Here is a 45,419-nt window from a genome sequence, read left to right on the forward strand (position 1 = left end):
GGCTCGTCCAGCAGGGGTGGCCGGATGTCGGCGTGCTGGTGATTTCCGGCAAGGTTGCGCCCAAGCCAGGCGACCTGCCGGTCGGGGCGCATTTCCTGCAAAAGCCCGTGCGCCCGAAGGATCTGATCGCGGCGCTCAAGCAGGTGATGACCTCGAAGAAGCTCGAGGCATGATCGGGTCTGCGCCTGGACAGACTTTCAATCAGCTTATGGATCGAATGACAGAGGTTGGGCCATGACAAGGCCGAAGGTGGGTTTCGCGGGCCGTCATGTCCCGCTGCCCCGCTCACGATTGTTGAGGGTTTCGCTTGGTGTCGCCCTTGTGATGGGTGGTCTCGTCGGCTTMCTGCCGATCCTCGGCTTCTGGATGGTGCCTCTCGGAGTCATCATCCTGTCGATTGACCTCGCGATTGCCCGCCGCTTTCGCCGGCGAATTGTCGTCTGGTGGGGGCGACGACAGCAGAAGAGGCGGGCCTGAAGAGGCCCGCCTCGTTTTTAGGCTCAGGACGGAAGGCGTCCGTCGGGGGTGTATTGATCGACGGCCTTGGGCAATTCCCTCGACAGCCGGGCGAGAAGCTCCTCGCGTGAGAGGCCCGTCTGTTGCGACAATGTATCGAGGACATCGGGGCCTATCGCCTGTTCGAGCTGCGGCGGGGCGATGTCCTTGTTGGGACCGGTGCCGACCCAGGAATCGGCGACCTCTCCCTGGCCGCTCTGGCGGAAGCTATCGAGCAATTCGCCGAGCCCGCCGCCGAGAAGGCCACCTGCGCCTGCTCCGCCGAGCCCGCCGAGCAAACCGCCTAGCCCGCCAAGGCCACCCTGCTGCTGCGGCTGTCCGGCAAGGTTAGGATCGGCTGAGGCCTGTCCCCCACGAAGCATTTCCGCAATCTTGTCACGGTTCTGGTAGCCCGCAATGGCGAGGAGACCGAGAAGGGCTGTCATGGAAGGGTATCCGCGGCTCATGTCACATCTCCTTGTGTTGATCGAACACGAACGGCGTAGCGGTGAAATCGGTTCCGATCCGTGCCGATAAAGCTCCATTGTTGCAAAGGCTTTTGGCATCGCGTGCGCTTGAATAGGGCTTGAGCGTTCCCTGTTAGGAACCGGAGCGAAATGGGTAGGGACGGGTGGTCTGGAATTTCGCGCCAGCCGCATCATCGCCGTTTCATTCGAGACGATCTGCATCGTCACGGCAGGCGCGCATTCCGACGCGTGAGGCCTGGATGCTTCAATCGCTCAGCCCTAAGCGGCGTTCTGCGGAATGACGCGTGTCAGGCTGCCCGTTGCCGGGAAGAGCGGGATCAGGCAGGCTTGAAGTGCGTGGTAGAGATCGGGCTTGCCTGCGAAGACTGTCGAGGCCGGAGAGAGGTCTTCCGTCAGTTCAGGCCGCCAGCCGCCATGCGTATGGTCGATGAGATGGCTTTGCGCGAAGTTCCATGCCTGTCGATACCATTTCTCGTGAAAGTCGCTGGGTTGATGCTCGCAGAGAAAGGCCGCAGCGCCGATGGCTTCAGCACAGGGCCACCAGAGTTTCTCGGGGCGTCTTGGCCGGTCGTTCCAATCGAGCGCGTAGAAGAAGCCGCCTCTTTGCCGATCCCATCCAAGTTCGATGGATTGCCGGAACAACTCGCTCGCGGCGTCCGGCATCCAGGCATGACGCTGGCCGCCCAGACTCCAGAGTTGAAGGAGAAGCCGCGCCCATTCGAGCCAATGTCCCGGCGTCGTGCCGTAGGGGCGAAACATATCGGAGCCGCGATATTCCTTGTCGAGGCTCCAATCTTCGTTGAAATGCTCCGCCACGCGATAGCCGAGAGAAGTGGCATGACGACCGATGATGAGGCTCGCGATGCGCTCGGCTCTGTCGAGATAGATCCGCTCGCCCGTGGCCTCGAATGCGGCCATGAGCGCTTCCGTCAGATGCATGTTGGAGTTCTGGCCGCGATAAGTGCTGAAGGGCGACCAGTCACGCGAGAACTCCTCTTGCACGGCGCCGTGCTGTTCCTCCCAGAAACGCTCGTCGATCACCTGTGAAATATCCGCCAGCAGCGCGTCCGCGAGCGGGTGTCCCACCACCTTCGCGCTTGAAGCGGCGAGCAGGACGAAGGCATGGCCATAGGCCTGTTTCGTGTCGTCCTGCGGGCCATCGTTATCGAGTGCCCAGAGATAGCCGCCGTGCTGCGCATCGCGGTGACTGTTCCAGAGATAGCTCATGCCATGATCGACGATGGCGTCGCATCCGGGCCTTCCCAGCAGGTGGCCGATGGCGAAGCAATGCACCATGCGGGTGGTGCTGTGGATCTGGCGAAGCGGATTGGCCCGGTCGAGCGGCTGGCCTGCCTCATCGAGATGATAAAACCCGCCTTCGGGGTTGATCATGCCGGGCTGGAAGAAATCGAAGAGATCTTCTGCCTGCTCCAGAAGCCATTGCCTGTGGAATCGATTCGTTTTCCAACCTGGGCCAATGGGAGGGAGGATCGGGGATGTGTCTGCCATGGGAAAACCTCAGGACGCCTCCGTCAGGCACACAGAATAGTGATTTCCGGCATCTTCGGGGAGTAAGACGTTCGGTGCGGTCTGATGACGCATTTTCTATAGGCGAATTGTCACTCCGGGTATTCAAATCTCATAAGCGCGCCCCAGATAATCACGCATGCCCGATACATTGAAATCCACTCCTTCGATCACTCATTCGGACAGCTCCGCCGCGGCCCTGAGCGCTGCTGTCCGGCTTCATCTCGGCAAGCAGCTCCGCGCCCTTTATGGGGACCCCGCGGAGAGCAAGCTTCCACGCGATCTGGCCAAGCTCGCCGAGCGCGTAGCCCAGGTCATCCGCGCCCATACGGAGCCTGTGGACCAGGCCTTCGTCGATGGCGTCATGGATGCCCTGCCGAACCTGCGCGCCTTTGCTCTGTCCCTGACCGGAAAGCTCGATCAGGCCGAGGATCTGGTTCAGGATACGGTTCTCAAGGCCCTGACGAAGCAGGACACTTTCGAGTCCGGTACGAACCTTCAGGCCTGGCTGTTCACCATTCTGCGCAACGGCTTCTACTCGACCCACCGTAAGACGAGCCGCGAGGTCGAGGATGGTGACGGCAGCCATGCCGCGAGCATGGTCGCGATTCCGGACCAGGAGGACAAGCTGGCCCTGCAGGATCTCTCGACGGCGCTGGATAAGCTGCCCCAGGAGCAGCGCGAGGCGATCATCCTCATCGGCGCGGAAGGCATGTCCTACGAGGACGCGGCCGAGGCGCTCGGCGTGAAGGTCGGCACCATCAAGAGCCGCGTGAACCGGGCCCGCAACCGTCTCGCGGAATTGATGGGTGTCGCCTCCGAGCGGCTCAGCAGCCACAACGAAGCAACCAGCGCCTGATATTCAAAGCCTCGCATGCATGGGCAGCTGCCCATGCATGCGAGGCCTTTATTGTGTTGCCTAAAATTTCTGCGCGATGCAACCGCGCCGACGGCGAACTTTCCTTAAGGATCACGGTTGAGCTGACAGCTGGTGGGTGCTCGAAAACCGCTCTTCTGCCAAGGAGGGGAGCATGGAACACAGACCTCTGTCTGAACTCGGCCACGTCGCCGACTTGAAGCCCTCGCAAAATGTCGTCCTGTCGAAGCGCGAACGTCTGGATCGCTGGGCGGAACTGCTGGAGCGCGAACCTGATCGCGTCCTCCGAACCCTCGATGAGATCGAATGGAAGCCGCAGGCCGTTCGCAGGGCGCTTCGTGCGGACAACTCGGCTCTGACGGTTGCCTTCAACGATCCGGTGATGCGCACGGCGGGCCTGTTGAGCGACAGGTTCGGCGATGCGGTCGATTTCTTCCAGATCTCCGAACATGATGCGCATATCGTGCTCTGCTCGTGCCATGGCGGTGAATCCATGCGCGCGGAAGAGGCGGCGCGGCGTGTACGCGGCATACGCTCTCCGAGCTTGTGGTCGCTCTATTTCGGCTGGCTTCGATAAACAGACGGCTTTGGAGAGTCTTCAATCCTTGTAAGGATCGAACTCCCCAGGGCCGGCCATCGCCACAGCGAACGGGCGCAAGGTGTGTTCGACGCGGATCGTCTTCGCGTGATAGGCGAGCACGTCTTCGAGGCGGCGATAAACCATCGGGCTTTCATCGACATCGCCGCCGCGCAGGATCACGCCCTTGTCGCGCAGCCACTGGTCCATCTCCTCGCGCGTGAAGCGGGGAGGGCGAACCCATTCGCCGGCCTTGTTCTTCTTGCCCTTCGCCTCCATGCGCCCGAACAGACGGCCCGCGCCGTGCACGGTCGAATAGAGACTGTCCGCGCTGTCAGGACTATCGACGCCATGCAGGATGACGGCGTTGTCGCCCATGGAGCCGCCGACGAAACCGCGCTGGTCAGGGAAGGCAGGCGTGGCGCCTTTACGAACGACCCAATAGTTGCGCCCGCCATGGTTTTCGCGCCAGACGAAATTGTGGTGGTTGTGAACGCTGTCGGTGACCGTGCCGCCGATGATCTGGCGCACGCGCTCGACGACCCACTCGCGACCGGCATAGGCATAGAGCCCGCCGAGTTGCACGCCGGCGATGTAGCTGCGCCCAATCTCGCTGTTCTGATGCACGAGGGCGGGATCGACCTCCATGCCGTCTTTCGCGCCCACCAGCTCGAGGTGCTTCGTCGTGATTCTGTGGCCGAGGCCGCGTGAGCCGAAATGCACGCCGATCCAGACATATCCTTCCTCGTCCTCGAACAGATCGACGTAATGGTTGCCGGACCCGACCGTACCGAGCTGCTGCAATGCCATGGTCTTGAGTTCACGAACCCCAGCCTCTTCCCAGAGAGGTGAATCGAACAGCTCGTGATTGACCCTGACCGCGTTCTTCTGGCCCACGCCGAAGCTGATGACTTTGCCGATGTCGCCTAGGATCTGCTTTGCCTTGCCGGCGATGTCCTCGTAGCGGGTGTCGAGGCGAACGGCCATGTTGCCGCAGGCGATGTCGAAGCCGACGCCGCTGATGGAGATATGCTCCTCATAGGCCACCACGCCGCCGATGGGATGCGCGTAGCCGAGGTGCCCGTCCGCGCAGAGAACACCTTTGACGGCGCTGCCGACACTCATGCAGCGATCGAGCTGCTTGATCGTCTTCTCATCGTGCTCCCCGTAGATGCGGGTATTGGCGCCAGCGCTCATCATCGTTCTCTGCATGATCGGACTGAGACAACCGGCTGCCCAGTGGTGCCGTTCCTCGATTTGGAATTGGCCTGCAATCAGCGATTTTCACGCCAGTAAGCTTGGCTGATAGCCAATCCTGCCTTGTCTATAAAGGCTTGCGATAAGTTATTAAGCCCAAGCCATGCGTAATCATGCTTATGATCTTGAATAAATATCTAGAACAGAATGCTTTTTCATCCTTATGGAGGATAAGAAACGAGCCCGCAGCATGCTCTATGAACGGTGGGGGCTGCTTGCGAGGATTTGTATGGTCGGAACAGTTTCGGTCCAAAGCACCGGCAATCAGGATATCGACGGCGTTCTTTCGACTTCACGCTGGAACAGCTTGAATCTCAACTACAGTTTCCCGGTGAATGCCGGRTATCTGGGAAGCGCCTATGGAAAAGGCGAAACGCAGAACAATTTTGCCGGCCTGACCCAGCTTCAGGCGCAAGCTGCCCGGAAGGTCCTCGGCGTTGTCTCCTCCCTGACCAATCTCACCTTTACTGAGATGCAGGAGACGCAGTCCAACCACGCGACCCTGCGCATGGCTCGCTCGGACGAGCCCGAGGCCGCTTGGACCTATCTGCCGGGGCAAGCGGAAGAGGCGGGGGACAGTTGGTTCGGCAATTCCATCGGATGGTTCGACGAGCCGGTTCAGGGCGAATACGCCTATTACGTTTTCATGCATGAGATTTTGCACGCTATCGGACTGAAGCACGGAAACGAGACCACCGGCTTCGGCGCCATGACGCCTGGTCACGATTCCATGGAATATTCCGTGATGACCTATCGGTCCTATGTAGGATCGTCAGGGCAATATCTGGAGAACGAATATTGGGGCTTTGCCCAAACGCCCATGATGGTCGATATCGCCGCTCTCCAGCACCTCTACGGCGCGAATTTCGGCACCCATGCCGGGAACACGGCATACACTTGGAACCCGGAGACTGGGCAGGCCTTCATCAACGGCGCGGGCCAAGACGTACCCGGCGACAACAGGGTCCTCATGACCGTGTGGGACGGGGGCGGGGTCGATACCTACGATTTATCCAACTATGCGACCAATCTTCGGGTCGATCTTCGGCCGGGCGAGTGGTCCAGCGTGTCCTCCTCGCAAACGGCCATGCTCGGCGACGAGAATCCCGCCCGGGGCAATATCGCCAATGCGATGCTCCACCAGGGGGATATCCGCTCTCTCATCGAGAACGCCATCGGCGGGCCGGGTAGTGACATCATCATCGGCAATCAGGGCAGCAACACTCTCAACGGTGGCAGCGGCGCCGACAAGCTCTCCGGCTTAGGCGGATCGGACACTCTGGTCGGTGGGCCGGGAAAGGATTCGTTCGTTTTCGACACGAAGCCGAACCAGACCGGCAATCTCGACTGCATCACCGATTTCTCGGTCGCGGACGACACTATCATCCTCGAAAACGCGGTGTTCACGAAGGTGGGGGCGTCCGGAAAACTCTCCACGGGGGCCTTCTGGATCGGATCGGGAGCCCACGATTCCACCGACAGAGTCATCTACGACAATAGCTTCGGTAGGCTCCTTTACGATGCCGACGGCACCGGAAAAACTGTACCTGTTCAGTTTGCCCAGTTGGCCCAGGACTTGAAGATAACCGTGTCCGACTTCATCATCGCCTGAAAGGAACTTAAGAGCACCCACCTTTCACGTCATGGCCGGGCTCGTCCCGGCCATGACGATTGGAAAAGTACGGCGTTTCAAAACATCGTCATCACCGGCACAAGGCCGGTGATGACGTGTAGAGGGATGGCTGAAGGGTGGTTCCTGGGTCGATGATCCTTCGAAACCACGGTGCGTCAGCAGGCCTTGGGCCGATGATTTGACTTCCCGGCGGCTTTGGAGGACATCAGCGCCTTTGCAGGCTTCGTTTCCTGGAGAGCTCTCCGGGGCGGGGCCGGCCGCCTCCGGAGTCATCGATGGACGGTACCGTCCCCCAGCAGCACCTATCCCTTCGCCGGTTCTCCCTGGCGCAAGCGGCCAGCTTCGTAGAGCGGAGCCATGTCCGGCTCTGCGCTGTGCTCGTGCTCCTGTGCCTGGCCTGTTTCCTGCCGGGCTTCGCCGGCCTGCAGCCGATGGATCGCGACGAGCCCCGCTATGCCCAGGCCTCCAAGCAGATGCTGGAGACGGGCGATCTGGTGGATATCCGCTTCCAGGACGAGGCGCGGCATAAGAAGCCGGTCGGCATCTACTGGATGCAGAGCGCCACTGTAGCCGTGGGTGAAGCGCTGGGCGTGCCGGAAGCACGAACCACCATCGCCCTCTACCGCCTGCCATCCCTGTTCGGCGCCATTGCCACGGTGCTGCTGACCTATTGGGCGGCCCTGGCCTTCTTCGGCCGAAGAGGGGCTTTCCTGTCGGCGGCCCTCATGGCGACCTGCATCATCCTCATGGTCGAGGCCCGGTTGGCCAAGACGGATGCCATGCTCACCGCCTGCTCTGTCGCCGTCATGGGCGGTCTGGCGCGGGCCTATTTGAGCCGGGGAGCGGGAGTGCTGCCCCGCCGCGCCCTGCTGATTTTCTGGACCGGCTTCGCCCTCGGCATCCTGATCAAGGGGCCGCTGGTGCTCATGTTCGCTGGTCTGACGGCGGCGATCCTGTCCTATAAGGAGCGCTCGCCCCGCTGGCTTCTGACGTTGAAACCCTGGATCGGCCTTCTCGCGACGCTGGCCGTGGTGCTGCCCTGGTTCGCTGCCATCACCATCAAGAGCGGCGGCGCGTTCTTCTCCGAGGCGGTCGGCCACGACATGCTCGGCAAGGTCGGCACGGCCCAGAAATACCACTGGATGCCACCGGGCTTCTATCTGCTCTCGTTCTTTGCGACCTTCTGGCCCGGCGCAATCCTGGCCGCCATCGCGGCGCCCTTCGCCTGGATCCACCGGCGCGAGGAGCCTGTCGCCTTCGCCCTGGCCTGGATCGTTCCGTCCTGGATCGTCTTCGAGGCAGTTCCTACGAAGCTGCCGCACTACACCATGCCTCTGTTTCCGGCGGTCGCGATCCTGACCGTCATGGCGATCTCCCGCCATTATGTCGGCCCGCACCGGCCCGCCGCGAAACTGGCGACGGTCCTAATCCCGTTCATCCCCATCGGGCTTGCCATCGGCCTCTCAGTGGTGAACTGGAACTTCGACGGCACCCTGCCTTACCGCGCTCTCCCGCCCTTGGTTTTCGCCTCGCTGCTCGGGCTTTATGGGTGGTGGCTGTTCGTTCGGAACAAGGTGCTCAAGTCCATGTGGGCCGGGTTCCTGGCGGCTGTCTGCCTATCCATCGGCGTGTTCGGCTTTGCCCAGGAGGACCTTCGCTCCCTCAAGGTCTCGCCGAAGCTGGCCGAGGTGGCGCAGAACTTTCCTGGCGTGAAGAAGGTCGCGACCCTCGGCTACCGCGAGCCCAGCCTCGTGTTCCTTACGGGCACCGATCTCGACATGCTCGACAACGGCGCGGAGGCGGCGGCCTATCTGAAGCAGAACGCGTGCAGCCTCGTCTTCGTGGACCGGCGCTTCGAGGATGAGTTCCAGGCGGCTACCGCGCGGCTCAGGATCAAGCCTGCGCTCTCGACCCGCGTCACCGGATTTAATATCAACAGTGGACGCCGGGTCGATATCGGCGCCTATCGCATGGATTCGGGCTGCGTCTAGCCCATCCTGCATTGCAAGAGGTGGGCCTTCCCGGCCCCTGAACGTATGACTGAGCTTTCTCCGGCCCCGCGCATCAGCGTCGTGGTGCCCGTCAAGAACGAAGCCTTGAACATCCTCCCGCTGGTGGAGGAGATCGAGCGCGCCTGTGCTGCCCTGGCGCCGTTCGAGCTGATCTATGTGGATGACGGCTCCACCGATGCGACAGTGGAGCAGGTCGTGAACGCCCGCGCCACGCGGCCCTGGCTGCGTCTCGTGCGTCACAAGGCAAGCTGCGGGCAGAGCGCCGCGGTGCGCAGCGGCATACAGGTGGCGCGCGGCCCGATCATCGTGACGTTGGACGGCGACGGCCAGAACGATCCCGCCTTCATTCCGCAACTGGTCTCAGCTCTCGACAATCCCGACATCGGCCTCGCCGCGGGCCAGCGCCTTTCTCGCAAAGGGGCCGCCAAGCGCTGGCAGTCGCGCATCGCCAACGGCGTCCGCGGGCGCGTGCTGAAGGACGGCACGCGGGATACGGGCTGCGGGCTCAAGGCGTTTCGCCGCGACGTCTATATGAGCCTGCCGTATTTCGATGCCCTGCATCGCTTCATGCCGGCTCTCGTCAAGCGCGAGGGCTACACGATCGCCCATGTGGACGTGGTCGACAGGCCGCGCCATGCGGGCCAGTCCAATTACGGTCTCTTCGACCGGCTGTGGGTCGGCATCCTCGATCTCGCCGGCGTGTGGTGGTTGATCCGCCGTCGCCGGCGCGTGCCCGTTGTTCAGGAAACTCTCTAATGCTGGTGCGCCTGTCCCACGATATCGGATTGATCTTCTACGATATCGTCATTGCCCGTTTTGACACCTGGGCGGCCTTTGGCGTGCTGGCGCAGTTCGTCTTCGGTGCGCGCTTTATCGTGCAGTGGATCGCGAGCGAGAAGGCGGAAAAAAGCGTCATCCCGATGGGCTTCTGGGTTCTGTCCATCGTGGGTGGATTGATGACCCTCGTTTACGGGTTCATCCGGCGTGACATCGTCATCATCCTTCCCCAGGTCCTATCGATCTTCATCTATGTCCGCAATCTCATGCTAATTGCGAAGGAGAAGCGGCGGGCGGCGGAAGCGGATCTGCCGACGTAGCAGCGGCCATCTGCTTACAGGATTTCCAACCCACAAACCTCATCCTGAGGAGTCTGCGGAGCAGGCGTCTCGAACGACAAGGTTTGTGGTTGGCTCATTCGATCAGTCGCTTTCCCGCAGCCGCTTGAATCCTTCATCGAGATCGCGCTTGAGGTCGTCCAGATCCTCGAGCCCGATATGGAAGCGCAGGGCAGGACCGCCGGGTACCCATTGCGTCGCCGTCCGGTAGGTCGCGCAGTCGAAGGGGATCACGAGGCTCTCGAAGCCACCCCAGGAATAGCCCATCCCGAACAGTGACAGCCCGTCGAGCATTGCGGCGAGCGCCTTGTTCGAGAACGGCTTGAGGATGACCGAGAACAATCCCGACGAGCCCTTGAAATCCCGCTTCCAGATGTCGTGCCCGCGATAGGTTTCGAGGGCAGGGTGCAGAACCTTCTCCACCTCCGGACGCTCCGCGAGCCATCGGGCCATGTCGAGCGCCTGCTTCTCATGCTCGCGCAGGCGCAGCGCCAGGGTGCGCAGGCCCCGCAGGCCCAGGAACACGTCTTCCGGGCCGGGACACATGGCATAAGCGTCGTACGCGGCGCGCAGGTCCTTGAAGCAGCGTTCGTTGGCGGAGACCAGGCCGAGCAGCAGGTCCGAGCCGCCGCTGAGATATTTGGTGCCGGCCTCGATGGCGATGTCGACGCCGCGCTCGTGGGGCGGGAAGAGCAGGGGGGTGGCCCACGTGTTGTCCATGAGCACGACAGCCCCATGCCGGTGCGCCACCTCGGCGATGGCCGGGATGTCCTGCATCTCAATGGATTGTGATCCGGGGGCCTCGGTGAAGACCGCTGTCGTGTTCGAGCGGATGAGAGGCTCGATTCCGGCGCCGATTGACGGGTCGTAATAGGTAGTTTCCACACCAAATTTCTTGAGGATCCCGTTACAGAACTGCCGCGTGGGAAGGTAGACCGAATCYGTCATGAGCAGATGGTCGCCGGCCTTGAGGCACGACATCAGGGCTACCGTCACGGCAGCAAGGCCGGACGGCGCCAGCACCGTGCCTGCCGCTCCGGCGAGCTGGGTCCAGGCCTTTTCCAGCGAATCCGTGGTCGGAGTCCCTTTAGTTCCATAGGAATAGCGCCCGCGCCGATGGAGAAGGTCGTCCGTGGTGGGGTACAGGACCGTGGAGCCGCGATAGATCGGTGTGTTAATGAAACCGTGCTGTTCGAAGGGATCCCGGCCCGCGTGAACGAGGAGGGTACGTTCCGCTAGGTCGTGCGGCTTGGGGGGAAGTTTGGACATGGGCTCAAGGACTTGCTGAAGGGGGCTTGATCTGAGGCTGGAGCGCGGCTTGCGTCAACCCTCCAGCCAAAAAGCCTTCCATCAAGACTTGACCAGTGATCAATCATAGAATGTGATGGATCCCGATGCCGACATCGAACCGATGCGGCGCGGAACGGTCTGACCGTGGCTCGGCTGGGGGTAATAATAACTAGCGAGCCGAACTGTACTATTGGGAGAATATACCAGCATGAAAAAGGCTCTCGTAGCGATTGCCTTCGGCCTGACGGCGAGCGTGCTTGCCACAGGCGCATCCGCCCAGGCGACGCTCAACAGCGTCAAGCAGAAGGGCTTCCTGACCTGCGGTTCGAACACCGGCCTCGCCGGCTTCGGCCTGCCTGACGCTCAGGGCTCCTGGACCGGTCTCGACGTGGATCTCTGCCGCGCCGTGGCTGCCGCCATCTTCGACGATCCGACCAAGGTGCGCTACATCCCGCTCGCCGCCAAGGACCGCTTCACGGCGCTCCAGTCGGGCGAAGTGGACGTGCTGTCCCGTAACTCGACGATGACGATGTCGCGCGATACGCAGCTCGGCCTCGACTTCCCGGCCATCAACTACTTCGACGGCCAGGGCTTCATGGTCCGCAAGAAGCTTGGCGTTTCCTCCGCCAAGGAGCTGAACGGCGCTTCGATCTGCACCCAGCAGGGCACCACCACCGAGCTCAACCTCGCCGACTATTTCCGTGCCAACAACATGAAGTACGAAGTCGTGGCCTTCGCGACCTCGGACGAGACATTCAAGGCCTACGACGCCGGCCGCTGCGACGCGTTCACCACGGACGCTTCGGGCCTCTATTCCGAGCGCCTGCGCGCTTCGGCTCCGGACGATCATATCGTTTTGCCGGAAATCATCTCCAAGGAGCCGCTTGGCCCGGCAGTCCGCCACGGTGACAACCAGTGGGGCGATATCATCCGTTGGACGCACATGGCCATGCTGAACGCCGAAGAACTCGGCGTGACGAAGGCGAACGTCGACCAGATGAAGACCTCCGACAACCCGGAGATCAAGCGTCTGCTCGGCACCGAAGGCAAGTACGGCGAGGCTATCGGCCTGACGAACGATTGGGCCGTGCGCATCGTCAAGCACGTGGGCAACTACGGCGAATCCTTCGAGAAGAACGTCGGCGAAGGCTCCAAGCTGAAGATCAAGCGCGGCCAGAACGCTCTCTGGACCAAGGGCGGCCTGCAATACGGCATCCCGGTTCRCTAAGCGCACCGAAAACAGGGCGTCCGGACATTCCGGGCGCCCTTCTGCTATAATAAAAAATGCCGCCAGTTCATGGCAGACCGACACTTGCATGAACATGGGAGGACGGCACAAAAAAGAGCCAGCCGTCAGAGGATTCAGTTCAGTGCAGACCGCTGTCAGTCAGACATCACCCCCCAAAAAATCGTTTCTCTACGATCCAAAGGTTCGTGGGGTTTTCTTCCAGATTCTTCTCGTCCTCTTCGTTGTCGCGCTTTTCTATTTCGCGGCCTCGAATGCGATTGAGAATCTCCAGCGCGCTAAGATCGCATCAGGCTTCGGCTTCCTCGAAAACACCGCCGGCTTCGACATCAGCCAGTCGCTGATCCAGTTCAGCGCTGCAGGCTCGACCTACGGCGACGCCTTCATCGTCGGCCTGCTCAACACGCTGACCGTCTCGGCCATCGGTATCTTCTTCACGACGATCCTCGGCTTCCTCGTCGGCATTGCCCGCCTATCCAAGAACTGGATGGTGGCGAAGGTCGCCATGGTCTATGTCGAGACCCTGCGCAACATTCCCCTGCTGGTGCAACTGCTGTTCTGGTACATCGCGGTTCTCGGCCCGCTGCCGCAGCCGCGCAACTCTCTCGAATTGGGCGCCGGCTTCTTCATCAATTCCCGTGGCCTCTTCATGGCCCGTCCGATCTACGCCTTGGACGCATGGGCCATTCTGGCCGCGCTCGCCATCGGCATCGTCGGGAGCTTCCTCTATCGTCGCTGGGCCAAGGCCGAGCAGATACGGACCGGCCGGCAATCTCCCGTCGGCCTCGTGACGCTAGGCCTTGTCCTTGGCCTGCCCGTGGTGACCTGGATCGTCCTCGCGCTTGTCGGCCCCAATCCCATTACCTTTGAAGTGCCTGAGAAGGGCACCTTCAATCTGCGCGGCGGCATGCAGATCCTGCCTGAATTCGTGGCGCTGCTTCTCGGCCTCACCACCTACACGGCGGCCTTCATCGCCGAAGTGGTGCGCGCGGGCATTCTCGCCGTGTCGAAGGGGCAATCGGAGGCAGCCGGATCGCTTGGCCTCAAGCCGGGACAGACCCTGCGCCTCGTGGTCATTCCCCAGGCCATGCGCGTCATCATTCCGCCGCTGACGAGCCAGTACCTGAATCTCACGAAGAATTCCTCGCTGGCGGTGGCTATCGGCTATCCCGATCTCGTGCAGGTGTTCATGGGAACCGTGTTGRACCAGACCGGCCAGGCCATCGAGGTGGTCGTCATCACCATGGCTGTCTATCTCACGATCAGCCTCGTGACCTCAGGCATCATGAATATCTACAATCGCCGCGTGGCGATCGTCGAACGGTAAGGACGTCCGAGATGAGCACTACCGTCGATATCCCTCGTTTCGTTCAGGCCAAGCAGGTGGATGCGTTGCCGCCCCCCAACCTCGCGCGCGGTCCCATCGCCTGGGTTCGGGAAAACCTGTTCTCGGGTCTGTTCAACACCCTGCTGACGCTTGTCGTCTTCTATCTGCTCTACGTGTCCGTTCCGCCGCTGGTGAAGTTCCTCTTCATCGACGCTGTCTGGACCGGCGCGGATCGCGCGGCCTGCCGCGCCGATATGGGCGGCAGAGAGACCGGCGCCTGCTGGGCCTTCATTCATGAGAAGATCGGCTACTTCACCTACGGCTCCTATCCATTGCCCGAGCGGTGGAGGGTCAATGGATTCTTCGCGCTGCTGGCGCTGGGCGTCGGCTGGCTTCTATGGCTCAAGGCTCCCCGCCGCGACCTCGGCGCCGTCTATTTCTTCTGGTTGTTCCCGATCATCTCCTACATCCTGCTGACTGGTGGCGACGCGAATTTCAGCACAGGTTTCTGGATCTTCTTCGCCATCTCTGCCGCCCTTCTCATCGCGGTCTTTGCCCTCGTCGCATCGCTCCTGAAGGCGCCGCTGCGACCGGCGCTGATCCTCGGCGGCGGAATCGTCGGCGTGATCGGCGTGACGCTGGCATTGGTGGAAATCGACTGGGGCCTGACCCCGGTGCCGACATCCCTCTGGGGCGGCATCCTGGTCACCCTGCTGGTGGCGACCGTGGGCATCGTGGTCTCGCTGCCCTTCGGTATCCTGCTCGCCCTCGGGCGCCGCTCCAGGCTGCCGATCGTGCGGATGGCCTCGGTGATCTTCATCGAGTTCGTGCGCGGCGTACCGCTTATCACCGTGCTCATCATGGCCAACACCATGCTGCCGCTGTTCCTGCCCGGCGACATCACGGTGGACCGTCTCCTGCGGCCGCTCATCGGCACCGCGATCTTCGCCTCCGCCTACATGGCCGAGGTGGTGCGCGGCGGCCTCCAGGCCATGCCGAAGGGCCAGTATGAGGGCGCGATGTCGCTCGGCCTCAACTATCCGCAGATGATGATCCTGATCATCCTTCCGCAGGCCCTGCGGATCGTGATTCCCGGCATCGTGAACACCTTCATCGGCCTGTTCAAGGATACCTCGCTCGTGGCCATCGTCGGCATCTTCGATCTCGTCAAGACGATCGAGGCATCCCGCATCGATCCCAATTGGGCCGCGCCCAGCATCAGCCTCACGGGCTATGCCTTCGCAGCTCTCTTCTACTTCATCTTCTGCTTCGGCATGTCGCGCTATTCGCTCGGCGTCGAGCGGCGCCTCGCAGCAGGTCAGAAACGGTAAGCATCCATGGCAACGACACTTTCAACCTCACCCGTCCAGCCCGTCGCCGTCGACCCGAAGGCGCAGCCGGCCATCCAGTTGATCGACGTTCACAAGTGGTACGGCGAGTTCCACGTGCTGCGCGACATCAACCTCAACGTGAGCCGTAGCGAGCGCATCGTTATCTGCGGACCCTCCGGCTCCGGCAAGTCCACGATGATCCGCTGCATCAACCGTCTGGAAGAGCACCAGAAGGGCCGCATCATCGTCGACGGCACCGAGCTCACCAACGACCTCAAGCGCATCGACGAGGTGCGCCGCGATGTCGGCATGGTGTTCCAGCACTTCAACCTCTTCCCGCATCTCACGATCCTCGAGAACTGCACGCTGGCGCCGATCTGGGTGAAGAAGATGCCCAAGAAGGAAGCGGAAGAGATCGCCATGCACTACCTCAAGCGGGTCAAGATCCCCGAGCAGGCGAACAAGTATCCCGGCCAGCTCTCCGGCGGACAGCAGCAGCGCGTGGCGATTGCCCGCTCGCTGTGCATGAGCCCGAAGATCATGCTGTTCGACGAGCCCACCTCGGCGCTCGATCCCGAGATGGTGAAGGAGGTGCTCGACACCATGGTGGGCTTGGCGGACGAGGGCATGACCATGCTCTGCGTGACCCACGAGATGGGCTTTGCGCGCCAGGTGGCCGACCGGGTGATCTTCATGGATTACGGACAGATCGTGGAATCGAACACGCCCGACGAGTTCTTCAAGAACCCGCAGCACGAGCGCACCAGGCTCTTCCTCTCGCAGATCCTGCACTGAGCCAGGATAGCACTATGCAAAAGGCCCCGGTTTCCGGGGCCTTTTTCGTTTTAGCGGTTGGCTCTCTCGCGTCATGGCCCGACAAGCCTGGTGATGACGTGGGAGAGACGGATAATTGCCGCGTCTATTCCTTCTTCGCCGGCCCCGTCGCGATGGGCAGGTCGTCCCTGCCGCCCCAATCAGCCCATGAGCCGTCATAGATCGCCTTGGACGGACGGCCGGTTGTTTCCAGGGCGAGCGAGACCAATGCCGCCGAGACGCCGGAGCCGCAGGTAGTGATCACCGGGCGTTCGGGATCGATGCCGGCTTCTTTCAACGCCTGTTCCAAGCCCGCCTTGTCCTTCAACCGGCCGTTCTCGACGAGTGCGCTGAAGGGCAGGTTAAGGCTTCCTGGGATGTGGCCCGAGCGCAGGCCCGGACGCGGTTCCGGCGCTTCGCCCTTGAAGCGGTCGGCAGGACGGGCATCGACCACCTGGGCGGCTTTCGTGTTCAGGGCCGCCTGGACAGCGGATGCATCGGCTACCACGGATGGGTCGAATGTAGGTTTGAAGATGCGAGGCTCGCGCGGCTGGTGAGGGCCTGCCTCGATGGGACGGCCCTCGCTTTTCCAGGCGGGAAAACCGCCTTCGAGAATCGAGACGTTGCGCGCGCCGAACACGCGGAAGGTCCAGCGGACGCGCGCCGCCGCAAACAGGCCTGAGCCGTCATAGACGACGATGGCCATGTTCTCATCGATGCCCATCGCGCCCACGATCCTCGCGAACTCGTCGGCCGAGGGCAGCATGTGGGGCAGGGAGGAGGATTTGTCCCTGATCGCGTCGATATCGAAACGAACCGCGCCGGGAATGTGACCGGCCAGAAACTCCTCCTCGGCGTTCCGGTTCTGTGTGGGCAGATACCAGGACCCGTCGACGATCACGACGTTCGGGTCGTCCAGGTGCTCCTGCAACCGCGCGGTGGAGACGAAGGTCTGGGACATGGGAATGCTCCTGGCAGTCTTATGAGTTGGGAAATAGGGCGTCAGCCGGCAAGCGACATGCGCACGCGGCGGTTCTGCTTGCCCTTCTTTTCGATGTCGGTGACCACGACCGCGCCGATTTCGCCCGTGCGCCGCACATGCGTACCGCCACAGGGCTGCAGGTCGATGCCCTCTATTTCGACGAGGCGCACGCGGCCCGAGCCGCGCGGCGGCTGCACCGACATGGTCTTCACGAGGCCGGGATTGGCGTCGAGCTCCTCATCCGTGATCCAGCGGTCGGAGACTGGCGCGTCCCTTGTGATCAGGGCGTTGAGTTTCTCGGTGATCTCGGCCTTGTCGAGCCCCGCATCGGGAATATCGAAATCGAGCCGTCCATCGCCATCCCCGATGGAACCGCCGGTGACGGGATAGGGCAGGACGACGCTGAGCAGATGAAGCGCCGTGTGAACGCGCATGCGCTTGAAGCGCCGCTCCCAATCGAGCTGCAGCTCGACCTCGTCGCCGGGTGAAAAATGCGCCGCAGCCTCCGGGCCGACGAGATGCACGATCTGCGAGCGGTCGGTGCCGTAAACGGTGTTGGGCACCGCAAACTGGCTGCCGTCGGAAGCGCGGATGGTTCCCACATCCCCCGGCTGCCCGCCGCCTTGCGCATAGAATACCGTGCGGTCGAGAATGACGCCGCCTTCAGGCGTTACGCCGATCACTTTAGAGCGGCAGGATTGGGCATAGGCATTATCGCGAAACAAAAGGTCGGTGGCTGTCATCGTCATTCCGGGAAAGCATGAACGGACAGGGATGCTGACTGCTTCGCCCGCAATGGGTCAAGCCACTCCATTGGTATCATGAGAAGCCCCACGCAGGCTGCGAAACGCCTGGAGCGCCCGTTCGCGCGCCGGACCGTGCGGCACGATGGGGCGGGGATAGGTTTTTCCCAGGTCTATTCCAGCGGATGAGAGGATCTCCGGAGAGGCCTCCCACGGTTTGTGGATGAAGGCATCCGGCAACCCGGCAATCTCCGGCACGAAGCTGCGCACGTATTCGCCGGCGGGATCGAACTTCTCGCCTTGGGATACGGGATTGAAGATTCGGTGGAAGGGGGCCGAGTCGGGGCCTGACCCGGCGATCCATTGCCAGCTGAAGGCATTATTGGCAGGGTCGGCATCGACAAGCGTATCCCAGAACCACGCCTCGCCTTCGCGCCAATCGGTGAGCAGATGCTTCACTAGGAACGACGCCACGATCATCCGCACCCGGTTGTGCATCCATCCGGTACGCCAGAGCTGGCGCATGCCCGCATCCACGATGGGGTAGCCCGTGCGGCCTTTCTGCCAAGCTTCGAACGCAGCTTTGTCCGCAATCCAGGGAAAAGATTCGAAGCGCGGGCTGTGAGATCGCACCGGGAGATGTGGATAAGTGTGGAGAAGCTGATGGCAGAAATCGCGCCACACCACCTCGCTCAAGAACTTTTCCGCGTGCTGAGCCAATCCGTGATCGTCAGCGATGCGGTTTCGAACGGCGTGCCACATCTGCCGGGGGCTGATTTCACCGAATCTCAAATGCGGCGAGAGGCGCGATGTGCCTGCCCGCGAGGGAATATCCCGGTCGATAGCGTAGGCTTCCAACCCATCCTCGAGAAACTTCGCCAGTTTCTTCCGGGCAGAGGCCTCGCCGGGCTGCCAGTTGCGGTGAATCTCGCCGGCCCAATCGGGTGCGGTCGGCAGGAGACCAAGATCGTCGGGGTCGATGGCGGATTTGAGAATCGCGGAGGGCCAGTTGCCGGGGATGAGCTTTTTCGGAGCCGTGAGAGGCGGATTAACGCGCCTTGCCATCACGGCTCTCAGGTAGGGCGTGAAGACCTGGAAGGGTTTACCCGCCTGATTCAGCACCTGCCAAGGTTCGTGAATCAGCCTTCCGCTGAAGCTCTGTGCCTGAATTCCGAGGTCCGCCATCCTTTTCTTGATGGCGCTGTCGATGGCGATTTCTGCGGCGCCATAGCGGCGATTCCAGAAAATTGCCGAGGCGCTGGTCTTGGAGACCACCTTTTCCACGATTTCCGCAGGCGGTCCTCTGAACATGAGCAGGCGGGAGCCCAGCTTTTCCAACGATTCGTTCAAGGCCGTGAGGGATCCGTGCAGCCACCAGCGGGCTGCTCCGCCCAAGGGGCGAAGGCCTGGCGATTCCTCGTCTAGGATGGCAAAGCAAAGGACTGGCTGTCCGGTGGCGATGGCCGCAGCCAGGGCCGGGTTGTCGCTGAGCCGGTGATCGTCTCGAAACCAGACGAGGACAGGGGAGGCCAAGCCATTACTCTCAAAGCGGAAATTGTCGAGCTTGGCGCCTATCCAGCATGAAAGAGCGCACGCGCCAAGGGGAGGCGCGGGACCTACGGAGGATTAGGGTCTGACAGAAGGTGATTTTCCAGGGAGAAGTTGGCTCCGGCGGTAGGATTCGAACCTACGACCAACGGATTAACAGTCCGCTGCGCTACCGCTGCGCCACGCCGGAATAAGCCATACCTTCTGAGGACGGAGCCTCGCTCGCCGGGGCTGCCTGAGCAGCTGTCCTCGGCGACGGTGCGAGGCATATAACACGGGTTCAGCCGGTTGCAAGTCCCTAGATTGCGTCCGATGTCAGAAAAGGGACGTTGCTCTTTGGAAGGGTGCTTGCTATGGAGCGTTCGCCGCGTTCGCGGCACGCCCCGGATGGCCTCGTGGCGGAGTGGTTACGCAGAGGACTGCAAATCCTTGCACCCCGGTTCGATTCCGGGCGAGGCCTCCAATTCGAATTTCTGAGGCAATCTCCATGGTCGATTTCTCGCAAGCGCGCCGGATGATGGTTGATAGCCAGCTGCGCACTTTCGAAGTGAACGACTTCTCGCTGCTGGACGCCATGGACAGCGTACCGAGAGAGTTGTTTGTTCTCCCCGGCCGCGAAGACCTTGCCTATATCGATCAGGACATCCTGATCAGCGACGGCGCTGAACGCCGTTTCATGCTTTCCCCGATGAATCTGGGTCGTATGATCCAGGCGCTGAGCATCGATTCCGGTGAGAAGGTTCTCGATGTCGCCTGTGGTCGCGGCTACGCTTCGGCGGTGTTCGACAAGCTCGGCGCTCAGGTGACGGCGCTCGAATCCGATGCCGAGCTCGCTGCCGCCGCAAGGCAGAGTTTGACCGCCGCCGGCGCCGGCCGTGTGAAGATCGAGATCGGCGCCCTGGAAAAGGGCTACGCGGCAGGCGCCCCTTACGATGCCATTCTCATCAACGGTTCGGTGGATGCTCGCCCCGAAGGGCTTCTGCAGCAGCTGGCCGAAGGCGGCCGTCTGGTCTGTGTGAAGGGACGTGGACGCTCTGCGCGTGCAACCTTGTACGTGAGGTCCGGCGATGTCTTCGGTGAGCGCAATCTGTTCGATGCGGCCGCTCCTCTCCTGGCTCCTTTCGTCCAGGAGCCCGGATTCACGTTCTGATCTCTTACTAAATCCTTAATTTGTCTCGGAAATAGTGTCGCTTTTTTGCGCCACTCTTCAGCTAAAATTCAATTGAGCGCACGGCCTTATTGCCGACTCGTGTGACATGGTTATTGTTGCGCTTTGAGTGGGTTCGTGAATCGGTATCGATCGCGGTGGGCCCCAATCGAAGAAGTCGTTAAGGCAGGTGAGCGTGAACAGGAAGCAATCCAGCAGCAAGTATAGCATGCTCCTTGGAGTCATGGCCTCCGCGTTCGTGATCGCGGGCTCGGGCGGCGTATCGGCCGAGACCTTGGAAAGCGCCTTGGCTAAGGCCTATGGCAACAACCCCAACCTGAATGCCCAGCGCGCCGGCGTCCGCGCGGTGGACGAAACCGTCTCCCAGGCCAAGTCCGGCTACCGCCCGCAGGTCAATGCAAGTGCCGATATCGGACGTGAGTTCTCCCAGTACGATTCCCGCCGGCCGAGCGTTTTCAATCCTGGCAGCACTGAGAATATCAATCGCTCCACGCCTCGCGGTTACGGCATTCAGCTCGATCAATCGATCTTCAACGGCTTCCGGACGGATAACGCTGTTCGCCAGGCCGAGTCGAACGTTCTCGGTTCCCGTGAAAACCTGAACAACAACGAGCAGAATACCCTGTTCAACGCGGCCTCGTCCTACATGAACGTGCTGCGCGACACGGCCATTCTCGACCTTCAGCGCAACAACGTCGAGGTGATCGACGAGCAGCTGCGTCAGACGCAAGATCGCTTCAACGTAGGCGAAGTGACCCGCACGGACGTGGCGCAGGCCGAATCCCGCCTTGCCGCCTCCCGTTCGCAGGCCAGCCTCGCCGAAGCGAACCTGCGCGCCAGCATCGCCCAATACCGCCAGTTCATCGGTGTCGAGCCGCAGCAGCTGGCTCCGGGCCGTCCCCTCGACAAGCTGGTGCCGCGCACCGTCGATGCCGCCCTTAAATCTGCTTTCGGTGAGCATCCGGCCATCAAGTCGGCTCAGCATGCGGTCGATGCGGCCGATTTGCAGGTAAAGATCGAGCAGGGCGCTCTCGCGCCGTCCCTCGGCGTTCGAGCTACGGTTGCTCAGCGTTACGATGTTCAGGATGTTGGGGATGAATCCCTGAATGCCTCCGCTGTGGCGACCCTGTCGGTTCCGATCTACGAAGGCGGTCAGGCCTATTCGGCGACCCGCCAGGCCAAGGAGCAGGCAGGCCAGCGCCGCCTGGAGGCCGATTGGGTGCGCGATCAGGTGCGCGCCGCCGTCGTCTCGTCCTGGGGTCAGCTCGAGGCCGCCCGCGCGCAGATCCAAGCGGCCCAGGCTCAGATCGATGCGGCCGAAACGGCTCTCAACGGCGTCCGCGAAGAGGCCCGCGTCGGCCAGCGCACGACCCTGGACGTGCTGAACGCGCAGCAGGAACTCTTGAACGCCCGCGTGAACCTCATCACCGCTCAGCGCGACCGCGTGGTCGCCTCCTATGCGGTGGTGCAGGCCATGGGCCGTCTCCACTCCCGGAACCTGGGCCTGTCTGTCAACCACTACAGTCCGAAGGTTCACTACGATCAGGTCAAAGATCTTTGGATCGGTACTTCGATCCCTGACGGTCGTTGATAAGTTTAGGGGCCGGAACTATTCAGTTCTGGCCCCACTTGTTTTCCAATCTGTTGCGTAAAATACTTTAAGCGTTCGCAAGAACGTGATTCTAAAACAAATAATAAATTGGATGGGGCTATGGGTTCACAGAACCTGAAGGTCAATGAGCCATCGATGGAAGATATTTTAGCTTCCATCCGGCGTATCATCGCCGACGATATGGAGCCGTTGCATGAGCCGGAGGTTCGAGCGGCTGCGCCAACGCCCTTGAAGAGCGTGCTCGACATCGCGGAAAGCCAAGTGGCTCCAGTACGCTTCGGCGAGCATTCCAAAATGGAAGAGGCCCTTGTCTCCGAGGCCGATTCCTTCCAGGAGGAGCATTCCGTCTCCATCCTGATGGTGAATTACGAGGCCGAGCATCAGGCCGTCCAGGCTCCCGCCAAGCCTTGCGAGAAGAACCCCAGCGAGTCCCTGCTGTCGAACGTGGTCGGTGCCTCTGTGTCCGAGGCCTTCGGCAGGCTGAACGCAGTGGCTTTGCCCGCTCAGGCGGCTGCCCAGCCGAAAAGCATCGAGGATCTCATGGCGGAGCTGCTCCGCCCCATGCTGAAAGCCTGGCTGGATGAGAACCTTCCGGCTCTGGTCGAGCGGCTGGTTCAGACCGAAATCGAGCGTGTGACCSGCGGTCGGGCTTAAGATTTTCTCAGTCAAAGTTGACTTAGTCCGTCGTGTCCGGTTTGTAGCCCTCTTGCTTGCGCATTTTAGTGCGCCCAAGGGCCGGTATTCATCATGATGGACAAGACGTTCGATCCCGCTTCCGTCGAAGCGCGCATTTCCAACCGTTGGGAAGAGGCCGAGGCCTTCAAGGCCGGTCGGCCGGATCGCCAGGGCGCGGAGCCCTACACCATCGTTATCCCGCCCCCGAACGTAACGGGCTCGCTCCATATGGGGCATGCCCTCAACAACACGATTCAGGACATTCTCTGCCGCTTCGAGCGCATGCGTGGCAAGGACGTGCTCTGGCAGCCGGGCATGGACCATGCCGGCATCGCCACCCAGATGGTGGTCGAGCGCCAGCTCATGGAAAAGCAGATCCACCGCCGCGAACTCGGGCGCGAGGAGTTCATCAACCGCGTTTGGGCCTGGAAGGAAGAGTCCGGCGGGCGCATCAAGTCGCAGCTCCAGCGCCTAGGCGCGTCCTGCGACTGGTCGCGCGAGCGCTTCACCATGGACGAGGGCCTGTCCCAGGCCGTGCTGAAGGTCTTCATCGATCTCTACAACCAGGGCCTGATCTACAAGGACAAGCGCCTTGTGAACTGGGACCCCAAGTTCCAGACCGCGATCTCTGACCTTGAGGTCATGCAGGTCGAGGTGAAGGGCCATCTCTGGCACATTCGCTACGCCATCGAGGGCATGCCTGACCGCTCCATCACAGTCGCCACCACACGCCCCGAGACCATGCTGGGCGACGTGGCGGTTGCCGTGCATCCTGAGGACGAGCGCTACAAGGACCTGATCGGCAAATTCGCGATCCTGCCGCTGGTAGGCCGCCGCATCCCGATCGTGGCCGATGAATATTCCGACCCCGAGAAGGGCACGGGCGCGGTGAAGATCACGCCCGCGCACGACTTCAACGATTTCGAGGTCGGCAAGCGCCACAAGCTGCCGCTTATCAATATCTTCGGCACGGAGGCGCAGCTCGCGCTCGCCGGTAACGAGGCTTTCCTCGAAGGCATCGCTCAGACCGACGACCTGCAGGCGGTTCTGGCTCTCGACGGCCTCGACCGCTTCGAGGCGCGCAAGCGCATCGTCGCCATGCTCGAAGAGCGCGAGATCCTCGTCGAGATCGAGCCGCATACGAATACGGTGCCGCACGGCGACCGCTCGAACGTGGTCATCGAGCCGTATCTTACGGATCAATGGTACGTGAACGTGAAGCCGCTGGCGGATCGTGCGTTGGCGGCTGTGCGCAGCGGCAAGACAAAGTTCGTGCCGGAGAACTGGGAGAAGACCTACTTCCAGTGGCTCGAAAACATCGAGCCGTGGTGCATCTCGCGCCAGCTCTGGTGGGGCCACCAGATTCCGGCCTGGTACGACGATCAGGGCAATGTGTTCGTCGCACCTTCGGAAGAAGAAGCGAAGTCGCAGGCGCGCGCCAAGCACGGCAGGGACGTGGCGCTCACGCGCGACGAGGATGTGCTCGACACCTGGTTCTCATCCGCGCTGTGGCCGTTCTCGACCCTCGGCTGGCCGGAGAAGACGCCGGAGCTCAACCGCTATTACCCCACCAACACGCTGGTCACCGGCTTCGACATCATCTTCTTCTGGGTCGCCCGCATGATGATGATGGGCCTGCACTTCATGGACGAAGTGCCCTTCGACACGGTCTACATCCACGCTCTCGTCCGCGACGAGAAGGGCGCGAAGATGTCGAAGTCGAAAGGCAATGTCATCGACCCGCTCGATGTGGTGGAGCAATACGGCGCGGATGCGCTGCGCATGACGCTCACCTCGATGGCGGCGCAAGGCCGCGACATCAAGCTGTCGGTCCAGCGCGTCGAAAACTACCGCAACTTCTCGACCAAGATCTGGAACGCCGCCCGCTTCGCCGAAATGAACGAGTGCAAGCGCGTCGTGGGCTTCGATCCGAAGGCGGTGAAGGAGACACTCAACAAGTGGGCGCTCAGTGAATGCGCGAAGGCGATCAACGAAGTCGCCGCCGGCATTCAGGCCTACAAGTTCAACGAGGCGGCGAATGCTGCTTATCGCTTCGTGTGGAATGTGTTCTGCGACTGGACGCTGGAACTGTCCAAGCCCGTGCTGCAAGGCGCGGATTCGCCTGCCAAGGATGAGACCCGCGCCACCATCGCGTTCATTCTCGATGAGATCTGCAAGCTCCTGCACCCCATCATGCCCTTCCTCACGGAAGAGCTGTGGGAGGTGAAGGGGCAGGAGGGTCCGAAGCGCGAGAGCATTCTTGCTCTCAGCTCCTGGTCGAACCTCGATCACCTCATCGACCCGCAGGCCGAAGCCGAGATCGGCTGGGTGGTGGATCTCGTCACTGAGATCCGCTCCGCCCGTTCCGAGACCAACGTGCCGGCCGGCGCGCAGATCCCGCTCGTACTCGTCGCATCCTCAACAGACGTGAAAGCTCGCGCGGATCGCTGGGGCGATATCGTGAAGCGTCTTGCACGCATCTCCGAAATCTCCTTCGCGGATGCCGCGCCGAAGAGCTCGATCCAGCTCATCATTCGCGGTGAAGTGGCTGCCCTTCCGCTGGAAGGCGTGATCGACCTCGATGCCGAGCGCGCCCGCCTCGCCAAGGAAATCCAGAAGCTCGACGTGGAAGTCGGCAAGATCGACGCGAAACTCGGGAACGCGGATTTCATCAAGCGCGCGCCGGAAGAAGTGGTCGATGAGCAGCGGGAGCGTCGCGACGAGGCTCTTGCCCGCAAGAGCAAGATGGAAGAGGCGCTGAGCCGCCTCAAGGATGCGTGAAGCATCTTTTGACAACAACAGGGAAGGGCCTCGCGGCCCTTCTTTTTATTTGCGCCGGTCTCATCCTCATCACGGCGCGCTTGGGCGATTCCAAACTGTTCCCAGCCAAGGCCGATGCGGTTGAGGTCATTCTCGTCAGCAACGGCTATCACGCCGGGCTCGCCGTGCCGCGCAAGGCCTTGCTTGAACAGGCAAGCATGCAAGGTTTGCGTTCGCTGATTTCCGTCTCGACCCGCTTCCAGCGTTATGGCTGGGTTGAGGTGGGGTGGGGCGATGCCGAGTTCTACCAGAGCACACCGACACCCGGAGACATTCAGTGGCGTCTCGCCGCGAAGGCGCTTCTTGGCCTGGGCGAGGGTGCCGTTCTTCACATTGTGGGACTTGAAAGCGATCCTGAGCAGGTCTTTTCAGGAACCGAACTCGTCAAAATCCGGCTTTCGCCCGAAGGCTTCGCCCGCCTCGCGGCGCGCATGGACTCAGCCTTCGTGAATGGACCCGAGGGGCAGAACGTGGAGCTTGGGCCGGGGCTTTATGGCCCGAGCCTGTTCTATCTGGCGAAGGGGCATTTCAGCCTGCTCAATGTCTGCAATCACTGGATCGCGGACCTGCTCGATGCCGCAGGCGTTCCGACCGCTCCCGCCATCTCGATTCTGCCGCATGGGCTGATTGCGGATCTCCGGCTGCGCTCGGGGCTTTAACCGAAAACGAAATCCACCAGCAGCTTCACGTTCAGCGCCACGATGATAGCGGCGATGATCGCTGCGATCGCGGTCAGCCAGCGCGGCGTAATCAGATCGCCCATCTTCTTGCGCGAGGCCGTCAGCGTGACCAGCGGTATGACCGCGAAGGGGAGCTGGAGGCTCAGGATCACTTGGCTCAGGATCAGCAGTTTCCCCGAGCCGCTTGGACCATAGGCGATGGTGACGGCGGCGGCGGGAACGATGGCGATACCGCGCGTGATGAGGCGGCGCATCCACGGCTGCATTTTGAAATTGATGAAGCCTTCCATGACGATCTGGCCCGCCATGGTTGCCGTCACCGTGGAGTTCAGGCCGCAGCAGAGAAGCGATAGGCCAAACAGCATCGGCGCGATGGCGCTGCCCAGGATCGGCTGGAGCAGGGTATGCGCTTCGCCGAGTTCCGCGATATCCGCCCGCCCGGTTCCATGGAAGGCGGCCGCGGCGAGGATCAGCAGGGAAGCATTGATGGTGAGCGCGAACATCAGCGCGATGGTCGAGTCCAGGGTCGCGAAGCGAAGCGCCTCGCGCCGTTCCGGCAGCGTGGTGCCATAGGCGCGTGTCTGCACGATGCCGGAATGGAGATAGAGGTTGTGCGGCATCACCGTCGCGCCGAGGATTCCGAGCGCAAGGTAGAGCATGTCCGGATTGGTCACGATCTCGGTGGTCGGTGCGAAGCCCGCGATGACGGCGCCCCAATTCGGGTCGGCCATGGCGATCTGGATGCCGAAGCAGACGGCGATGACGCCGAGCAGCGTGATGATGAAGGCCTCGACCCAGCGGAAACCGAGATTCTGAAGGTAAAGGATCAAGAAGACGTCGAGAGCCGTGATGACGACGCCGATTTCCAGGGGAATGCCGAAAAGCAGATTGAGTCCGATGGCCGTGCCGATGACCTCCGCGAGGTCGGTGGCGCAGATGGCGAGCTCGGCCAGGAGCCAGAGGCCCCAGGCGACGGGCTTCGAGTAGGCGTCCCGGCAGGCCTGCGCGAGATCCCGCCCGGTTGCGACCGCGAGGCGGGCGCAGAGCGATTGCAGGATGATGGCCATGATGTTGGAGATCAGCGCCACCGTGAGCAGGGCGTAGCCGTATTTCGACCCGCCCGCGATGGAAGTCGCCCAGTTGCCCGGGTCCATATAGCCCACGGCCACCAGATAGCCCGGCCCCATGAAGGCCGCCGCCCGCTTCCAGGTCGAACCCGGCCGAACCGCGATGGACCGATTGACCTCCGGCAGGGAGGGCAGGCTCGACGTATTTCGCCATGCAGCTTTACGGACGAGGGATACGGGCGCGGGCTGGTCCATGGACTCTTTCTGCAGTTGCAAACGATTTGCAAGAAGAAGGTAGCGTGAGAATCTCAAATCGGCAAGTGGCGTGTTCCACCTGGGGACATGGCCGGTTTCTAGGGGCAGACTTTGGTCGAGATCAGCTAGGCTGCTTGGGAAACGAGGTGGCCGTGCAGCCTGTTCCGGCGTGACAAGCGCCCCTAGTTTTGCTCTAGCTTTTCGTAAAACCGGACCGGAATTCGGATTTGAAGGGATGGCCATGCTCGAAAGTGTCCTCATTGCAAATCGCGGCGAGATCGCATGCCGGATCATCCGCACGGCCAAGCGCTTGGGCCTGCGCACCATCGCGGTCTATTCGGAGGCGGATGCGGATTCTCTCTTTGTCCGGATGGCGGACGAGGCCCATTGCATCGGCCCGGCCCCGGCCCGCGAGAGTTATCTTAGAATCGATGCGATCATCGAGGTCGCCAAGCGCACCAAAGCCGCCTCCATCCATCCCGGCTATGGCTTCCTGTCCGAACGGGCGGAGTTCGCGGAGGCCTGCGCGGCCAACGGCATCGTCTTCGTCGGCCCGCCGGCCTCGGCCATCAAGGCGATGGGCCTGAAGGATGCGGCCAAGTCGCTCGTGCAGCAGGCGGGCGTACCCGTCGTGCCTGGCTATCACGGTTCCAAGCAGGAGCCGGACTTCCTGCGTCAGAAGGCCTATGAGATCGGCTATCCCGTGCTCATCAAGGCCGTCGCGGGCGGCGGCGGCAAGGGCATGCGGCGTGTGGAGAAGGCGGCGGATTTCGATGCCGCGCTCGAGAGCGCCCAGCGCGAGGCCTCGAGCGCTTTCGGCGATCCGCGCGTGCTTGTGGAGAAATACATCCTCTCGCCGCGCCACATCGAAATCCAGGTCTTCGCCGATGCGCACGGCAACGTGATGCATCTCTTCGAGCGCGATTGTTCGCTCCAGCGCCGCCACCAGAAAGTGATCGAGGAAGCGCCCGCGCCCGGCATGCCCGACGACATGCGCGCGGTCATGGGGCGCGCGGCTGTCGAAGCGGCACGAGCGGTCGGCTATGTAGGTGCGGGCACGGTGGAGTTCATTGCGGATGGCCGGGAGGGCCTTCGTCCCGACCGGTTCTATTTCATGGAGATGAACACGCGGCTCCAGGTCGAACATCCGGTGACGGAGGCGATCACCGGTCTCGATCTCGTGGAGCTGCAATTCCGCGCGGCATCCGGCGAGACGCTGCCATTCGGGCAGGAGGATCTCGTCATCAACGGCCACGCGGTCGAAGCGCGTCTTTACGCGGAAGATCCTGAAAAGGAATTTCTACCGTCCACCGGCAAGCTCTGGGCTTTGGAGTTTCCGGAGGGCGAGGGTATTCGCATCGACACGGGCGTGGAAGCGGGCGCCGAGGTGACGCCGTATTACGATCCGATGATCGCGAAGATCATCGCGCATGGCGCGACACGTGACGAAGCGCTGACGAGGCTGGCGGATGCGTTGGGCGATACGATTGTCGCCGGTCCGAAAACCAACACGGCTTTCCTCAAGAAGCTATGTGAGGCGAAGGAATTCAGGGCAGGGCAGTTCGATACGGGTTTCATCGATCGCAATCTCGATGCGCTCGGTGTTGGCCCGCAGCCTGTGGATGCGGAGGCTGTAAGGCTTGGTGCATTGGCGCTCCTTGGTGCCGATTATTCTCAGCGCCAAGACAAGCAGCTCTCCGAAAACCAAGGGCATCGTTCTCCCTGGCATGGCACGGATGGTTTCCAGTTGAACGGCACCCGTCGCCACAATCTGCCGATCACGGTTGAGGGCGAACGCGCCGATGTCATGGTCGTGTGGCCGAAGCCTGGTGCCGATCACAAGGAAATGGAAGTCTCCGTAGAATATGGAGATGGCGCCTCCCGGTTCTGGATCGATTATGAGCCGTGGCAAGAGCGGGGGTTAGTTCGCACGGTTGAAGGCGTACTAATCCTTCGCAACGGCAGGCAAACGCGCGTGGCGCTTCATGATCCCTTCGACGTTGATCTCGAACACATGGATGAAGGCGGCTCGGTGAAGGCGCCGATGCACGGCAAGCTCATCGCCGTGTTCGTGCAGCCGGGCGACAAAGTGGAGAAGGGCCAGCGCCTCGCCATCGTGGAAGCGATGAAGATGGAGCACGTGCTCGTGGCTCCAGCTGACGGGGAGGTGGCCGAGATCGCCGCCGAACCGGGTGCGCAGGTAGCCGAGGGCGCGCGTCTCATTGCGTTGAAGGCGGAAGCGGAATAGCACTGCGGCGCATCGCCGGATTTCAGATCCGTGTTGCGCATGGTTGAACATTCGAATGGCACTACATCTGATCAAGCTCTGCGTCGGCTGCGATTCCATTACCGATCTGGAGGAATGGATCGAGGAGAACCGTGCGCATCATCGCCGCCTCGGTCGCGACTACGAGCAGACGCATACGACGCGCATGGTGCCCAAACGTGTCGAAGAACTGCTCGATGGCGGATCGCTGTACTGGGTGATCAAAGGGCAGGTCGCGGCCCGTCAGACGCTCCTGGATGTGCGCCCCTTTACCGACGCTGATGGAATCGGGCGCTGCCGCCTCGTGCTGGAACAAGCGGTCGTGCCGGTGGAGCCGCGTCCCTACAGGCCGTTTCAGGGCTGGCGCTATCTCGCGATGAAGGATGCGCCGCGTGACATTGGCGCTCATACGGGCGATCTTGCCGCGATGCCTGAGGACATGCGAAGGCAATTGGCCGAACTCGGCCTGCTTTAACTTATGTGAATCGGCGGAGATCCCATGCGGCTTCCAGCACTTTTCGTGTCTTTCCTGATGCTCGCCGCAGGCTCGGCTGCTGCGAAAGAGTGCCGCATGCCTGACCTGCCGCCAGGCGTGCAGGTTCGCGTGCCGCCGGAATGCCAGGGTGTGGTGAAGCAGCGCACCGAGAACGACCGCGTGAAGGCGGCGCCGGGCGCCATCGATCTCGGCTATGGCACGACGGTGYGAGTCGGTGGACGCGTGCGGGCGGAAACGACCGTTCGCCGTTAGACCTTTTAGCTGTGGACCCTCTTGGAACCGCGCTGGCTCGATTCGCATTGGCCTAGCAGTACAGTTGAGTGGAGGTTCCGATGCTCCTGTCTGCATCCGAAGGCCGGCACTGGCGTTATGAAGTATGCGAGCACGAGGACGGTTATCTTGTCCAAATGCGCGACCTTTCCACAGGCGATCTCGACGAGGAATTCTCCACCATCTTTCGAACTCTGCCGGTTGCGTTTGCGTATGCCGAAATGTCCGCGGCTTATGAGCGCTACGCCGCAAGTGAACTCGAACATGTCGAGGACGAACAGATTGAAATCGAGGTCGAGACGACGGAGCGCCACTTCATCGACCTCAGCGACCGTCTCCACGACTCAGGCATCAACGGCATCGTGATCCAGGCCTGGGAGCGGGAAAGCCAGCGCAGCACGGCTCGGATGCTCCATTAAACAGCCCGGGCTGGATTGAGAGTTTCAAAGCCGGATCCTCGCAAAGGGTCCGGCTTTTCGTCAATTTTGGCTCTGGAGATTTACAACTGCCCGATCCCAGCCCACATCTTGGGGCAGGGATATTCACATGATGCTTCTTTACGGAATTGCCGCTGTCGCCCTGGTCTGGTGGCTTCTCAAGGTTTTCGCCCATTCCGACACCAACGCCATCGCCAAGGCGGTCAAGGTGGTGGCCGGGGTGGCGGCGTTCGGCGCCGCAATCGTCCTGGCGGGCAAGGGGCAGATCATGACCGCCTTGATGGTAGGCGGTCTGGGCGCCTGGGCGCTCGGGTGGAACGGCATTCCGCTTCCCGGGCCCTGGGGACGTTTTCAGAAGACGGCGGGGCGCTTTTCCCGCATCCGGTCGGCCATGATCGAGATGGAGATCGACCACGCCACGGGCGGTATCGAGGGGAGCGTGCTGGCAGGCACCTTCTCCGGCCGGCGCCTGTCGAGCCTGGACCCTCAGAACCTGCGCCGTCTCTATGATGAGTGCGGCATGCTCGATCCCGAGGGCGTGCCTCTTCTAGAGGCTTATCTTGATCGCCGGTTTTCCGGCTGGCGTGAAGACGCTCAAGGCGATCGTGACACGCGGACGCGCACTCATGCGCACTCGGGCGTAATGACGAAAGATGAAGCCTACCAGATCCTGGGGCTTAAGCCTGGAGCGAGCGTCGACGAGGTCCGACATGCGCATCGGACGTTGATCAAGAAACTCCATCCCGATCAAGGAGGGACGGCGTATCTCGCTGCTCGCGTCAATCAGGCGAGAGAAGTCCTGTTGGGCCGACATCGCTGATACTCCACGCGCGATTCCGGTTTTCATTTACTGCGACGGTACGAACACAAAGCATCGTCGCAGGTAGAGCTTAAGAGCGAAGAGATTAAAACTTCGTCAGCCGCGGGAAGCGAAGCAGCTCACGCCGCTCTTCTTCAGCTGCTGGCAGGCCTTCGCAGCATCGTTGGACTCGTTAAAGCCGGAGAAGCGGGCGCGATAGAGGGTGCTGCCGTCGACCGTGACCTTCTCGGTATAGGGCGAGGCCTTGCTGAGCACCTTGCCGAAGCGGCTGCGGGCGGAGTCGAGCATGGCCTTGGCCTTGTCCTCGTCGTCCGTGGCGCCGAGCTGAACCACCCAACCATCCACACTCTTCTTGGGCTCAGCCTTCGGAGCCTCAGCCTTGATGGAAGCCGTCTTCACGGGCTCTGCGGCCTTGGCTTCGGCAGCCTTCGCTTCGATCTTGGCCTGGAGGGCGGCCTTTTGCGTTTCCGAGATCTGGGCTGCCGTAGGAGCCTGGATAGCCGCATAGGCCTGGGCGTTCAGCGGCAGAGGATCGGGGCCCTTCTGCCAGCGCACATTGCCGGAAGAGGAGGGTGTCGTCGTCGAGCTTGCGCCAGTGGCCGAGGCCACGACCGGGCGCAGGGTATTCAGGTCAAGAGGCTTGCGTGCAGGAGCAGCTTGCGGAACCGCAGCCTCGGGGGTGGCTGACGCGACCTGCACGGGAGCAGCCTCGACACGCGGCTGGGCGACAGGGCGCTGAACCGGAGCCTCGGCCACCATGGCGGGCTGGGCGGTGCCCTCGACCACGGGTGGCGTGATGCGGGCACCGGCATAGGCGCGGGGCAGGTGATCGGCGATCAGGCCGGCCATCTTCTGGTCGCGGGAGCTGCCGGAGCGGCCGCCGAGCACGACGGCGACGACGCTGCGGGTATCCGTGTTGACCGAAGTCAGCAGGTTGAACCCGGACAGGCGGGTGTAGCCGGTCTTGATGCCGTCCACGCCGTTGACCTTGCCCAGAAGCCGGTTGTGGCCGCGAATGGTGCGCTGGCCGTACTGGAAGGAGCTGGTCTGAAAGTAAGCGAAATACTTGGGAAAACGATCCTGGATCGCCCGGCCGAGCACGGCGAGGTCGCGCGCGGTGGTGATGTTCGGCGGATCATGGGGCAGGCCGTGCGGATTGTAGAACTCGCTGGAACTCATGCCGAGCTCGCGGGCCTTGCGCGTCATCATGCGTGCAAATGCATCCTCCGAGCCGGCGATGTTCTCGGCCACGACAACAGAAACGTCGTTGGCAGACAGCGTCACCATGGCCTTGATGRCATCCTCGACCTCGATGGTCGAGCCGGGGCGCACGCCGAGCTTCGTCGGCGGCTGGCTCGCGGCATATTCTGAGACGGTCAGCTGGCTATCCGGGCGGATACGGCCGCGCTCCATCTGCTCGAACAGCAGGTAGAGGCTCATGACCTTCGTGATGGAGGCCGGAATACGGGGCTCGTCGATATTCTCGCCCTGTAGAACCTTGCCGGTCTTTGCATCGACGACGATGGAAGCGCTCGGGGGGTTATACCCGCCTCCTTTGCTCACCTTGCGGCGGGCCGCCTCGGCGGGGGAGGAAAGCGCTATCGCGACCGATGCTGCAATGCCAATAAACGTCCATGCTGTTCGGCGTCCAACCCATACCGAAGTCATGCTGAAAATTCCCTGTTGAGTTTCGTCTCAGGTCTCCGCAACCGGTGCTCCTGAAGGAGACCGTTGCAGGCGCAACACATGGCTTCACCGTATGGGGATGCGGTTACGAGGGGGTTAATGGACGAGGGCTCCCATGCAATGACCATTGTGCACTGCACAAATTTTGTTGACAAGTATTGTGCGCTGCACATATGTTCTCATGTCATTGATCGTTGGCACATACCGCCATTAAACGTCTTATTGTCGAGGTTCACAATGCTTCAGCCGCTTGCAAACTTGCAAAAGCTTGGCCAGGAAAACCTGGAAGCTACCATCAAGGCTCTGGGTGCTTTTTCGACCAATGCCCAGGCTATCGCGACCGAAACGGCGGATTACGCCCGTAAGTCGTTCGAGTTCAATTCTTCGACCGTCGAGAAGCTGGCCGGCGCCACGACCCTCGATAAGGCCATCGAGCTTCAGTCGGCCTACGTGAAGGACACCTATGACAGCCTGATGGGCCAGTCCACCAAGCTCGGCGCTCTCTACACGGCGCTCGCCACCGACACGTTCAAGCCCTTCGAGGGCCTCCTGTCCAAGGCAGCGAAGGCCTGACGCTTCGTCAGATCCGATCGCAAGATCTTCAGTTTTGAACGAAACGCCCGGCTGTTGCAGCCGGGCGTTTCGCGTTTTCAGGGTCTCTCGAGCTTGGCCTTATCGACGCAGCCATGCCGAGATCGGGATGCTGCTCTTCTCTCAGGCCCTGCGACCACCCATCTGTTGATCTAGCGAAGCGAATGGAGCGACTATACATTTGACTCAGGGTGCCGTGGTCGGAATTGCCGTGGGCTGCGCGCCAGGGGCCAATAAGAAGAGGTCGGTCGTTTAATATGCTGCGGTTAGCTCAGGACACTTTGATCCGGTCGAAGCGGTATCCCACGTCCGCATCCGGCGGGTCACAGCCCCCTGGTGGCGATGATGATGGGCGCTCCAACACGGCGATCATCACAAAAGCCAAGCCGCGCACGAAACGGCCCAACCTTTACCGCGTTCTTCTTTTGAACGACGATTACACCCCGATGGAGTTCGTGGTGCATGTGCTGGAGCGGTTCTTCAACAAGAACCGGGAGGACGCAACCCGGATCATGCTTCTTGTGCACCAGAACGGTGTCGGGGAATGTGGAGTTTTTACGTACGAAATTGCTGAGACGAAGGTGACGCAGGTGATGGATTTCGCCCGGCAGCACCAGCACCCTCTGCAATGTGTGATGGAAAAAAATTAGCCGAGACCCGTCTCATAAAGGACAAGCCGTTGCCGAGCTTTTCTCGCAGTCTTGAACAAGCCCTTCATCGAGCCCTCGCTCTCGCAGGCGAGCGCCGTCACGAATACGCGACCCTCGAACATCTTCTCCTGGCCCTGATCGATGACCAGGACGCGGCCGCCGTCATGCGGGCGTGCAATGTCGATCTCGATATTCTCCGCCGCAACCTCGTGGATTATGTGGACAGCGAATTGGCGAACCTCGTGGCCGATGGCCGCCAGGATTCCAAGCCGACCGCAGGCTTCCAGCGTGTGATCCAGAGGGCGGTGATCCATGTCCAGTCCTCGGGCCGGGATGAGGTGACGGGCGCCAACGTGCTCGTCGCGATCTTCGCCGAGCGGGAAAGCCATGCTGCCTACTTCCTGCAGGAGCAGGACATGACCCGCTACGACGCGGTGAACTACATTAGCCACGGCATCGCCAAGCGCCCGGGTCTCACCGAGAGCCGTTCTCCGCGCGGCGCCGAGGAGGAAGCCTCCAACGAACGTCCGACCCAGGACGATTCCGACGCGCGCTCCAAGAAAAAGGGCGATGCGCTCGACTCTTACTGCGTCAACCTCAACAAGAAGGCGAAGGAGGGCAGGATCGACCCGCTGATCGGGCGCGAGTCCGAAGTCCAGCGCACGATCCAGGTGCTCTGCCGCCGTCAGAAGAACAACCCGCTGCTCGTGGGCGATCCCGGCGTCGGCAAGACCGCCATCGCCGAAGGCCTTGCCCGAAAGATCGTCCAGGGTGAGGTGCCGGAAGTTCTCAAAGGCGCCACCGTCTTCGCCCTCGACATGGGCACGCTGCTTGCTGGCACCCGCTATCGCGGTGACTTCGAGGAGCGTCTCAAGCAGGTGATGAAGGAGATCGAGCAGCATCCGAACGCGATCATGTTCATCGACGAGATCCATACGGTGATCGGCGCCGGTGCCACGTCCGGCGGTGCGATGGATGCTTCGAACCTGCTCAAGCCGGCACTGGCTCAGGGCACGCTGCGCTGCATCGGCTCCACGACCTACAAGGAATACCGCCAGTATTTCGAGAAGGACCGGGCTCTCGTGCGCCGCTTCCAGAAGATCGACGTGAACGAGCCGTCGGTGCCTGACGCTATCGAGATCGTGAAGGGCCTCAAGCCGTATTTCGAGGAGTTCCACAAACTCAAATACACCAACGACGCCATCAAGGCGGCGGTGGAGCTGTCGGCCCGCTACATCAACGACCGCAAGCTGCCGGATAAGGCGATCGACGTGATCGACGAGACCGGCGCGTCGCAGATGCTCCTGCCCGAAGGCCGTCGCAAGAAGACCATCGGTGTCAAGGAAATCGAGACGACCATCGCCACGATGGCCCGCATCCCGCCCAAGACCGTGTCGAAGGACGATGCTGAGGTGCTCGCCCACCTCAAGGACACCTTGAAGCGCGTAGTCTACGGCCAGGACAAGCCCATCGAGGCTCTGTCCTCCGCCATCAAGCTCGCCCGAGCGGGCCTGCGTGATGCGGAAAAGCCGATCGGCTCCTACCTTTTCGCTGGCCCGACCGGCGTCGGCAAAACGGAGGTAGCGCGCCAGCTCGCGGTGTCGCTCGGCGTCGAGCTCCTGCGCTTCGACATGTCGGAGTATATGGAGCGGCACACGGTCAGCCGCCTGATCGGCGCGCCTCCCGGCTATGTGGGCTTCGACCAAGGCGGTCTGTTGACCGACGGCGTCGATCAGCACCCGCATTGCGTGCTTCTGCTCGACGAGATCGAGAAGGCGCACCCGGATCTGTTCAACATCCTGCTCCAGGTCATGGACCACGGAAAGCTGACGGACCACAACGGCAAGCAGGTCGATTTCCGCAACGTGATCATCATCATGACCACGAATGCGGGTGCCGCCGACATGGCCCGCCCGGCCTATGGCTTCACCCGCACAAAGCGGGAAGGCGATGACACCGAGGCCGTGAACAAGCTGTTCACGCCGGAATTCCGCAACCGTCTCGATGCCATCATTTCGTTCGGTCACCTGCCGAAGGAAGTGGTGCAGAAGGTGGTGGAGAAGTTCATCATGCAGCTCGACCTGCAGCTTTCCGAGCGCAACGTGTCCATCGAACTCGCGGACGAGGCGCGCGACTGGCTGGTCGAGCACGGCTATGACGAGGCCATGGGTGCCCGCCCGATGGGCCGCCTGATCCAGTCCACCATCAAGACGCCGCTGGCTGACGAGGTGCTGTTCGGGCGCCTGAAGGATGGCGGCGCGGTCAAGGTCATCGTCAAGACCGACGAACTCGGCCTGGAGAGCCTCGACTTCGAGTATGTGGACGGCCCGGTCAAGCCCAAGCCCGAAAAGGTAGTCACGAACGCCAAGAGGAAGCCCAAAGCTAAGTCGGCGTCTTCAAAGGCAAAAAAGTCCGTGAAGCCGAAAGGATCCGGTGGTAATGGGGGCGGCGGCATCCGCACCGTTCCAAAGGTTCCATTGGTTAGAGCATGACGACTGAACTGCACGAGGGCCACTTTGAGCCCACTCGCCTCATCGAAGCTCCGGCGAAGCTGTCCTGGCGCGAGAAGCGCGAGCTGCGGCGGCGGAAGCGCGTATGGTTCGAGGAAATCTTGGCCTGGATCCTCGTGCCGGTGATCCTCCTCGGCTGCTACTGGCTGGCGACCATGGGACTGGCGGCCGTGGGCACCTCGCCCGAGGCCCTGTTGGACGGTTTCAAGGCCATCACCAACAGCCTTTGAGGTGTGAGGCATGTAAGTTCATGGGGCGCGGACCGAGCTGGTCCGCGCCCCTTTTGCATTGTCGAATATCAAGTGAATGGTGCGTCGACCGTACAAACGAGGCCCGTCGGCGCGAAGGTCACATCGAGCCTGCCGCCGAGGTCGTGGGCGAGGCTCCGCTCGATCAGCCGGGAGCCGAAGCCTTTGCGGGTCGGGGGGGCGACCGGCGGTCCCCCTTGCTCGCGCCAGGCGAGCTTAAGGCGCTGCTCGCCTCTTTCCTCAACGACGGACCAGGCGATCTGAACGATGCCCGAGGTGTTGGCGAGGGCGCCATACTTCACGGCGTTGGTCGCCAGTTCCTGGAAGGCCAGGGCGAGAGCAAGCGCCATGCGTGGCGTCAGGCGGACTTCGGCTCCCTTTGTCTCGATCCGGTCTTCGCGCTCATCGCGATAGGGCGCAAGCGCTTGTCCGACGACCTCCGCGAGGCTCGCGCCTTCCCAGTTCTCGCGCGTGAGCACGTCATGGATGCGTGAAAGGGCAAGGAGCCGCGCTTCGAGCACGGGGCGCGCTTCCTCCGGCGTGCTTGCCGTGCGCAGCGTCTGGGAGGCAATGGATTGCACCGTCGCCAGCGTGTTCTTCACGCGGTGGTTCAGTTCGTGGATCAAGAGCTGCTGATGATCCTCCCAACGCTTGCGCTCGGAGATGTCCATCACGACACCGCGTGCACGCAAGGGAACGCCGGATTCATCGCGGATATATTCGCCGCGTCCGTTGACCCATCGCACAGTCTTGTTGGGCAGAAGCAGACGCAGCGTCCAGTCGAAGCTGTCGATGCTCGGGTCCAGGCGATCCTGCAAGTGCTGCAGCCGCGTCGCGGCAGAATCCTCCGGGTGATACCGGATGTAGAGATCGGGGATCGTGAGAGGCTTTTCGGGCGGATAGCCGTACAACTCGTTCATGCGCGGCGATGCCTTGATGTCGCCGGTGACGGAATCCACATCGAAAATGGCCAGGGAGGCGGCGTCCACAGCGGCGCGCAGCTCGGCCTCTCTCGCCATCAAGGATTCTTCCACGGTCTTCCTGTCGGTGACATCGAGAAGGACGCCGATGGTTCGGACGGGAAGACCGTCGTGCCCTAGCACCATCTCCGCCCGCATCAGGAACCAACGCAGAACGCCATCGCCGCGATAATAGCGGAATTCTCCCTCGAAGTAACGCTCGCCCCGCTTGATCGCCTCAGAGCCGAGAGAGCGTATCCGCTCCCCGTCATCGGGATGAAACCGGGTCCGCAGAAGCGCGCGCGTCGGTCTGGCATAAGGCGGGTAGCCGAGCAGTCGGTTCAGCTCCGGATTGGTATGCAGCTCATCGGTCGGCGCGTCATGGGCCCAGATCGCCATGCGCCCCGCATCGAGAGCGAGGCGCAGGCGGCTTTCATTCTCTCGCAACGACGTCTCGGCCCGTGCCCGCTCGACCGCATCCCATGTGCGCTCGGCCACATCGCGGGCCAGCACGGCCTCCGCCTCGGTCCAGTGGCGTGGCTCGGGCTCGTGGAGATAGAAGACCGCCCTGAGGCGGTTCTCGCGGATCAGCGGCACCACGAGCAGAGAACGTGTGCCAGCGCTCTCCCAGATCGGGGAATAGTCGGGACCGACACGGGGATCGGCGAGGCTGTCGGTCATGATGAGCGTCGCCCCTCGGCGCAGTTCATCGATGATCCTCGGTCCGAAGGCGTCTAGGATGCGGGCCTCTCCGGCGAGGCTCGGCATGGTGCCGTTTGTCCAGTCGCGTTTGACGGACATGATATTCTGCGCGTCGTCGATCTCGCCGTAGCCGGCGCGGCCCACGTTGAGACGCCGACCCATCATGCTCGCCGCGACCTCCGCAGTCGCGGCAGGGTCCGTCTGGCCGCGCAGGCGGTCGCTCATCTCGACGAGAAAGGCCAGCCGCTGGTCGTTCACGACCTGCGCGGAGGTCTCGTTCACGACTGCGAGAAGCCCAGGGATCGAGCCGTCGTCCTCGATGATCGGCGAGAATGAGAAGGTGAAATAAGCCTGCTCGTCGAAGCCGAAGCGGCCGAGCGTCAGGGGCTGGTTCTCACGAAAGCAGGCTTCTCCTGCGAAAACCTGTTCGACGAGGTGTCCGATATGGGGCCAGAGATGCGCCCAGGTTTCTTTGAGTGGCTGGCCGAGCGCTTCGGGATGTTTCAGGCCGAGTAGCGGAATGCTCGCATCGTTGTAGAAGAGCCTCAGCTCCGGGCCCCAGGCGATGAACATGGGGAACTTGGAGGGAAGGATCAGGTTGAGGGTTCTGCGGAGGCATTGGGGCCATATCTCGGGAGCGCCGAGAGCGCCGCCCGACCAGTCATATGCCTTCATGAGGGCGCCCATGGCGCCCCCATTCATGAATGGATCGGGACACGAAGAATTGGCTCTAGCGTGCATGCCAGGCGTCATGGGCAGCTTGCAGGAGCATGGCTGAGAGATGTGACCCAGCATGTTGGGATGGCCACCGCGGGGCCTCTGATAACGTGCAAGCTTGGCTGGATGCCATTGTTTATCGCTCAAAACTTCAGGATGGGCCTTTGCGACCTCTAGGTAGGGCGGATTCCCTTATTTTATATAGCAAACATGACCTTTGGGCAGTCTCTGGGGATAAGTTTCGAGCTGCGGACGGATACGCTCGATAAATTGTCTAGATATCCTGCTCTTGCCGGAACGGCATGGCTTCCGACAATTCCTCGGCGGCCTCGGAGACATAGCGCCGTTCCTGCTCCAGATAGGCTTGGACGGCCCCCTTGAGCCCTGGATCGGCGATATCATGAGCCGAGGAAGTGATGACGGGCCTGTAGCCCCGCGCGAGCTTGTGCTCGCCCTGCGCACCGGCTTCGACACGGTCGAGACCTTTGGCAATGGCGAAGTCGATGGCCTGATAATAGCAGACCTCGAAATGTAGGAAGGGGTGGTCCTCGACACAGCCCCAGTTTCGGCCGTAGAGACGCTTGTCGCCGATGAAGTTGATCGCGCCCGCGATATGGCGCCCGTCGCGTTTAGCCATCACGAGCAGCACGCGTTCCGCCATTCGCTCGCCGATCAGGGAAAAGAAGCGCCGGTTCAGGTAGGGGCGGCCCCATTTGCGCGAGCCGGTATCCATATAGAAGGCGAAGAACGCATCCCAATGCGCCTCGGTAATGTCCTTGCCGGTGATCCACTCGATGGAGATGCCATTGGCCAACGCATCCCGGCGCTCGCGGCGGATCGCCTTGCGTTTGCGGGAGGCGAGGGCGCCAAGAAAATCCTCGAAATTTTTGTAGCCGTCGTTGATCCAGTGGAATTGCTGATCGTCCCGGCGCAGGAACTCTTCCTTCGCCATCGCCGCAAGATCCGCTTCCTGCAGGAAGGTGGCATGGATCGAGGATGCGCCGATCTGGTCACGCAGGGCGCGCAGGCCCGCGATCAGGTGAGYCCGAATGTTCGCAGCCTGCGGCCCATCCGGGACGAGGAGGCGAGGGCCAGTGACCGGGGTGAAGGGTACCGAGACCTGAAGTTTGGGGTAGTAGCGCCCGCCTGCGCGCTCATAGGCATCGGCCCAGGAATGGTCGAACACGTACTCGCCCTGCGAGTGGGATTTCACGTAGCAGGGCGCGGCGCCAAGAAGGTTCCCTTGCTCGTCCTCGACCAGCACATGCACCGGTGCCCAGCCCGTCTTCGCGCCGACGCAGGCAGAATCCTCCAACGCGGAGAGAAAAGCGTGGGTGACGAAGGGATTGCGGGGTTCGTCATCGCCTGAAGCCGAACCGAGCGCACAAGAATCCCAGGCAGCGGCGGGCACCGCTTTCAATCCTTGGGCGATTTTGACCTGGAGCTTCACTGATGGGAGGATCTCGCCGTTAGACACAAGAGCTAATGGCTCGGCGAGATCCTTGCAACCTTCAGGGCATGAAGCCTTCGAACACCATCTGGTCCGCGTGTTTCTCGGCGCGGGCGCGATCCTCAGGGTTCCGCACGGTCCAGGTCATGACCGGGATGTTGCCGAGGAGCTTGCTGAGATAGGTCGAGGCGCAGGGCAGGTCCTTCACGCGCCAGGACAGGAACTGCGGCTGCGTCTCTTCGAAATGCAGCAGGTTCGCCATCCGGTGCTTCTGCTCGGGCGGAAGAAACCCGTCGGACTTCGAAGCGTATTCAAGCTCGCCGATGAAGCCGCGGGTGATGCCCGGCGCGTTGTGGCGCAGATAGGCCACGATATCCGGATCGAAGGACTTCACGACGAAGGGGCCGCTGTAATCCTTCAGGATCTCGATGGCGCGCTGCGTCAGCGTCATGTCGCCGTTGAACTTGCTCTTGATCTCGATGACCAGAGGCGTGCGGCCCGCGATCTTGGCAAGATAATCCTTGAACGACGGAATCTTGTCGCCGCCCTTTGCGCCGGCAATATCGATGCCCGTGAGGTCGGCGAGTTTGCGCTCCGCGACGAAACCCGTGCCGCCGGTGAGGCGGTCGAGCTCGAAATCGTGGAAGACGATGGCTTCCTTGTCGCCGGTCAGCTGAATATCGAGCTCGATCGGGAAGCCGTGCACGATGGCGGCTTCCGCGGCCGAGATGGTGTTCTCGATGACGCCGTTTGCTTTGTCATGGAGGCCGCGATGGGCGATGGGCTTCGCGACGAGCCAGCTCGGGGTGCTCATTTGACTTCAAACATTCCTTCGACTTCGACACAGGCGTCGAGCGGCAATTCCGCGACGCCAATGGTGGAGCGGGCATGGCGGCCCGCATCGCCCAGAGCCTCGACCATTAGGTCCGAGGCGCCGTTCATGACCGGCGCGAGCGCCGCGAAAGTCGGGACGGCATTGATGAAGCCGCCGAGGCGCACGCATTTGACTACATTGTCGAGATCGCCGACAGCGGCCTTCAGCTGAGCGAGAAGATTGATGGCGCAGAGCCGGGCGGCCTGCTGGCCGACCTCAGACGAGACTTCCGCGCCCACCTTGCCCTTGTGTGCGTCGGCGAGCTTGCCGTCGATGCCGAGGCAGAGCTGGCCGGAGATCACGATAAGGTTGCCGGTGCGCACGAAGGGCACGTAATTCGCCACGGGCGCCGCCGGCGTCGGAAGAGTGATGCCCAATGATTCAAGCTTCTTGTCAACTGCGCTCATGGTGAGCCTTTCTTTGTAACAGTGTGGGGATTAGTGGCTGATGCCACTTAAGGACGCAAGACTGAACATTGCCCTGTCCGCAAGAGGATCCTATCTTCGCCCGGACGGGGGACTTGGAGAACACATGCGCTCGACCATCGTAGCCACCGGCCTTTTCATCGCAACGCTCATTCCCGCGTCGGCGGAAGCGCCAAAGACGCCGATCGTTCTGACGCCCCACAGGGCGATTTACGATCTGTCGCTTCTTCGCTCGACAGGCTCCAAGGGAGTCGACGCGGCGAGGGGGCGCATCGCCATGGATTTCGGCGGCGATGCCTGCGACGGCTACACGATGAAATACCGTCAGGTCACCGTGCTCGACAGCACCGAGTCGGGCTCGCGCACCCTCGATACCCAGACGGCGACATTCGAGGCGGGCAACGGCCTCTCGATGCGCTTCAAGTCGACATCGACCACGCAAGGCCTCGTGCGCGACGGGGTCGATGGGGATGCCCAGCTTCGTCCGGACGGTTCCCTCGACGTGAAATTCAAACAGCCCCGCAACGAGGTTTTCGCGGCCAAAGGCCAGCCGATTTTCCCGACCGAGCATATGAAACGGCTCATCGAGGCCGCCGAGAAGGGTGAAACCACTCTCTCGGTGAAGGTCTATGACGGCTCGGACGACGGCAAGAAGATCTATGACACGCTGGGCCTGATCGGGCGCAAGATCGGGCCGGGCGCCGGCGCCGATCTCGAGGATGCGGCGCGGCAGGATGGCCTCGCCAAGGTGGTCCGCTGGCCCATGACCCTCAGCTACTACGAAGAGGGGAATGCCGACCGGACCCCGGTCTATACGATCTCGTTCGAGCTCTACGAGAACGGCATCACCCGGGCGCTCAAGATCGATTACGGGGATTTCGCCCTCAAAGGGGACCTGAAGAGCCTCAACATCCAGCCGCATACGGCCTGTCAGCGCTGAGGCTTTCTGAGCGTGATGCCCTTCTGAAGGGCGGCCGCGCCGAACTTGTCGCGGATCTTGTCGATGGCTGCCTCCATTTGGGCTTGGCGCACCACCGATTGATCGGCGAGGTCGCCGTGGTCCGCTTCCACCCCATCGCAGAGATCCGCCGCGCCGATTCCGATAAGGCGATAGGCGGTGCCGTCGCAGGCGGCTTTCAGAAGCTGGCGGGCGGGATCGAACAGGCGGGCGGCGAGCTGGGTCGGAGCAAGGCCCGAGCGGGTTCGGGTCAGCAGGCGGAATTCCTTATCCTTGAGCTTCAGGGTCACGCTGCGGCCTGCCAAACCCGCAAGCTTCAGCCTGCGCGACACCTTCTCGGATAACCGCCACAGGATAGGCTCGAGATCATCGAAAGAGCGCAGGTCCGTCTCGAAGGTGGTCTCCGCCGAAACGCTTTTGGTCTCCCGCTCCGGCGTCACCCGCCGTGAATCCTCGCCCCAGGCAAGGCGCGACAGGCGCTGGGCATCCCGACCGAGGGCTTCGAAAAGGGTTTTCAGGGGAATGTCGCGCAGATGCTCGATCCGCGTCACGCCGACCTTGGCGAGTCGCGACTGGGCGGAGGCGCCGATGCCGGGGATCATGCCGACCGGCTTGTCGGACAGGAAGGCGGCCGCCTCCTCGCGCCCGATGATCGAGAAGCCGCGCGGCTTCTGGAAGTCGGAGGCGATCTTCGCCAGGAATTTGTTGTAGGACAGGCCGACCGAGATGCTGATCCCGATCTCCTTCTCCACCTTGTGCGCGAAGCGGGCGAGGGTGAGGGCAGGGCTGCCGTGATGAAGCCGCTCCGTGCCGGTGAGGTCGAGGAAGGCTTCGTCGATGGAGACGGGCTCCACCAGCGGCGTCAGCTCCAGCATCAGCTCTCGGACTTCATGCCCCGCCTTGCGGTATTTCTCGCCATCCGGCTTGATCACCACCGCGTGCGGGCAGAGTTTGAGCGCCTGGAACATGGGCATGGCGGAGCGCACCCCGAAGGTGCGGGCCACATAGCAGGCGGTGGAAACCACCCCGCGCTTTCCGCCGCCGATGATCACCGGCTTGTCCGCGAGATTGGGATCGTCCCGCTTTTCCACCGCCGCGAAGAAGGCATCGCAATCCACATGGGCGATGGACAGAACATCCCGCTCCTTGTGCCTCAGAATGCGCGGAGAGCCGCACGCGCTGCACCGTTCCGCCAGCGGAGAGGCGGCAGGTGTCAGGCAGTCACGGCAGAACGGGGCGTCGCTCATGAAGGAGCCTAGTCAAACTCGGATGGCGAGAGGGTCCAGTGCGCCAGCATGATGTGCTCGGGCTTGGTGTTGAGTTCTTTCGCAAGCGCAATCAGCAACGGCTCATCGGAAGCCACGTAATCCAAAACGGCGGCGAAGAAGCCGGGAGCCGCCACGGCGGAGCGAATATTATCCGGCTGTAGGCCTGATACGGCGAGGAACCGCCCAAGACGCTCCTCATCGCTCGTGATGAACGAGAAGGCGCCGAGTGCGACATTTTCCGCCTCGTCCTTGGTCATTCTTTTTAAGGGAGTGTTCATTCTGTCGGTTTGCATTTCATCAATAGGTTGGAGACTACATATATCATCTGAAGAGGTGGGCCGGTGAAGTGCTTTGGGCCCTGGGATAGCCACAATGAAGAAGACCGTGCTCATCGTTGAGGATAACGAGCTCAACATGAAGCTCTTCAACGACCTGCTTGAGGCTCATGGCTATGCCACGCTGAAAACCAGCCATGGCATCGAGGCCATGGAGCTGGCCCGCGCCCACAAGCCCGACCTGATCCTCATGGACATCCAGCTACCGGAGGTCTCCGG

The 45,419-nt window shown here is 61.9% G+C and carries 42 protein-coding genes and 2 tRNA genes; 28 read left to right on the forward strand and 16 right to left on the reverse strand.

All coding sequences use genetic code 11. The annotated features are described in order from the left end of the window. The first annotated feature begins 234 nt into the window (after window positions 1-234). Entirely contained in the window at window positions 235-477 is a 243-nt protein-coding gene (locus ACXJKO_RS09970; RefSeq protein WP_457090935.1) for a hypothetical protein, read from the forward strand. A 23-nt stretch (window positions 478-500) separates the two neighbouring features. Here the strand turns inward: ACXJKO_RS09970 and ACXJKO_RS09975 are convergent, their stop codons facing one another. Then, window positions 501-962 carry a YidB family protein gene (locus tag ACXJKO_RS09975; RefSeq protein ID WP_457090936.1) on the reverse strand — a complete coding sequence of 154 codons (462 nt, stop codon included), beginning with the start codon at window positions 960-962 and terminating at the stop codon, window positions 501-503. A 279-nt stretch (window positions 963-1,241) separates the two neighbouring features. Continuing rightward, window positions 1,242-2,492, reverse strand: coding sequence for an AGE family epimerase/isomerase (locus tag ACXJKO_RS09980; protein ID WP_457090937.1), 1,251 nt, complete (start codon window positions 2,490-2,492; stop codon window positions 1,242-1,244). A 157-nt stretch (window positions 2,493-2,649) separates the two neighbouring features. On the opposite strand from ACXJKO_RS09980, the gene ACXJKO_RS09985 reads away from it, so the two are divergent. Together ACXJKO_RS09985 and ACXJKO_RS09990 are read left to right on the forward strand one after the other, a co-directional pair. Continuing rightward, window positions 2,650-3,369 carry a sigma-70 family RNA polymerase sigma factor gene (locus tag ACXJKO_RS09985; RefSeq protein WP_457090938.1) on the forward strand — a complete coding sequence of 240 codons (720 nt, stop codon included), beginning with the start codon at window positions 2,650-2,652 and terminating at the stop codon, window positions 3,367-3,369. Window positions 3,370-3,541: 172 nt separating this feature from the next. After that, complete coding sequence (locus tag ACXJKO_RS09990) at window positions 3,542-3,964, forward strand: hypothetical protein (protein WP_457090939.1); 423 nt, start codon at window positions 3,542-3,544, stop codon at window positions 3,962-3,964. 21 nt (window positions 3,965-3,985) lie between these two features. On the opposite strand, the gene ACXJKO_RS09995 is transcribed toward ACXJKO_RS09990, so the two are convergent. After that, window positions 3,986-5,164, reverse strand: a complete 1,179-nt coding sequence (locus ACXJKO_RS09995) for an RtcB family protein (RefSeq protein WP_457090940.1) — start codon at window positions 5,162-5,164, stop codon at window positions 3,986-3,988. Between the two features lie 286 nt (window positions 5,165-5,450). Here ACXJKO_RS09995 and ACXJKO_RS10000 point away from each other — a divergent pair, with 286 nt between their 5' ends. The 4 genes from ACXJKO_RS10000 (at window position 5,451) to ACXJKO_RS10015 (ending at window position 9,963) form a co-directional block, all read left to right on the forward strand. Further along, window positions 5,451-6,833: a M10 family metallopeptidase gene (locus ACXJKO_RS10000; RefSeq protein ID WP_457090941.1), complete on the forward strand. Its 1,383-nt coding sequence runs from the start codon at window positions 5,451-5,453 to the stop codon at window positions 6,831-6,833. 296 nt (window positions 6,834-7,129) lie between these two features. Beyond that, complete coding sequence (locus ACXJKO_RS10005) at window positions 7,130-8,845, forward strand: ArnT family glycosyltransferase (protein WP_457090942.1); 1,716 nt, start codon at window positions 7,130-7,132, stop codon at window positions 8,843-8,845. 45 nt (window positions 8,846-8,890) lie between these two features. Then, a complete protein-coding gene (locus ACXJKO_RS10010; RefSeq protein WP_457090943.1) occupies window positions 8,891-9,622 on the forward strand; it encodes a glycosyltransferase family 2 protein in 732 nt (243 codons plus the stop codon). Next, window positions 9,622-9,963 carry a lipid-A-disaccharide synthase N-terminal domain-containing protein gene (locus ACXJKO_RS10015; RefSeq protein WP_457090944.1) on the forward strand — a complete coding sequence of 114 codons (342 nt, stop codon included), beginning with the start codon at window positions 9,622-9,624 and terminating at the stop codon, window positions 9,961-9,963. Before ACXJKO_RS10010 ends, ACXJKO_RS10015 begins: the two co-directional genes overlap by 1 nt. A gap of 102 nt (window positions 9,964-10,065) precedes the next feature. On the opposite strand, the gene metC is transcribed toward ACXJKO_RS10015, so the two are convergent. Continuing rightward, entirely contained in the window at window positions 10,066-11,250 is a 1,185-nt protein-coding gene (gene metC / locus ACXJKO_RS10020) for a cystathionine beta-lyase (protein WP_457090945.1), read from the reverse strand. Between the two features lie 229 nt (window positions 11,251-11,479). On the opposite strand from metC, the gene ACXJKO_RS10025 reads away from it, so the two are divergent. From ACXJKO_RS10025 to ACXJKO_RS10040, 4 genes are all read left to right on the forward strand, one after another. Next, complete coding sequence (locus ACXJKO_RS10025; protein WP_457090946.1) at window positions 11,480-12,499, forward strand: amino acid ABC transporter substrate-binding protein; 1,020 nt, start codon at window positions 11,480-11,482, stop codon at window positions 12,497-12,499. Between the two features lie 142 nt (window positions 12,500-12,641). Next, window positions 12,642-13,844 carry an amino acid ABC transporter permease gene (locus ACXJKO_RS10030; RefSeq protein ID WP_457090947.1) on the forward strand — a complete coding sequence of 401 codons (1,203 nt, stop codon included), beginning with the start codon at window positions 12,642-12,644 and terminating at the stop codon, window positions 13,842-13,844. 11 nt (window positions 13,845-13,855) lie between these two features. Further along, on the forward strand, window positions 13,856-15,175 hold the full coding sequence (locus ACXJKO_RS10035) for an ABC transporter permease subunit (protein WP_457090948.1): 1,320 nt from the start codon (window positions 13,856-13,858) through the stop codon (window positions 15,173-15,175). A gap of 6 nt (window positions 15,176-15,181) precedes the next feature. Continuing rightward, window positions 15,182-15,970, forward strand: coding sequence for an amino acid ABC transporter ATP-binding protein (locus ACXJKO_RS10040; RefSeq protein WP_457090949.1), 789 nt, complete (start codon window positions 15,182-15,184; stop codon window positions 15,968-15,970). Window positions 15,971-16,094: 124 nt separating this feature from the next. Here the strand turns inward: ACXJKO_RS10040 and sseA are convergent, their stop codons facing one another. The 4 genes from sseA to ACXJKO_RS10060 all read right to left on the reverse strand — a co-directional run bounded on the left by sseA (window position 16,095) and on the right by ACXJKO_RS10060 (window position 19,451). Next, window positions 16,095-16,949, reverse strand: a complete 855-nt coding sequence (gene sseA, locus ACXJKO_RS10045; RefSeq protein WP_457090950.1) for a 3-mercaptopyruvate sulfurtransferase — start codon at window positions 16,947-16,949, stop codon at window positions 16,095-16,097. A gap of 41 nt (window positions 16,950-16,990) precedes the next feature. Further along, on the reverse strand, window positions 16,991-17,713 hold the full coding sequence (locus ACXJKO_RS10050) for an alanyl-tRNA editing protein (protein WP_457090951.1): 723 nt from the start codon (window positions 17,711-17,713) through the stop codon (window positions 16,991-16,993). 57 nt (window positions 17,714-17,770) lie between these two features. Further along, complete coding sequence (locus ACXJKO_RS10055) at window positions 17,771-19,246, reverse strand: cryptochrome/photolyase family protein (protein WP_457090952.1); 1,476 nt, start codon at window positions 19,244-19,246, stop codon at window positions 17,771-17,773. A 130-nt stretch (window positions 19,247-19,376) separates the two neighbouring features. After that, window positions 19,377-19,451: transfer RNA gene (locus ACXJKO_RS10060), tRNA-Asn, on the reverse strand. Between the two features lie 199 nt (window positions 19,452-19,650). Between ACXJKO_RS10060 and ACXJKO_RS10065 the strand changes: the two genes are divergently transcribed. From ACXJKO_RS10065 to ACXJKO_RS10090, 6 genes are all read left to right on the forward strand, one after another. Beyond that, window positions 19,651-19,724 (forward strand) — tRNA-Cys (locus tag ACXJKO_RS10065). Window positions 19,725-19,748: 24 nt separating this feature from the next. After that, window positions 19,749-20,411, forward strand: a complete 663-nt coding sequence (locus ACXJKO_RS10070) for a protein-L-isoaspartate O-methyltransferase family protein (RefSeq protein ID WP_457090953.1) — start codon at window positions 19,749-19,751, stop codon at window positions 20,409-20,411. Window positions 20,412-20,637: 226 nt separating this feature from the next. Further along, window positions 20,638-22,020 carry a TolC family outer membrane protein gene (locus ACXJKO_RS10075; RefSeq protein WP_457090954.1) on the forward strand — a complete coding sequence of 461 codons (1,383 nt, stop codon included), beginning with the start codon at window positions 20,638-20,640 and terminating at the stop codon, window positions 22,018-22,020. 120 nt (window positions 22,021-22,140) lie between these two features. After that, window positions 22,141-22,695, forward strand: a complete 555-nt coding sequence (locus ACXJKO_RS10080; RefSeq protein WP_457090955.1) for a DUF2497 domain-containing protein — start codon at window positions 22,141-22,143, stop codon at window positions 22,693-22,695. A gap of 93 nt (window positions 22,696-22,788) precedes the next feature. Beyond that, entirely contained in the window at window positions 22,789-25,497 is a 2,709-nt protein-coding gene (locus tag ACXJKO_RS10085; protein WP_457090956.1) for a valine--tRNA ligase, read from the forward strand. An 8-nt stretch (window positions 25,498-25,505) separates the two neighbouring features. Continuing rightward, window positions 25,506-26,195, forward strand: a complete 690-nt coding sequence (locus ACXJKO_RS10090; protein WP_457090957.1) for a DUF2459 domain-containing protein — start codon at window positions 25,506-25,508, stop codon at window positions 26,193-26,195. On the opposite strand, the gene ACXJKO_RS10095 is transcribed toward ACXJKO_RS10090, so the two are convergent. Continuing rightward, window positions 26,192-27,538 (reverse strand): Nramp family divalent metal transporter, encoded by a 1,347-nt coding sequence (locus ACXJKO_RS10095; protein ID WP_457090958.1) that lies wholly within the window; start codon window positions 27,536-27,538, stop codon window positions 26,192-26,194. The genes ACXJKO_RS10090 and ACXJKO_RS10095 overlap by 4 nt on opposite strands. 241 nt (window positions 27,539-27,779) lie before the next feature. Between ACXJKO_RS10095 and ACXJKO_RS10100 the strand changes: the two genes are divergently transcribed. The 5 genes from ACXJKO_RS10100 (at window position 27,780) to ACXJKO_RS10120 (ending at window position 31,827) form a co-directional block, all read left to right on the forward strand. Continuing rightward, entirely contained in the window at window positions 27,780-29,786 is a 2,007-nt protein-coding gene (locus ACXJKO_RS10100; RefSeq protein ID WP_457090959.1) for an acetyl/propionyl/methylcrotonyl-CoA carboxylase subunit alpha, read from the forward strand. Between the two features lie 55 nt (window positions 29,787-29,841). Next, window positions 29,842-30,279 (forward strand): DUF1489 family protein, encoded by a 438-nt coding sequence (locus ACXJKO_RS10105; protein WP_457090960.1) that lies wholly within the window; start codon window positions 29,842-29,844, stop codon window positions 30,277-30,279. Window positions 30,280-30,303: 24 nt separating this feature from the next. After that, window positions 30,304-30,552, forward strand: coding sequence for a hypothetical protein (locus tag ACXJKO_RS10110; protein WP_457090961.1), 249 nt, complete (start codon window positions 30,304-30,306; stop codon window positions 30,550-30,552). 80 nt (window positions 30,553-30,632) lie between these two features. Beyond that, on the forward strand, window positions 30,633-30,989 hold the full coding sequence (locus tag ACXJKO_RS10115) for a hypothetical protein (RefSeq protein ID WP_457090962.1): 357 nt from the start codon (window positions 30,633-30,635) through the stop codon (window positions 30,987-30,989). Between the two features lie 127 nt (window positions 30,990-31,116). Then, window positions 31,117-31,827, forward strand: a complete 711-nt coding sequence (locus tag ACXJKO_RS10120; RefSeq protein WP_457090963.1) for a DnaJ domain-containing protein — start codon at window positions 31,117-31,119, stop codon at window positions 31,825-31,827. Between the two features lie 96 nt (window positions 31,828-31,923). Here the strand turns inward: ACXJKO_RS10120 and ACXJKO_RS10125 are convergent, their stop codons facing one another. Next, window positions 31,924-33,495 carry an SPOR domain-containing protein gene (locus ACXJKO_RS10125; RefSeq protein ID WP_457090964.1) on the reverse strand — a complete coding sequence of 524 codons (1,572 nt, stop codon included), beginning with the start codon at window positions 33,493-33,495 and terminating at the stop codon, window positions 31,924-31,926. Between the two features lie 255 nt (window positions 33,496-33,750). On the opposite strand from ACXJKO_RS10125, the gene ACXJKO_RS10130 reads away from it, so the two are divergent. The 4 genes from ACXJKO_RS10130 (at window position 33,751) to ACXJKO_RS10145 (ending at window position 37,494) form a co-directional block, all read left to right on the forward strand. Further along, window positions 33,751-34,086 (forward strand): phasin family protein, encoded by a 336-nt coding sequence (locus tag ACXJKO_RS10130; RefSeq protein ID WP_457090965.1) that lies wholly within the window; start codon window positions 33,751-33,753, stop codon window positions 34,084-34,086. A 275-nt stretch (window positions 34,087-34,361) separates the two neighbouring features. Further along, window positions 34,362-34,754 carry an ATP-dependent Clp protease adapter ClpS gene (gene clpS, locus ACXJKO_RS10135; protein ID WP_457090966.1) on the forward strand — a complete coding sequence of 131 codons (393 nt, stop codon included), beginning with the start codon at window positions 34,362-34,364 and terminating at the stop codon, window positions 34,752-34,754. A gap of 29 nt (window positions 34,755-34,783) precedes the next feature. Continuing rightward, window positions 34,784-37,246 (forward strand): ATP-dependent Clp protease ATP-binding subunit ClpA, encoded by a 2,463-nt coding sequence (gene clpA, locus ACXJKO_RS10140; RefSeq protein ID WP_457090967.1) that lies wholly within the window; start codon window positions 34,784-34,786, stop codon window positions 37,244-37,246. After that, complete coding sequence (locus ACXJKO_RS10145; RefSeq protein WP_457090968.1) at window positions 37,243-37,494, forward strand: hypothetical protein; 252 nt, start codon at window positions 37,243-37,245, stop codon at window positions 37,492-37,494. The genes clpA and ACXJKO_RS10145 overlap by 4 nt, the downstream gene beginning before the upstream one ends. 68 nt (window positions 37,495-37,562) lie before the next feature. On the opposite strand, the gene ACXJKO_RS10150 is transcribed toward ACXJKO_RS10145, so the two are convergent. The 4 genes from ACXJKO_RS10150 to ACXJKO_RS10165 all read right to left on the reverse strand — a co-directional run bounded on the left by ACXJKO_RS10150 (window position 37,563) and on the right by ACXJKO_RS10165 (window position 42,621). Continuing rightward, window positions 37,563-39,875, reverse strand: a complete 2,313-nt coding sequence (locus ACXJKO_RS10150; RefSeq protein ID WP_457090969.1) for an HWE histidine kinase domain-containing protein — start codon at window positions 39,873-39,875, stop codon at window positions 37,563-37,565. Between the two features lie 289 nt (window positions 39,876-40,164). Continuing rightward, window positions 40,165-41,340, reverse strand: a complete 1,176-nt coding sequence (locus tag ACXJKO_RS10155) for a GNAT family N-acetyltransferase (RefSeq protein WP_457090970.1) — start codon at window positions 41,338-41,340, stop codon at window positions 40,165-40,167. A 61-nt stretch (window positions 41,341-41,401) separates the two neighbouring features. Continuing rightward, complete coding sequence (locus ACXJKO_RS10160; protein WP_457090971.1) at window positions 41,402-42,154, reverse strand: glycerophosphodiester phosphodiesterase family protein; 753 nt, start codon at window positions 42,152-42,154, stop codon at window positions 41,402-41,404. Further along, the gene (locus tag ACXJKO_RS10165; protein WP_457090972.1) at window positions 42,151-42,621 is read right to left on the reverse strand and encodes a RidA family protein; all 471 of its coding nucleotides are present in this window, start codon (window positions 42,619-42,621) and stop codon (window positions 42,151-42,153) included. Before ACXJKO_RS10165 ends, ACXJKO_RS10160 begins: the two co-directional genes overlap by 4 nt. Before the next feature lie 124 nt (window positions 42,622-42,745). Between ACXJKO_RS10165 and ACXJKO_RS10170 the strand changes: the two genes are divergently transcribed. Next, window positions 42,746-43,579 (forward strand): cell envelope integrity EipB family protein, encoded by an 834-nt coding sequence (locus ACXJKO_RS10170; RefSeq protein ID WP_457090973.1) that lies wholly within the window; start codon window positions 42,746-42,748, stop codon window positions 43,577-43,579. On the opposite strand, the gene ACXJKO_RS10175 is transcribed toward ACXJKO_RS10170, so the two are convergent. Both ACXJKO_RS10175 and ACXJKO_RS10180 read right to left on the reverse strand, forming a co-directional pair. Then, entirely contained in the window at window positions 43,570-44,844 is a 1,275-nt protein-coding gene (locus ACXJKO_RS10175) for a DNA polymerase IV (protein WP_457090974.1), read from the reverse strand. The genes ACXJKO_RS10170 and ACXJKO_RS10175 overlap by 10 nt on opposite strands. 8 nt (window positions 44,845-44,852) lie before the next feature. Further along, window positions 44,853-45,122 (reverse strand): DUF3572 domain-containing protein, encoded by a 270-nt coding sequence (locus ACXJKO_RS10180; protein ID WP_457090975.1) that lies wholly within the window; start codon window positions 45,120-45,122, stop codon window positions 44,853-44,855. A 115-nt stretch (window positions 45,123-45,237) separates the two neighbouring features. Here ACXJKO_RS10180 and ACXJKO_RS10185 point away from each other — a divergent pair. Next, on the forward strand, window positions 45,238-45,419 hold a 182-nt coding region (locus ACXJKO_RS10185; protein WP_457090976.1), incomplete at its 3' end, for a response regulator.

The sequence above is a fragment of the Microvirga sp. P5_D2 genome (assembly GCF_054049475.1).

What these genes read in the sequence shown, in the direction of transcription:
- ACXJKO_RS10005 (WP_457090942.1), top strand. Translation starts at nt 7,130, where the DNA reads ATGGACGGTACCGTCCCCCAGCAGCACCTATCCCTTCGCCGGTTCTCC.
- ACXJKO_RS09975 (WP_457090936.1), bottom strand. Translation starts at nt 962, where the DNA reads ATGAGCCGCGGATACCCTTCCATGACAGCCCTTCTCGGTCTCCTCGCC.
- ACXJKO_RS10150 (WP_457090969.1), bottom strand. Translation starts at nt 39,875, where the DNA reads ATGAATGGGGGCGCCATGGGCGCCCTCATGAAGGCATATGACTGGTCG.
- clpS (WP_457090966.1), top strand. Translation starts at nt 34,362, where the DNA reads ATGCTGCGGTTAGCTCAGGACACTTTGATCCGGTCGAAGCGGTATCCC.
- ACXJKO_RS10015 (WP_457090944.1), top strand. Translation starts at nt 9,622, where the DNA reads ATGCTGGTGCGCCTGTCCCACGATATCGGATTGATCTTCTACGATATC.
- ACXJKO_RS10175 (WP_457090974.1), bottom strand. Translation starts at nt 44,844, where the DNA reads ATGAGCGACGCCCCGTTCTGCCGTGACTGCCTGACACCTGCCGCCTCT.
- ACXJKO_RS10160 (WP_457090971.1), bottom strand. Translation starts at nt 42,154, where the DNA reads ATGAGCACCCCGAGCTGGCTCGTCGCGAAGCCCATCGCCCATCGCGGC.
- ACXJKO_RS10170 (WP_457090973.1), top strand. Translation starts at nt 42,746, where the DNA reads ATGCGCTCGACCATCGTAGCCACCGGCCTTTTCATCGCAACGCTCATT.
- ACXJKO_RS10100 (WP_457090959.1), top strand. Translation starts at nt 27,780, where the DNA reads ATGCTCGAAAGTGTCCTCATTGCAAATCGCGGCGAGATCGCATGCCGG.
- ACXJKO_RS10130 (WP_457090965.1), top strand. Translation starts at nt 33,751, where the DNA reads ATGCTTCAGCCGCTTGCAAACTTGCAAAAGCTTGGCCAGGAAAACCTG.
- ACXJKO_RS10115 (WP_457090962.1), top strand. Translation starts at nt 30,633, where the DNA reads ATGCTCCTGTCTGCATCCGAAGGCCGGCACTGGCGTTATGAAGTATGC.
- ACXJKO_RS10070 (WP_457090953.1), top strand. Translation starts at nt 19,749, where the DNA reads ATGGTCGATTTCTCGCAAGCGCGCCGGATGATGGTTGATAGCCAGCTG.
- ACXJKO_RS10050 (WP_457090951.1), bottom strand. Translation starts at nt 17,713, where the DNA reads ATGACAGCCACCGACCTTTTGTTTCGCGATAATGCCTATGCCCAATCC.
- ACXJKO_RS09995 (WP_457090940.1), bottom strand. Translation starts at nt 5,164, where the DNA reads ATGATGAGCGCTGGCGCCAATACCCGCATCTACGGGGAGCACGATGAG.
- ACXJKO_RS10040 (WP_457090949.1), top strand. Translation starts at nt 15,182, where the DNA reads ATGGCAACGACACTTTCAACCTCACCCGTCCAGCCCGTCGCCGTCGAC.
- ACXJKO_RS10075 (WP_457090954.1), top strand. Translation starts at nt 20,638, where the DNA reads ATGCTCCTTGGAGTCATGGCCTCCGCGTTCGTGATCGCGGGCTCGGGC.
- ACXJKO_RS10105 (WP_457090960.1), top strand. Translation starts at nt 29,842, where the DNA reads ATGGCACTACATCTGATCAAGCTCTGCGTCGGCTGCGATTCCATTACC.
- ACXJKO_RS10180 (WP_457090975.1), bottom strand. Translation starts at nt 45,122, where the DNA reads ATGACCAAGGACGAGGCGGAAAATGTCGCACTCGGCGCCTTCTCGTTC.
- ACXJKO_RS10035 (WP_457090948.1), top strand. Translation starts at nt 13,856, where the DNA reads ATGAGCACTACCGTCGATATCCCTCGTTTCGTTCAGGCCAAGCAGGTG.
- ACXJKO_RS10165 (WP_457090972.1), bottom strand. Translation starts at nt 42,621, where the DNA reads ATGAGCGCAGTTGACAAGAAGCTTGAATCATTGGGCATCACTCTTCCG.
- ACXJKO_RS09985 (WP_457090938.1), top strand. Translation starts at nt 2,650, where the DNA reads ATGCCCGATACATTGAAATCCACTCCTTCGATCACTCATTCGGACAGC.
- ACXJKO_RS10095 (WP_457090958.1), bottom strand. Translation starts at nt 27,538, where the DNA reads ATGGACCAGCCCGCGCCCGTATCCCTCGTCCGTAAAGCTGCATGGCGA.
- ACXJKO_RS10085 (WP_457090956.1), top strand. Translation starts at nt 22,789, where the DNA reads ATGATGGACAAGACGTTCGATCCCGCTTCCGTCGAAGCGCGCATTTCC.
- ACXJKO_RS09990 (WP_457090939.1), top strand. Translation starts at nt 3,542, where the DNA reads ATGGAACACAGACCTCTGTCTGAACTCGGCCACGTCGCCGACTTGAAG.
- ACXJKO_RS10145 (WP_457090968.1), top strand. Translation starts at nt 37,243, where the DNA reads ATGACGACTGAACTGCACGAGGGCCACTTTGAGCCCACTCGCCTCATC.
- sseA (WP_457090950.1), bottom strand. Translation starts at nt 16,949, where the DNA reads ATGTCCCAGACCTTCGTCTCCACCGCGCGGTTGCAGGAGCACCTGGAC.
- ACXJKO_RS10120 (WP_457090963.1), top strand. Translation starts at nt 31,117, where the DNA reads ATGATGCTTCTTTACGGAATTGCCGCTGTCGCCCTGGTCTGGTGGCTT.
- ACXJKO_RS09980 (WP_457090937.1), bottom strand. Translation starts at nt 2,492, where the DNA reads ATGGCAGACACATCCCCGATCCTCCCTCCCATTGGCCCAGGTTGGAAA.
- ACXJKO_RS10010 (WP_457090943.1), top strand. Translation starts at nt 8,891, where the DNA reads ATGACTGAGCTTTCTCCGGCCCCGCGCATCAGCGTCGTGGTGCCCGTC.